33 protein-coding genes (2 of these 33 cut by a window edge) are annotated in these 57671 nt (G+C 58.3%); 17 read left to right on the forward strand and 16 right to left on the reverse strand.

All coding sequences use genetic code 11. From position 1 onward, the window contains the following. The 3 genes from A3850_RS08035 to A3850_RS08045 all read left to right on the forward strand — a co-directional run. Positions 1 to 1444: the 3' portion of a hypothetical protein gene (locus tag A3850_RS08035; protein WP_068215413.1), read on the forward strand. Its footprint begins 356 nt before the window's first position; 1444 of the gene's 1800 nt are visible here — the last part of the coding sequence; its start codon lies beyond the left edge, outside the window; its stop codon occupies positions 1442 to 1444. A 275-nt stretch (positions 1445 to 1719) separates the two neighbouring features. Next, the gene (locus A3850_RS08040; protein WP_157500985.1) at positions 1720 to 3531 is read left to right on the forward strand and encodes a hypothetical protein; all 1812 of its coding nucleotides are present in this window, start codon (positions 1720 to 1722) and stop codon (positions 3529 to 3531) included. A 349-nt stretch (positions 3532 to 3880) separates the two neighbouring features. Next, positions 3881 to 6403 carry a PIG-L family deacetylase gene (locus A3850_RS08045; protein ID WP_068215417.1) on the forward strand — a complete coding sequence of 841 codons (2523 nt, stop codon included), beginning with the start codon at positions 3881 to 3883 and terminating at the stop codon, positions 6401 to 6403. Positions 6404 to 6431: 28 nt separating this feature from the next. Here the strand turns inward: A3850_RS08045 and A3850_RS08050 are convergent, their stop codons facing one another. The 5 genes from A3850_RS08050 to A3850_RS08070 all read right to left on the reverse strand — a co-directional run bounded on the left by A3850_RS08050 (position 6432) and on the right by A3850_RS08070 (position 14120). Continuing rightward, complete coding sequence (locus tag A3850_RS08050) at positions 6432 to 7661, reverse strand: Gfo/Idh/MocA family protein (protein ID WP_068215418.1); 1230 nt, start codon at positions 7659 to 7661, stop codon at positions 6432 to 6434. 335 nt (positions 7662 to 7996) lie between these two features. Beyond that, the gene (locus A3850_RS08055; protein ID WP_068215419.1) at positions 7997 to 9259 is read right to left on the reverse strand and encodes a LamG-like jellyroll fold domain-containing protein; all 1263 of its coding nucleotides are present in this window, start codon (positions 9257 to 9259) and stop codon (positions 7997 to 7999) included. A gap of 79 nt (positions 9260 to 9338) precedes the next feature. Beyond that, entirely contained in the window at positions 9339 to 9749 is a 411-nt protein-coding gene (locus A3850_RS08060) for a thiol-disulfide oxidoreductase DCC family protein (RefSeq protein WP_068215420.1), read from the reverse strand. A gap of 72 nt (positions 9750 to 9821) precedes the next feature. Beyond that, complete coding sequence (locus tag A3850_RS08065; protein ID WP_068215422.1) at positions 9822 to 11072, reverse strand: metallophosphoesterase; 1251 nt, start codon at positions 11070 to 11072, stop codon at positions 9822 to 9824. An 84-nt stretch (positions 11073 to 11156) separates the two neighbouring features. Continuing rightward, a complete protein-coding gene (locus A3850_RS08070) occupies positions 11157 to 14120 on the reverse strand; it encodes a glycoside hydrolase family 3 N-terminal domain-containing protein (protein ID WP_068215428.1) in 2964 nt (987 codons plus the stop codon). A 207-nt stretch (positions 14121 to 14327) separates the two neighbouring features. On the opposite strand from A3850_RS08070, the gene A3850_RS08075 reads away from it, so the two are divergent. Beyond that, a complete protein-coding gene (locus A3850_RS08075) occupies positions 14328 to 16760 on the forward strand; it encodes a gliding motility-associated C-terminal domain-containing protein (RefSeq protein WP_068215430.1) in 2433 nt (810 codons plus the stop codon). Positions 16761 to 16811: 51 nt separating this feature from the next. Here A3850_RS08075 and A3850_RS08080 read toward each other — a convergent pair whose 3' ends face one another. Continuing rightward, the gene (locus A3850_RS08080; protein ID WP_068215432.1) at positions 16812 to 17096 is read right to left on the reverse strand and encodes a hypothetical protein; all 285 of its coding nucleotides are present in this window, start codon (positions 17094 to 17096) and stop codon (positions 16812 to 16814) included. A gap of 128 nt (positions 17097 to 17224) precedes the next feature. On the opposite strand from A3850_RS08080, the gene A3850_RS08085 reads away from it, so the two are divergent. After that, positions 17225 to 19669: a DUF5916 domain-containing protein gene (locus A3850_RS08085; protein WP_076639933.1), complete on the forward strand. Its 2445-nt coding sequence runs from the start codon at positions 17225 to 17227 to the stop codon at positions 19667 to 19669. Positions 19670 to 19781: 112 nt separating this feature from the next. Continuing rightward, positions 19782 to 21389 (forward strand): SulP family inorganic anion transporter, encoded by a 1608-nt coding sequence (locus tag A3850_RS08090; protein ID WP_068215437.1) that lies wholly within the window; start codon positions 19782 to 19784, stop codon positions 21387 to 21389. Here A3850_RS08090 and A3850_RS08095 read toward each other — a convergent pair. Then, entirely contained in the window at positions 21386 to 22102 is a 717-nt protein-coding gene (locus tag A3850_RS08095; protein WP_068215438.1) for a hypothetical protein, read from the reverse strand. The two genes, A3850_RS08090 and A3850_RS08095, sit on opposite strands and share 4 nt — an antisense overlap. A gap of 131 nt (positions 22103 to 22233) precedes the next feature. After that, on the reverse strand, positions 22234 to 23094 hold the full coding sequence (locus tag A3850_RS08100) for a LytTR family DNA-binding domain-containing protein (protein ID WP_068215440.1): 861 nt from the start codon (positions 23092 to 23094) through the stop codon (positions 22234 to 22236). 67 nt (positions 23095 to 23161) lie between these two features. Between A3850_RS08100 and A3850_RS08105 the strand changes: the two genes are divergently transcribed. The 4 genes from A3850_RS08105 to A3850_RS08120 all read left to right on the forward strand — a co-directional run bounded on the left by A3850_RS08105 (position 23162) and on the right by A3850_RS08120 (position 41046). Then, positions 23162 to 24172, forward strand: a complete 1011-nt coding sequence (locus A3850_RS08105; RefSeq protein ID WP_197494014.1) for a nucleoside hydrolase — start codon at positions 23162 to 23164, stop codon at positions 24170 to 24172. Between the two features lie 44 nt (positions 24173 to 24216). Then, on the forward strand, positions 24217 to 25320 hold the full coding sequence (locus tag A3850_RS08110; protein ID WP_068215443.1) for an endo-1,4-beta-xylanase: 1104 nt from the start codon (positions 24217 to 24219) through the stop codon (positions 25318 to 25320). Next, on the forward strand, positions 25310 to 25831 hold the full coding sequence (locus tag A3850_RS08115; protein ID WP_068215445.1) for a peptide-methionine (S)-S-oxide reductase: 522 nt from the start codon (positions 25310 to 25312) through the stop codon (positions 25829 to 25831). Before A3850_RS08110 ends, A3850_RS08115 begins: the two co-directional genes overlap by 11 nt. A gap of 215 nt (positions 25832 to 26046) precedes the next feature. Further along, positions 26047 to 41046, forward strand: coding sequence for an HYR domain-containing protein (locus tag A3850_RS08120; protein WP_068215446.1), 15000 nt, complete (start codon positions 26047 to 26049; stop codon positions 41044 to 41046). A 154-nt stretch (positions 41047 to 41200) separates the two neighbouring features. On the opposite strand, the gene A3850_RS08125 is transcribed toward A3850_RS08120, so the two are convergent. Next, positions 41201 to 42421, reverse strand: a complete 1221-nt coding sequence (locus A3850_RS08125) for a glutathionylspermidine synthase family protein (RefSeq protein WP_197494015.1) — start codon at positions 42419 to 42421, stop codon at positions 41201 to 41203. Further along, on the reverse strand, positions 42414 to 42929 hold the full coding sequence (locus tag A3850_RS08130; protein ID WP_068215449.1) for a hypothetical protein: 516 nt from the start codon (positions 42927 to 42929) through the stop codon (positions 42414 to 42416). Before A3850_RS08130 ends, A3850_RS08125 begins: the two co-directional genes overlap by 8 nt. 110 nt (positions 42930 to 43039) lie before the next feature. Between A3850_RS08130 and A3850_RS08135 the strand changes: the two genes are divergently transcribed. The 3 genes from A3850_RS08135 to A3850_RS08145 all read left to right on the forward strand — a co-directional run bounded on the left by A3850_RS08135 (position 43040) and on the right by A3850_RS08145 (position 46495). Beyond that, on the forward strand, positions 43040 to 44593 hold the full coding sequence (locus A3850_RS08135) for a polyamine aminopropyltransferase (protein ID WP_231915297.1): 1554 nt from the start codon (positions 43040 to 43042) through the stop codon (positions 44591 to 44593). Then, complete coding sequence (gene speD, locus A3850_RS08140; RefSeq protein ID WP_068215453.1) at positions 44593 to 44961, forward strand: adenosylmethionine decarboxylase; 369 nt, start codon at positions 44593 to 44595, stop codon at positions 44959 to 44961. The genes A3850_RS08135 and speD overlap by 1 nt, the downstream gene beginning before the upstream one ends. Positions 44962 to 45076: 115 nt before the next feature. Then, entirely contained in the window at positions 45077 to 46495 is a 1419-nt protein-coding gene (locus tag A3850_RS08145; RefSeq protein WP_068215454.1) for a sulfatase, read from the forward strand. Between the two features lie 23 nt (positions 46496 to 46518). Here the strand turns inward: A3850_RS08145 and A3850_RS08150 are convergent, their stop codons facing one another. From A3850_RS08150 to A3850_RS08165, 4 genes are all read right to left on the reverse strand, one after another. Next, positions 46519 to 47283: a hypothetical protein gene (locus A3850_RS08150; RefSeq protein ID WP_068215456.1), complete on the reverse strand. Its 765-nt coding sequence runs from the start codon at positions 47281 to 47283 to the stop codon at positions 46519 to 46521. 94 nt (positions 47284 to 47377) lie between these two features. Continuing rightward, on the reverse strand, positions 47378 to 48244 hold the full coding sequence (locus A3850_RS08155; RefSeq protein ID WP_068215458.1) for a nucleoside phosphorylase: 867 nt from the start codon (positions 48242 to 48244) through the stop codon (positions 47378 to 47380). Beyond that, positions 48244 to 48579, reverse strand: a complete 336-nt coding sequence (locus A3850_RS08160; protein ID WP_068215460.1) for a monothiol bacilliredoxin BrxC family protein — start codon at positions 48577 to 48579, stop codon at positions 48244 to 48246. Before A3850_RS08160 ends, A3850_RS08155 begins: the two co-directional genes overlap by 1 nt. Before the next feature lie 57 nt (positions 48580 to 48636). Continuing rightward, complete coding sequence (locus A3850_RS08165) at positions 48637 to 49602, reverse strand: ion channel (protein WP_082921696.1); 966 nt, start codon at positions 49600 to 49602, stop codon at positions 48637 to 48639. Between the two features lie 212 nt (positions 49603 to 49814). Between A3850_RS08165 and A3850_RS08170 the strand changes: the two genes are divergently transcribed. The 4 genes from A3850_RS08170 to A3850_RS08185 all read left to right on the forward strand — a co-directional run bounded on the left by A3850_RS08170 (position 49815) and on the right by A3850_RS08185 (position 56848). Further along, positions 49815 to 50486 (forward strand): TetR/AcrR family transcriptional regulator, encoded by a 672-nt coding sequence (locus A3850_RS08170; RefSeq protein ID WP_197494016.1) that lies wholly within the window; start codon positions 49815 to 49817, stop codon positions 50484 to 50486. Positions 50487 to 50521: 35 nt separating this feature from the next. Further along, complete coding sequence (locus A3850_RS08175; protein ID WP_068215465.1) at positions 50522 to 51928, forward strand: TolC family protein; 1407 nt, start codon at positions 50522 to 50524, stop codon at positions 51926 to 51928. Positions 51929 to 51980: 52 nt separating this feature from the next. Then, the gene (locus tag A3850_RS08180) at positions 51981 to 53129 is read left to right on the forward strand and encodes an efflux RND transporter periplasmic adaptor subunit (RefSeq protein WP_068215467.1); all 1149 of its coding nucleotides are present in this window, start codon (positions 51981 to 51983) and stop codon (positions 53127 to 53129) included. A gap of 242 nt (positions 53130 to 53371) precedes the next feature. Continuing rightward, entirely contained in the window at positions 53372 to 56848 is a 3477-nt protein-coding gene (locus A3850_RS08185; protein ID WP_231915298.1) for an efflux RND transporter permease subunit, read from the forward strand. A gap of 103 nt (positions 56849 to 56951) precedes the next feature. Here A3850_RS08185 and A3850_RS08190 read toward each other — a convergent pair whose 3' ends face one another. Together A3850_RS08190 and A3850_RS08195 are read right to left on the reverse strand one after the other, a co-directional pair. Then, entirely contained in the window at positions 56952 to 57257 is a 306-nt protein-coding gene (locus tag A3850_RS08190; RefSeq protein ID WP_082921699.1) for a hypothetical protein, read from the reverse strand. Between the two features lie 55 nt (positions 57258 to 57312). Continuing rightward, positions 57313 to 57671: the 3' portion of an NAD(P)H-dependent oxidoreductase gene (locus A3850_RS08195; RefSeq protein WP_068215476.1), read on the reverse strand. 268 nt of this gene lie beyond the right edge of the window; the window shows 359 of its 627 coding nt (coding positions 269-627); the start codon falls outside the window, past its right edge — the gene reads right to left on this strand; the stop codon is at positions 57313 to 57315.

A 57671-nucleotide genomic window follows, 5' to 3' on the forward strand; every position in this document is an offset into this window, starting at 1 on the left:
CGTGATGGAACCCAAGGTCAGCGCCGGTAAGATCGACCCCGCCGCGGGCGGTAGCATTGACCTGGGGGAGAACTTCTCCGTCACCCTGGCCCCGAACACCATCGTCACCACAGCCGATGGCGCCGCCTACGATGGTGAAGTGGAAGTGTACGTCAACCACGACGCGCCCGAGGACGCCGACGAAATGCTCAACAGCGCCAGCAACTTCCTGGCCCGCAACGCGGATGGCTCTACCTCCGCCCTCGAAAGCTACGGGATGATGGATATCGCCCTCGAAGCACCCGATGGCACCCCACTGGCCCTGGCCGCCAGCACCCCCGCAGAGGTCCGGATGCCGATCAACCCCGATACCGAAACCGGCGCGCCTACTAAAGTTCCCTTCTGGACGCTGGACCCCAACGGATTCTGGCTCCAGGATGGTTTCGCCACCCTCGCACCCGGCTGCTACGTGGTGTACATCACCCGTTCGGCCACCTGTAACATCGATGTACCCCACCCCGTAACGCGGATCTGTGGCCGCTTCGTGGACCCCGCCGGCCTGCCCCTCACGCACTCCCCCTTCCTGGTCTCGCTGAGTGGAGGCATGAGCTGTGCCGCGGCTCGCGTCGATTGTGACGGCTTCTTCTGCGTCGATGTCGCCGCTGAGGTCCCACTGTTCTTCAACGTAACCGACCCCTGCACCGAGGAAACCTACCTCTTCGCCGTTGAGCCGGTGGACTCCAACACCTCCCGCGATATTGGGGAGATCACCGTGGACCTGACCAGCCCGGTCTTCATGGCGACCGTCCGTGACTGTAGTGGTTCCGCGTTGCCCGACATCGCGCAGACCGAGATCTGGGTCGGTGGCAACGGTGGCAACGGCGGTGAATATTTCGCTCCATCCAACGAAGGCAGCACGGTCATCAACGTCGTCGACTGTAGCGGCGACGATATGCTTCTCCAGGCTTTCACCAATGATTACAAGGCAGCCTCACGCGTCATTCGCCGGACGGCCGAAGAGGAAATGCCCACCGAATTCATTCTCTGCGGCGATCTCCAAGCCGACGAATACTTCACGATGACGATTGGTGGGGTAGATATTCCCGTCACCGAAGTGGCCCCGATCTACTGGCCGGATAACGGTGAGTTCGACTGGTTGGTCCGCGCCGCCGGCGTCTACGAAGGAGAGGAATACAGCCTGTTCCTCCAGTTCAGTGACCCCAGTGCACCCGGAGAAGCAGCCTCTGCGGCCATCTACCGCCTGTTGCCCGGCCAGGAATACGGCAACGGCAAAGTGTACGTCAATCCCGAGCAGGACCTGGAGATCAAGGGCACCACTTTCGCCGCGGATGAAATGTTGTTTGAAGGCAACTTTGGCGTGCGGATGAATCTCCAGAACGACGTTGCGCAAACAGTAGAACTGGCGGATATCGACGTACAGGTAGCTTTCCGCTTAGCGCTATGATCCGGCCGGTGACCATAGTCGCCGACCACTTTTGGTGGGCTCCCGCTGGGAGAGGCTGGGCAAAGTTTGCCCGGCCGCACTGTTTGTTTACCACCCTGCTAGTTGCTCTGTTCTCGCTACCAACTCACTTAGCCGGAAGCCCAGTTGAAATAATTGGGATTCATCCGGCCAGTACGATACTTGTCGCTGTCCTGGACTCGACCCCCCCCGCTCCTAAAAGAGAACCCGACGAAGCCTTTCCGGCCTCCTCTCAGGCTGAAAAGGCGCGCGCCGCCGTGATTGTGGAGCATACCCGGCTAGGCCTCGTCCCACCCGACAGCGATGAGGCCCGTCGCCGCCGCGAGGATAAACAACGCGCTGCCGAAGCTAAAAAAGCCGAGGAAGCCGCCGCCCTGGCCGACCGCCTGGAACGCCGCCGCCAGCGCCTTGCGGAACTGGCCGCAGAACGGGGGGACCTCACCAAGGGCAATAAACGCAAACTCCTCAAGGAAGCCCGCGCCGCCCGCAAGCGGGAGCTGGCCCGCGCCAAAGCCGAACGGGAGCAAACTAAACTTCTTGCCCAGCGCGCGGAGGAGCAACGGATCCGGGAAGAGAAACGCGCCGCTTTCCTCGCTAAACGAGAAGCTGAAGCTGCCAGACTGGCCAAGCAACGGGAAGCCGATGCTGCCCGCGCCCTCGCTAAACGAGAAGCAGAAGAAAAACGGGCTCGCGCTGCAGCCGCAATGCGCGCCGCCACTCCCGCCCGGCCTGTCCCCATCGCGCGGCCACCCGCGCCCCGGCTCACCGCTGCGGAAAGGAAGGCACTCGCCCAGCAGGCTAAGGAAAACGCTCGCCTGGAACGGATCACCCGGGCGCGGCTGCAAAAAGAATCTAAAGCTGCCCGCCGGGCCGCCCGGATCGTCTACGCCGCTGGACGTAAGGATCGCCAGGCCGCCAACCGAAAAGCCCGCCGCGACGCCCTCGTGGCCCGCAACCAGGCCCGGGAAGAACGACGGCAAGCCCGCCGCCTCGCTGCTACGGAACGGGAAGCCAGCAAGTTAGCTAAGCGCGCAGCTAGGGATGCCCGCAACGCCGACCGTTTAGCGGCCAAGGCAGCAAAGCGCACGGAACGAGAAGCCATTAAGGCAGCACGCCTGGCGGCCAAAGCGGCTAAACGCGCCGGTAAAGAGGAAGCGCGATTGGCTCGCCTCACCGCACAGCGCCTCCGCAAAGAAGGCAAACTCGCCCAGCGATTGGCCCGCCGCCAAGCAGCCAATGACCGCCGTGCCGCCCGGCTGGCCGCCCGCGAAGCCAGGAGGAGTGAACGATTGGCGCGCCGTGCCCTCCGCAAGGCCGACCGCCTCGCCCGCCGGGAAGCGCGCCGCGCCGCCAGACTCGCCCGCCGCGAAGCCAGAAGACTGCGCCGCAAGGAGAATCCCATTTACTGGACGGCAGAGCCCGCGATCGCCCTTGGCCTGCCACTTCGTTCCGGAGGCGGTAACGATGAAAAATCACTGGAAGCAATTACGGTACAAGCTCTGGCCGGGTACCACCGGGCGCGGGGGATGAGTATCCGCGGAGGGCTGGCGGCGACCGTCATCAACTCCAAAGTCTCCTCTGAATCAACGCGGACGGAGACCACTACCGAGATGGCCGTCATCCAGATAATCCAGAACCCCGATGGTAGCCGGACGGAAGTGACTGGGCCAGTTCAGGTCACCCAAACCATCACCTCCAAAACTCGCTACTATAACCGGCTGACGAGTATCGACCTCCCCGTATTGGTCGGCTACCGGCTACAGGGCAACAGGTACGGCCTGATGATTGAGGCTGGCCCCTGCCTCAACCTCACCAGTGGTGGGGAGGCGCACGTCAAAACCGGAGACGCCTGGCAGCAGGTTGGGGGTGGCTACTACATCGGCCGCCGCTCCGGTATCGGCGTCCTCGCTCAGGTGACGGGGGAGTACCAACTCAGTAGCAACAGCGCGCTAACGGCCGGCGTCCGCCTGCAGTCCTTTGGCGCGGCCTTTGAGGACCGGGAGGTAACGTCCAACACCACCCGAGCGAGTACGATCAGTTTATCGGTGGGGTATCGCTTTAAGTTTTAAGGACCTTCCAGTCGTCGGACGATTCACTGGCCCGCAGCCAACCCTTCCAGTCGTCGGACGAATCACTGGCCCGCAGCGCAGCGAAGGGTCAGCTTCGTCCGACGACTTAGTAAGTGAGTAATTCAGCAGATTTAACAATGAGGCACTTCCAACCCTGTCAACCCATTCAGTCGTCGGACGAAACCAAGCATTTGCTATCGCAAATTCTTGGTGAATCGTCCGACGACGGTGGGTGGCCGGCCGACGACAGACTGTCGCACTCAGCCCAACAACTCGTTAATTCCCCACGACTAAACCTTCGCGCGGGCTACCTTGTCCTCCCATCGAGCCAAACGTATCCCCATCCCACGTGAATAGATTCTTCCTTTCCCTCGCGACCGGTCTTTTATCCCTTTTTCTTTGCACCAGCGTCAGCGCCCAAATGGCGAAACGGCCTACTTCGGGCGAGCTGTACGCGGGGATTGAGAAGCTGCAGGTACTCGGCAGCGCGCTGTACATGGCCGCGCACCCGGACGACGAAAATACCCGCCTCATCGCCTACCTGGCCAACGTTGAAAAGGTGGAAACGGCCTACCTCAGCCTGACGCGGGGCGACGGCGGGCAGAACCTCATCGCACCAGACATCCGCGAACTCCTGGGCCTGACCCGGACGCAGGAACTCCTAGCCGCCCGCCGCATCGATGGGGGGCAGCAGTTCTTCAGCCGCGCCAATGACTTTGGCTACTCGAAGCACCCCGACGAAACCTTTAATATTTGGGATAAGGACGACGTACTTGCCGACGCCGTCTGGGTCATCCGCAAGTGGCGGCCCGACGTGATCGTGCTCCGTTTTGATCCCCGCGCGCCCGGCACCACCCACGGCCACCACACGGCCTCGGCGATGATCGGCATGGAAGCCTTCGACCTGGCCGGCGATAAGAACGCTTACCCCGAGCAGCTGGCGTACGTAGAGCCCTGGCAGCCCCGTCGCATCTACTGGAATGCCTACACCTGGCGCGGCGTACCCGAGCACATGGACACCACCAAGATCATCAAGCTGGACGCAAACGAATACCTGCCCATCCTCGGCGAAAGTGTATCCGAGATCGCAGCGCGCAGCCGTAGCCAGCACAAATCCCAGGGTTTCGGTAGCCGGGGCCGCCGCGGCGAATCTATCGAGCAACTCGAACTGCTGAAGGGCGACGATAATGACGTCGAAGGCGAAGCTTTTGGCAACATCGACGTGAGCTGGAACCGCATCCCGGGCGGTGCCGCCATCGGTCAGGCGCTGGCGCAGGTGCAACGCAACTTCGATTTCAGTGACCCTGCGGCTTCCGTACCGGCGCTGATCAACGTGCGCGCCATGATGGAAAAACTGGGCGACAGCCACTACAAAAGGGTCAAACTGGCTGAGCTGGACGAGCTGGTCGCCGGCGCGTTGGGGCTCTACCTCAGCGCCTCCGTGGACGACCCGATCACCACCCCCGGCGCGGAAGTCGACCTGAAGATCGAAGCGGCAAACCGGAGCGACGTGCCCGTCCGCCTCATCACTTACTGGTACGATACGCCCAGCCAAATGAGTAACCGCACGACCGTCAACAAACCCATCGTTGCGGGCAAACCCTTTACGGCCGAACTGAAAATGAAGGTCGAGGACGACCAGCCGGTGAGTACTCCCTACTGGCTCCGGGACAACTGGAAACTAGGCATGTACACCGTCGAAGACCAGCTGGAACGCGGCCGCGGGGAAAGCCCCGACCCCATCTCCGCCCACTTTATGATGGACGTGGCCGGGACCAGACTAACCCTGACGCGGCCCGTCCGCTACGCTTTCACCGACCCGGTGAAGGGAGAACAGGCCCAACCCTTGGAGGTGCTCCCACCCGTATTCACCGAACTCGACGAGAGCAGCTACCTGTTCACCGGTACGGAGGCGAGCGACATCCGCGTAAAGGTGACCGCCGCTGCGGCGGACCTGGAGGGCACCGTCGAACTCTGCACCCCCAGCAACTGGAAGGCCACTCCGGAAAAGGTAAACTTCAAGACGACCCGCAAGGGCGAGGAACAATACTTCGTGTTCAAACTGACCCCGCCGGAGGGCCAGGCTCAGGGTATGATCGTCCCACTTGTCCGGCTGAATGGCAATGAAGAAGGCTACACGCGTAAGCTAGTTACGATCGATCACCCTCACTTGCCGACCCAGTTGGCGGACTTGGATGCCTCCGCCCCCGTCGCTAAACTCAACCTGAAAATGGCGGGCCGGAACATCGGGTACGTACCCGGTGCCGGCGATGCCATCCCCGAAGCCCTGACCAATATTGGTTACCGCGTCACGACCCTCGACGCCGGGCAACTGGCGACCGGGAACCTGGATCGCTTCGATGCCATCGTCGTTGGTATCCGCGCCTACAACGTGGAAGCCAACATGGCCAATTACAACCCCCGCCTGCTGGAATACGTGAAGAACGGCGGCACGGTCGTCGTCCAGTACAACACCAGCCGCGGGCTGAAGATGGACCAGACGGAGATCGGTCCTTATCCCTTCCAGCTCAGCCGTGACCGTACTACGGTGGAAGAAGCGGAGGTCCGCATCCTCGCCCCCGAGCATCCGGTACTCAACTTCCCCAACAAGATCACCAGCGCCGATTTTGACGGCTGGGTACAGGAACGTGGCCTCTATTTCCCCAGCAGTTGGGACGATCAGTACACGCCCATCCTCAGCTCCAACGACCCCGGCGAAGAACCGCACGACGGGGGAATGTTGGTCGCCAAATACGGCGATGGCCACTACGTGTATACGGGGTACAGCTTCTTTCGGGAATTACCGGCGGGCGTACCCGGTGCTTACCGGCTCTTCGTGAATATGGTGAGCCTCAGTGGAGTGAAGCCTTAAGCGTAGCATCTCCCTTTCGTGCCAAATGCTATCCCACTAACTCGTTAGCTCGGATGCAACAGACGGTAGAAATGTAAGCCTCTTCAATGTCCGCCACGGGTTTCCGGCCGGTTTTGATCGCTTCCAAAAAATCCACGAAGTGGGCCCGCACGGCGGGGGCTACGTGTAGCTCAATATCTTTTTCATCGACGTCTTCGGGGAAGGCTTCCCGCTCGAAAGTGGCCCCTACGTAAACGGTTTCGTCCTCCTCGCGGCCCTTTCCCGGTCGCCACTCGTAGCCGAGGGTGCTGGCGCGGAGGGTGCCTTTTTCTCCGTAGAGGGTGAAGCTCCAGGGCCAGTCCGGGTCGGGTGCGGCACCCCAGGCGCGGTGCGTCCAGTGGACGTTCAAGCGGTGCTCCGGGTACTCGAAGATGGCCGTTTGGGTGTCCGTCGTATTGGCGTCCGCTTCCGTATCCACGTAGATGCCGCCGGTGCTGGAGATCCGTTCCGGCCAGCCCAGCCCGAGTAGCCAGCGCACGCAATCGAAGTAGTGGACGCACATATCACCGACGATGCCATTGCCATATTCCTGGAAAGCGCGCCATCGCCGGTGGGGGATGCCGCGGAAGGGGAGGCGTTTGGCTGGCCCGGTCCAGGCTACATAGTTGAAGTGAGCGGGCACTTCCTGAATTTCTCTGACGGCCCGGTCGCGCATGTGGTAGTAGCAACTCATTTCTACGTGGTGGATGGTGCCAATCTTTCCTGAATCCAAGTATTGCTCCTTCATCTCCAGGAGGTGGGGCGTGCTGCGCCGTTGCAGGGCCACCTGCACGGTCCGGTCTGACTTTCGGGCGGCCTTCAGGATGCGCTTCGCTTCCTTTTCCGTCCGGCTGATTGGTTTTTGGAGGTAGAGGTGGCAGCCGGCGGCGAGGCAGTCCAGGGCCATCTTCTCGTGCCAGTGGTCGGGCGTTTCGATGAGGGCAATGTCCGGCTTTTCCGTGGCGAGCATTTCTCGGTAGTCCGCGTAGCGCCGCGGCTGCTGCTCTGGGTGGCGTTCGCGCAGCCATTCGTAAGCCGCGTCCAGTTGCTGGCTATCCACGTCACACAGCCCGACGACCTCCACCTCGGCTACCTGCAGCAGGCGAAAGAGGTCCATCTTCCCATACCACCCCGTCCCGATGAGCACGACCCGGTGTTCCGTTTTCCGGCGCTGCCGCGGGTGCAGGGCGGGAAGGGTAAGCAAGACGGGCGTGGCGGTAATGAAATGGCGACGGTTCATGGCCATTAAGGTATTGCACGTGGATGGAATGGGGGGCGCAAGCCCGATAATTCGCGCACTACAGCTAGTCCCGGAGGGGCGTCTATCGTAGCGAGGGACCGCGCCAGCAGCAGCGAAGCTCATGCTTCCCCTCGTTTTCGTTTGTTTTCGTTTTCCCTCTCGTTTTCGTTTTCCCCTCGTTTATGTCTCTTACCTCAGGAAACATCGGATCGCGTAATCCTCTCCCCCGGCCCCTTTCGCTTCGCGGCTACTTCGTGGTCCAAAGGAGAGGGGAGACGTCACAGGCGTAGAGACGTCACGGGCGTATCATTCACGGCCGAAACGTGGCCCCCCCCCTACCGCAAAACCACCACACTCCCCGAACGGACTTCCTCCACCCCCTCACAACGGTAAACCACCCGCCAGACGGCGATACCGGGCTCGACGGGTTCTCCGTTGAAGGTGCCATCCCAACGGGCAAAGGCATCGTCGGACTTGAACATCTGGCCGCCGTACCGATCGTAGATCTCGAAGCTGAGGAGTTCTGAAACGGCGAAGGGATTGGAGATGCCAAAGGTTTCGTTGGCCGTGGGGCCGATCCCATTCGGGGTGAAGGCCGTAGGGAAAAAGACCTCCGAGCAATCCAGCAACTCTGGGTCGATAACTTGCAGGACGATGCTGTCCCGCGCCACGCAGCCGGATTCCGCATCTTCAATGGAGACGGTAAAGGATTGGGTGCCGGCCTGCACCGGCGTGATGGTCGGTTCCGCAATGGCGGGGTTATCCACGCCTTCCGTGGGCGTCCAGTTGAAGAGGACGCCGCAGGGGCTGTTTAGGTCGATCGGTACCTCTTCACCGAGGAAGATCCGGCGGGTATCGTTTTGGATGCGATCGGGCGCCAGGTAGAGGCCGGCCACTTCGTTGGTGGAGAGCGCCCGCCCGTAAACGCGGAGCTCATCGATGAGGCCCTCGAAGGGGACTTCCCCGTTGTTGCGGCAATTGGTGGAGCCGATGGTGAGTTCCCCCGTGTTTTCGATATCGACGCGGCTGGCCGTCCGGGCTTCCCCCACTTCCTCGGTATTGATGAAAAGCTTGACACTGTTCAGCTCGCGGGTGATGACGACGTGCTGCCAGCAGTTCTCGTTGGTGATCTGGTGGTCGATCCGAGCTTCCTGGTTATCCTGCCGCAGCGTGAGGGAAATCAGGCGGGTGAGTGGGGCGTAGCGAAGGGTGAAGAACTTCCCGTCCATACAGTTCGTATCCCGTTTGGAGACCAGGAACTGGGTGGCGGTGGAGTTGCCGATGGGTTTGAAGTAAAGGCTCAGCGAGAAGTCTTCGGAATCAAATTCCCGGTTAACGTTGCCCGTATTGCCACCGGGGATACTGAGGAAGTCTTCTCCATTCAGCGAAAGGGAGCTGGACGATACACCGCAACCAAACTCCGGCATGCCGGTGGCTACCCCAACGTTCTGGCTATCGCCGGTCGCATCCTCAAAGTTACCGTCGAAGGTGAAGTGAGCGGTCAAACCGATTTCGGTTGGCCCCTGTCCGTACACCGCACCTGCGGCAGCGCCGAAAAAGAGAAAAGAGCTCAGCAGAAAGAGGTAAGAATTGCGCATACGTTGGGATTACGAGCCGCGAAGGTAAGGGATTTTGCGGCTCGTTACTCAACGCCCGGGCGGGAGAGAATAGTGCGGATTAACCGACGAATCGCGCCTTCCACTCGGGGCGAGGCAGCATGCATTCTTCCCGTTTGCCGAACCACCGGTAACGGTTGCGGGCAATGAATTTGTAGACCCCGTCGCGCAAAAACCGGGGGAAGAAACCGCCCGCGCGGGCTAGCTTGCCGTAGAGACCGCCGAGTTCCCGGCCGGCTCCCAACGCCGCGTCACTGTAGAGGTAGGCGCGGCCATCCTGGTACAGCACTAAACTATCGAGCGTGGTAGGGTCGACGCCAGCCTCGGGCAGTAATTCCCGCGCCAGGTCGGACTGCAAACTGGCAAAACGCAGTTCACCCAGCCGGTCGTTCTTGAGGAACCACTGTACCGCCCCGTTGCAGAGGTTGCAAACGCCGTCGAAGAAGAGGATAGGGGAAGAGGGTTGGGGCACGGGGGCTTTTGGTATGAATAACAGACTTTAGGGACGGGGGGTTGGATCGGTTTATAGTCGGGTAGTACCGTACTACCCAACTACCCGACTAAGTACTACCCGCTCTCCCAAAGCATTCACCCGAAACGCCTTCCCTTCCTCAAACAGCAGGCCCTGCGTTTGCGCGCTGAATTTTTCTTCGGCGTGTTGCACGTCAATCCGGAATAGCGATCCGTTGTAGTCGGTGGAGACTTCTTCTACGATGGAATGGCCAATGATGAGGTGGTTTACTCCGTAGGTCTTCAAAATGGAGGCGTACTCTGCGTCGGATAGCTTTTCTTTTCCACCGTAGGGGCGGACCATAGTACGGCTCCAAAGAGGCCCCAATTTGTCATCGTACAACAACTCCGTTTCGGCGTTCTCGACTCCTCCATCGATGGAGTTCCAAAAAACCTGATTCACTTTTTCGATATCCCAGCCCGCCTTTGCGAATTCCGGACTGATGCCGGCGTGGACAAATAGCTTATTGCCAATTTGCAGCATGACAGGTTGTTTTTTTAGCCAGGCTACCAGGATGTTCTCGTCGTTCATCAATTCCGCAAAGGCGGGTACGGGTTGTTCAATCCCAGTAGCCGCCTGAGCAAAAGCGATGAGACGGGAATGGGCGCTTTTGGGGTAGGCCGTCAAATTCCAGTGTTCGTGGTTGCCGTTGATGAAATGTAGTTTGCCGCCGGCCTGCTCCGCCTGGCCCTGGAGCTCATACAGTAACCATAAGCAGGCCAGCACGTTTCTGCCCCGATCGACGAAATCTCCATTGCAGACGACGTGGCCGTTCCCAAAATTCCAGCGGTAATCCTCCGTCATTACTCCATTCGCGGTGAGGAGGCCGTAGAGTGCGTTGAAGTTACCCTCCATATCGGAAAGCGCCAGTAACTTGGGTTGTGGGCCATACACGACCGGGCGCGACTCAGGCGTACCGCGCAGCGTAACCGTGAATTTATCTTTATCCGTATTATCGACCTTAACCGTAAACTGAAGACTATCCCTCAGTGGCAACACCGATTTAACGACGGTATATTTTTCGGAAGCTTCCCCAACGACGTACGCCATTTCCAGGCTATCCGCACCGAGGCGTTTTACGATGGGGCCATCGATGCCGTCGAGCTGGTAATCCAAGAAACCAAAAAATATAAACCGGTCATTGGCTTCATCGTACTTCAAATACCGCAGCGAACCATCGAAGCGGCCGTAGGTGCCGTTGTACCTAACCTGATACAGCCCGAATAGCAGGAATAAAATGCATAAGCCGGCCATTACGGCGAGTGAAATTTTGAGCTTTTTCACTGTGTAAGGTTTAGGGTGTTTAAGTAGTCGGGTAGTCGGGTAGTACGGTAGCACTACGCTACTACCCGACAACCCTACTAAATACTATTTACCAAAAGTCCGCGAAGGCAACAAACTCTGGTACGCCGCCGCGTGCACCCGCAATCGCGTATCCAACTTGCCAAACTTATTATTATTCATCGAGGGGTAAGTGCGGTTGGAGAGTACAATCACGATTAAATCCTCCACCGGGTCGGCCCAGGCGCAAATGCCCGTGAAACCTAGGTGGCCGAAGGCTTGGTCAGAGGCCTGCTGCGCCATGTTCTGGCTCTTGTCCTCGTCGAGTTGCTTCATGTCGAAGCCGATGCCCCGCCGGGTTTCACCGGGGAAACGAGTCGTGAATTGCCGGACGGTTTCGGGGCGGATGTACTGCACGCCACCGTAGTTCCCCTCCTGCAGCAACATCTGAAAGATCGTCGCCAGGTCCCGCGCCGAACCGAAGAGGCCGGCGTGGCCACTCACCCCGCCGAGCATTGCCGCGCCCATGTCGTGGACGCTCCCGTGCACGGTCGCCATCCGGAAGTAAGTGTCCTTCTCCGTGGGCGGGATGCGGTTTTTGGAAAAAGTGCGCAACGGATTAAACGTCATCGTTTCCAGACCCATTGGCCGGTAGAAATTGCGCGCGGCGTATTCGTCCACCGTCAGCCCACTCACCCGGTCGATGATGCGGGCGGAGAGGTAAAGACCGAGATCACTGTACCGGTATTGCCCCTTATTCGGAAGTTCGTTGGTGTAAAGCTGGAGCCACATCGAATCGAGGTACTCCGCCTTCATGAACATCCGGTCGGTAACGGGAATGACGTAGTCGCCCGTCTGCCGGTTGCTGTACCACTGCCGCTTGGGCTGCCCCTTATCGTCGAGGGTATTCTTGTAGAAGGGAATCCAGCTGCGTAGCCCGGACCGGTGGGCCAGCATCGGCCGCAGGGTAAGGAATTCTACGGCGGTGCCCCGCGTTTCGGGGAGGTAGTTACTGATGGGGACGTCCAGGTTCACCCGGCCTTCGTCTACCAATTTCATTAGGGATATCGTCGTCGCGGCCACCTTAGTCACCGAGGCAAGGTCGAAGATATCCGTTGTTTTAGTCCGGCGTTGTTTGCTGTACGTGTGGTGGCCGTAGGCTTTTTCGTAGACGATCTTTCCGTTGCGGGCCACCAGGGCCACCATGCCGGGGGTAGCTTTTTTGGCCATCGCCTCGCGGGCGAGTTGGTCGATCTTGGCGGTCAGCAGGTTACCGTCCAGCCCGACCGCTTCCGGGGCGTCGAAGCCCATTTTGAAGACGGCGGCCGTCTCCACGCCGGCGTTGAAGGCGCTAGTTGGGCTGGCCGTTACGGGCAGGCGTCCATTGATCTTGTTCGCACCGAAGAGGGCCTTGGCGGCGGCGTCCTGGGCAACGTCGTCGCGGCTGTAGGCCATCAAAACGGTTGGCACCTCGTCCAGTTCGCTAAGTGAGTAGGGGTTGCCGAAGACGGAGACGACCAGTTCGGCCCGCTCGTCCAACTGCCGGAGCAGGGTACGGACACCGTTGGAGATCGGCACTTTTTCGAGGAAACGGCTACCATCGCTGTACAGGGCCACCACCACGCGGTCGTTGTTACCTACGTTGCGGAGGATGCGGTCCCGATCCGTAGCGTTTAGCCCGTAGCTCGCGTTGAGGTGGGTCACTTTTGCGTAGTCGTTCATCCGGCGGCTAAAGGGGGTGGGGGCGTTCTGGCCGATGTGTACGGCTACCACTTTACCTCCCATCGGCTGGCTGAGGGGAAGGAGACGCTCCTGGTCCCGCACCAGCGTCATGGCGTGCTCGAAGAGGCGTTGTTTGAGGTCGTAGGCTTCCGGGGTATTGAGATTGCCCCGCAGGTTGGTGAGGCTGGGCCGGTCCACCCGTTTCAGGATGCCGAGGCGGTGCTTGGCCAGTAGGATGCGGCGCGCCTTTTCGCGGATGTCCTCGCGGCTGATGCGCCCTTCCTCGACGTAGCGTTTAATGGCCCGGAAGGCATCCGGCGTGCTTTCGGGGAGCAACAAAATGTCGGAGCCGGCGGCGATGGCTTCCGCCTCCACTTCGCCGTCACCGTAGTGCTTCGTTACGCCCTTCATTTCGAGGCCATCGGTGAAGACGAGGCCAGTAAAGCCCATGTCTTTGCGCAACAGATCGTAGACGATCGGGCGGCTCAGACTACTCGGGCGGTTCTGCCGGTCGTCGAGGGCCGGTACCTGCAGGTGGGCGGCCATCACGGAGCCAATTCCGTAGCGGACGAGGGCCTGGAAGGGGTAGAGTTCGAGGCTATCCAGCCGCTCCCGCCCGTGGGCGATCACCGGGAGGTCGTAGTGGCTATCCACCCCCGTATCCCCGTGGCCGGGGAAGTGTTTGGCGCTGGCCAGGATGCCATTTTCCTGCAGCCCCCGCATGAATTGGTAGCCCTTGATCGTCACGTTATAGCGGTCCTCCCCGAAACTCCGGGTGTTGATTACGGGGTTGTTCGGGTTGTTATTTATGTCCAGCACAGGGCTGAAACTCACGTGTACGCCCATCCGCCGCAGTTGTCGGGCAATCTCTTTCCCCAGGTCGTACACCTGTTGGTTATCGCGGATGGCCCCGAGCGCGATCTGCTTCGGGAAGCTGATCGTTTGCTTCGGCAGCCGCATCCCCAGCCCCCATTCGGCGTCCATACTCACCATAATTGGTACGCGGGCCAGGTCTTGGTACGTATTCGTCAGTTCCAGCTGCTTTTCGGGCGTCCCCTGGAAGAAACAGAGCCCCCCAACGTGGTAGTCCTTGATCTCCCTTTTCACGTGGGCGATGTGGTCGGCCCCCAGGTCGGAGTGGGCGCGGATCATCATCAGTTGGCCGATCTGTTCTTCAAAACTCAGTTGGTCCAGCACGCTCATCACGGCCGTTTCCTCCTCCGGCGTCATTCGCGAGAGGTCCGCCACGTAGGGCATTTGGGCGCTGACGCAGGTGCCAAGGAAAAGGGTGAGTGCAGCAGTAAACAGAAAGCAGCGAATACGTGTCATTTGGGATCAGTTATTGGGAAGACTAAACGTAAGGTAAGCAAGGCGGGTGGATAATTTCCGGGCGCCTTACTAAGAACCCGCCCTCACGTCCGCTTATTTCTTCCGCTGCGGGAATGACGCAATAAAATTTACTCCTACCCATCCTACGTAAATGGACGTTTAAGGACCGCTCCCTACCTTAAAGGCCTATCCAACAAGCACCTATAAATGAAGCCCGCCCCGCACGTGTTGATGTTCTTCGCCGGAATGCGGACCTGCTGTTCCCTGCTACTGGTGCTGTGCTGCCTGCCCGCAGCCAACGCCCAATTTTCCGAACTCCACCTGGACGCCGGCCGCAACGAAAGGGCCGACCGGGTGCTCGTGGTGGGCGACCACCTCATCGTAGCCGGCCTGACCGACGAGAACGTGGTTGACCGTACGGAGGCCATTTTTCACCGCCTTGATCGTAGTGGGAGCGTCGTCCAAACCACCCGCCTGGCCTCCAACCGCCGCAGTAGCTTCCGCGCCGCTACCCTTACAGAGGATGGCGGATTCATTCTCGGCGCCTGGAATAATACCCAGACGACGATCGACCAGTTAGCCTTCAACCGTTTCGACGCGGAGGCAAACGAAGTCGGCTCCTGGACGCTGGGAGATGAGGAATTGGACGAAGAGGTCCGCGACCTCATCTCCGTCGGGAACGACCGCTACTTGGCCGTCGGAAACGTCGGTTCCCGCGACGATGCCTTCGCGGCCTTGATTGATGGAGTAGGGGAGGTGATCTGGTGGCAAAACTTCCGCGTACCAGCCAACAACTTCAACATCTTCACTGACGCCGTGCTGGATGGAGACGAATTGGTCCTGATCGGCCACGGCATTGATGATAACACCACTCCGATGCTCTTCGCCCGCTTCTCGTTGGGGGGCGAACTGCTGGCCCACCGGCAATACCTCTCCTCCGGTGAACGGGCCAACGTAGACCGTTCACTCCTGCTATTGCCAAACGGCAACCTGGTGGTAACGACCACTTACCGCACGGAGGCGGACGAAGGCAACATCTTGGTCCTCACCCTTGACCCCGCTGGGGAAATCCTCAATCAATTCTCCTTCGGCGGGCCTGGCCGAGATCGAATCGCCGCCAGCGCCCTCGCCGCGGATGGCTCCCTGATTTTTGCCGGCCACTCCCGCACGCCAAGTGAGGAGTTTACGCGTAGCTTTCTCCTTAACGTTACGCCGGCGGGAGAAATCTTGCAACAGCGGTACCTAAGTAGCAGCAACCGATCACGCATCACTGATCTGATTCCTTCGGAGGACGGTGGCTACTATCTAAGTGGCTTCCTGGAGTGTGAAGAGAGATTAAACATGATGCTGCTCTACCTTACGGCTGACCTGGAACGTCCTGATGGCTGCAATTTGGGTTCTCCTGACCTGGAACTCCTGGCTTCACTACCAATTACGTCCAATTCGCCGGGGGTGGCGGAGGCTGAATCGATACCGACGTTAGCGGGCGCCCCATTAGCGGACGTGCAAGCGGCTACGTCGATCGACTTTTCCTGCATCTCCCTCACCTTTGATGAGGACGGTAACCGGACCATCGGCACCGGGGCGGATACTCACATTGCCTGGCCACCCACCTGCGGCCGGGAACCGATCCCACTTACCGATGTGGATTTGGAACTTCGGGGAGTTCCTGACTCTATGGTTTTCCGGGTGCCGGTGGGTTTTGAATTCGTCCTCGCGGGATCCCCTCTCGTTGCCAATACAGTGGCTGAGGAAATGACTGTCCGAACCGTATTCTACCCCACTTCAGCAGCGGAGGCGGAAAGCATTCTACGGGATCTAGCCATTCGCCCCGCGGGGCCTAATCCGCCACTGGGAGAAAGAGTGGTGATTAGCCGCTTCAACTTCCCCTGCGGCCGCCAACTGACGGGGCTGACGGAGTTCAATTACCTGGATACTGAATTGGACGTTGATTTGCCAGATACTACCCTTTGTCCCGGCGCCAGCGTCACCCTGGATGCCACTACCCCCGGTGCAACGGAGTATTTATGGGAGGGAACTGCTGGGCCAATCCTGGAAGTAGACCAGCCCGGAAGTTTTACCGTCCGTATCGGTAACGAATGCCGGACGGTATTCGATACGGTCAACGTAATGCTGGGTGCACCAAACCTAGTTACACCTGAATTGACGGACTTCACCCTCTGCCTGGGAGACTCGGTAAGTATTGACGCGACGGTGCCAGGGGCAGATCAGTATTTATGGTCCGACGATGCGGTGGGGCCCGAACGTTCCATCAATGCCATGGGGACCTATCGCTTAGCGGTAAATAACGCCTGCGAGAGGGTATCCATCCAGTTTAATGTTACTTCCATTGATTGCTGCCGTTTCTACTTACCCACCGCGTTTTCTCCGAATGGCGACGGCGTTAACGATACCTACCGCGCGGAACCTGCAGTGGCTACCTGTGAGGAAGTGCGCAACTTTGAGATGTCTGTCTACAATCGTTGGGGTGGACAACTCTACCGCAGCGAGGACCAACTAGCAGGTTGGGATGGCCGCTTTCGGGGTGAACCAGTCAGGGGAACCGTTCTCGTTGTAATCCGCTATCACTCTGGTATTGATTGGGTGGAATTACAGGAAGCTGTGTCGATACTTAGGTGATTTCGAGTAGCGGGTAAAGCCCACGGTGAAACCCAAAACCCAGAAACTGGGTCACTCTACCTTTACCGTTTCCCGTACCCGCTCGCGGATCTTGGCCAGTTCTTCGGCTAGCCAGGCGTCCAGGCCCCGGTACCAATCTTCGTGGGGGCTGGCGGTTGGGCACCCTCCGGCGAAGGGGATGCAAGCCGTCATCACGTGGGCGTGCTTACAGCTGGGGCATACGGCAGCGGTTTCGAAGGTATCCCAACTGTGGTTACAGCGGCTGCAAACCCAGTAAGGGCGGCCGTCGGGTTCCCAGTTGCATTTGGGGCAGGCGATGTGGATTTCCTGGGGCATAGCGTTGTCATTGGTAGTCAGGGGAAGAACGCCCCGGTGCGGAAGATCGTTGTTGAAAATCTATCGGCTGCGGTGCAACCCTCGAAAATTTAGCTCGTCACTCCGTACAACGCCCACGCTACCACCCGATGAAACTTGCCCTTACCTACCTCTTATTTGCTTGCTCTTTCGCCTTGTCCGCCCAGCAAAAACCCGTACTGACGGCGGTGCGAACGGAGGCACCCATCAAAATGGATGGCACCCTGGATGAAGCCGCCTGGTCCACCGCCAAGCCCGGGTCCAATTTTACAACCCTGAACCCGGTACCCGGTAAACCCGCCAGCGAACGGACGGAGGTGCGAGTGCTCTACAACAACGTGGGCCTCTACGTCGGGGCCATGCTCTACGACAGCCAGCCGGATAGCATCCTCCGGGAGCTGACCGAACGGGATGACCTCGGAAACACGGATTTCTTTGGCCTCTCCATCGACGCTTACAACAGCGGCCAGAACGGATTTACCTTTATCACCACCCCGGCCGAAGTCCAGTTCGACGCCCAGTTCTCCGTCAATGAAGGCGAGGACGAGAACTGGGACGCCGTCTGGGTGAGTAAGTCCGCCCTCCAGGCTGACGGGTGGTCCACGGAAATATTCATTCCCTATTCCGCCCTCCGTTTTCCCAGCCAGGACGTACAGCAGTGGACGATCAACTTCGTCCGCCAGATCCAGCGGAAGCGGGAGAAGGTCTTTTGGTCGGAGATCGACCCTAACGTGGATGGCTACTTCAACCAGAGTGGAAAGCTGGAGGGGCTGCGGAACATCAAAGCCCCCGTCCGGATCCAGGCTACCCCCTTCGTGGCGCTGTACGCCTTATCCGCCCGCCAGCCGGGGGACGACGGGGCTTCGACCGGCACCAGCATCACCGGGGGGATGGACCTCAAAGTTGGTCTCAACGAAGCCTTCACGCTGGACATGACCCTCGTGCCCGATTTCGGGGAGGCCCGTTCGGACGATCAGATCCTCAACCTGGGCCCCTTCGAGCAACGCTTCGATGAACAGCGCGCTTTCTTTACCGAGGGGACGGAACTCTTCAATAAAGGTGGCTTTTTCTACAGCCGCCGCGTCGGTGGGTCCAACCACAATCCCGGTGCCGTTTACGACCAAATGCGGGATGGCGAGACCATCATGGATAATCCCGGCCGGGCTACCCTTTACAATGCTTTCAAGATCACCGGCCGGACGGCTGGCGGAACCGGCGTCGGCTTCTTCAACGCCGTGGAGCAAAAGACTTACGCTACCCTCCAGAACGCGGAAGGGGAGGAGCGGCGCGTAAAGACCAACCCCCTCACCAACTACAACGTGGCGGTGGTGGACCAGAACCTACCCAATAATTCCTCCGTAACCCTGATCAATACTAACGTCCTGCGGGAGGGGAACGAAACGGACGCTAACGTGACCGGCCTCCTGTTTGATCTTCACAATAAGGCGAACGAGTACTCCGTCCGGGGTGATTTCGGGCTTTCCCAGCGCTTCCTGCCCGGGGAAAAAAGCACGGGCCACAAGGCCAGCCTCTCCCTGAACAAAATCTCCGGGAACTGGACCTGGACGCTAAGGGCCAGTGAGGAAAGTGATACCTACGATCCGAATGATCTGGGCTTGCTCTTCTCCAACAACGAGCGATTCTTCATGGGTAGGTTGGGCTACAATTACAATAAACCCTTCCTCAACGGTTTCTTCCTCAACGGTGGGGCGGGGGCCTGGGCGGGTTACGGTACCCTCTACACGAATGAGTTCACCAATGCGGGCACGGAGATGTGGGTGTACGCCCAAACCAAGCACTTCTGGAACCTTAATTTTTGGACGGAGACGGAATTTGCCAACAGCTACGACTACTTCGAGCCCCGGGTGGAAGGGCGCTACCTCATCAACCCCGCCTTCCGCAATTTCGGCGGATGGTTCGGGACGGACAATCGCAAGGCCGTCCGCTTCAACGGCAACTTCAATACCAACGGCTACTTCGGCGCGGACCGGTCGGACCTTTACCTCAACGCGAACCTCCGTTACCGGATGAGTGACCGCCTCAGCGTGAGCACCGGCGTCTTCCGTGGGCGCGACCGGAACGAGGTTGGCTATGTCCACCAGGAGACCGTAGCCGGTCCTGATCCCACCAGCCCCGGGCGTACGGACGTGTATATGGGCCGGCGGAACGTCACCAGCATTGATGGCAACGTCTCCGCCAAATACTCGTTCACCGCCAACATGACCCTGAACCTGCGTCTGCGCCATTATTGGAGTGGCGTGCGGTATAACAAATTTCATCTGCTGGGCGAAGAAGGAGATCTCCGCGATACGGATTACGCCGCCAACCACGACCGAGATTTTGATGCCTTCAACGTGGACCTGATCTACCGGTGGCGTTTCGCGCCGGGCTCCGATATGTTCCTGGTCTACAAATCGGCCATCACGGATTTTGATGAGCAGCGCGCCAATAACTTCGGAGAGAGTTTTCGCGACGTGTGGGGAGATACGCCCCGTAACGGATCGGTCTCCCTCAAGGTGATCTACTGGTTGGATTACGCCAGTTTGCGGGGGTGAAGGCAGGGCTAAGTCCGCCGCCGCCAGTGGCAGTGTACTCAAAGAAGGCCAAGCGGATAGGCTTTAACTTTAATAGGCATATATTGACCCTTCAAAGTAAAAGCTTACCACCTTGTCTGAAAAACCAAACTTAGCTGCCTCCTGGCGTAGCGACCTACCGGCATCAATTGTCGTTTTCTTCGTTGCCTTGCCCCTTTGTTTAGGAATTGCCTTGGCCTCCGGCGCCCCTGCCTTTTCGGGTCTGATCGCCGGCATCATCGGCGGCATCATCGTTGGCGCGCTTTCCGGGTCCCAAATTGGCGTTTCTGGCCCGGCGGCTGGTCTGGCGGCCATCGTGCTGACGGCCATTAGTGCTCTTGGGTTTCAGGATTTCCTCGTCGCCGTAGTGATTGGCGGCGCCATCCAAATTCTCTTTGGCGTCCTGCGGGCTGGAGTAATTGGTTACTACTTCCCGAGTTCCGTAATTAAGGGAATGTTGACGGGCATTGGCTTGATCATCATCCTTAAACAGATCCCTCACTTCCTGGGCTACGATAGTGACTTTGAAGGGGACGTTGCCTTCTGGCAGATCGACGGGGAGAACACCTTTACCGAGATCGTTAACGCCTTCGGTAATCCCAGCGTTGGCGCAACTACCATTGCCGTTATTGCCCTGGCTATCCTGCTGCTGTGGAGTAACGTGCTTTCCAAAAAGGGAAAGATCTTCACCCTCATTCAGGGGCCACTCGTAGCCGTGGCGGCGGGTATTGTTTACTACGTCGTTACGCAGGGAGACCCCACCTGGGGCATTTCGGATGAGCACCTGGTGCAAGTACCCGTCCCCGGTAGTTTTGACGATTTCCTCGGGCAGTTCACCTTCCCCAATTTTGGAGCCATCACCAATCCGGCGGTTTGGGTGACGGCGTTTACGATCGCGCTCGTGGCCAGTCTGGAAACCCTCCTTTGCGTAGAGGCAACTGACAAACTCGACCCCGCCCAGCGGGTTACGCCTACGAACCGGGAGCTCCTGGCGCAGGGTGCCGGTAACATGATCTCCGGCCTCATCGGTGGCCTACCCATCACTCAGGTGATCGTCCGTAGTTCTGCCAATATCCAGTCGGGTGGCAAGACCAAGGTGTCTGCAATTGTTCACGGTTTCTTCCTGTTGATCTCGGTGATTGCGGTGCCTACTTTACTGAATAAAATTCCCCTGGCCGTCCTGGCGGCGGTGCTCCTGATCGTTGGTTACAAATTGGCTAAACCTGCCACGGTGGCGGCCATTTACCGGTCCGGCTGGAAGCAATTCGTGCCCTACATCGTCACCGTCGTGGCCATCGTGTTTACGGATCTACTGACGGGGATTGGTCTCGGCTTGGTCGTAGCTATCATCATCATCCTGTACAAGTCTTACCAGAACAGCCACTTCCTCCACATGGTGGATAAGGAAGCTTCGGACGGGCACCATGAGGTGAAGATGACCCTCGCCGAAGAGGTGACCTTTTTCAACAAGGCCGCCATCCTGCGCGAGCTCGATGCCCTTCCCGAAGGTGCCAACCTGGAGCTGAACGTGACCAAAACGCGGTACCTCGACTACGACGTGGTGGAGATCCTCGAAAACTTTGCCGGCAAGGCCCGGGACCGGGACATCGACATCACCATCATTTCTAACAGGGGAACGGTGAAGAACCCACCCAGCTACATGGAGTTCTTCGACCTTGCACCGGCCGCTTCCGCGCACTAAGCCTTTGCGCGCTTTCCGTTTCCAAACTTAACCTTCCCGGCCCGCAGGCGCCGTTTATACCACTGGGTGAAGATCAGTCCGATGACGGTCGGCGCGATCCAGCCCGCCGTCTGGAGGTGGCCAGAAAACAAGTCGCCAAAAATGCGGTGGCCACCGAAGGCGAAAAAAGCCGTGAATCCCGCAATTGCCGTGATCACGATGTGGCGGATGTGTTCCTCCATCCAGTTGTATCCCTGAGGTTGTACGCCGCGGATCTCCCGTAAAAAGGTTGGCCAGGAAGAAAGCGTGCCCAGCACTCCAAATACGACTAGTAGGGAAGAGGATAAGTCTCCCCACCAACCCAAGCCCGCGCCGATCAGGTAGGGGCCGGCCGTCCCTAGAACCAGGCGGAAGGCGAAATCAATCCGCCGCATTTTTGGCGTGGAGCCCCGTTTGTGGCGCAGCACGGCGATTCCGTAGTACAACGGCCTTGCCGTCAGAAAGGCCAGGAAGCCGAGAAACAAGGCCTGCATCGTCCGCCCCTGCAAGTAGTTGATGATGGAAAGGAGAAAGGCGGTGGTGACGACCACCCACATCCCGTACACGTAGAATCGTCCGAACTGATTGTGCACCCGTCCACCCTTGCGCGCAAAGGCGGGTACGAAAAATAAGGCCAGGCTACTGAAGCCGGCAACGACGTGGACGATGAGAAGGATGCGATCGAGAAATTCCATGGCGAATAGCTTTTCTCAATGATAAGGGCGAAACCCAGTATCCATAAGGGCTGGGGCCGAATGACAAGGCTACCGGGACGAATGCACACGCTCCGGGATAGACGCCATATTCGCCTAATCAAGCTCTTCGATCAACCAAGTACCTCCTCCCGCAACCCCGCGACGAATCGGCGGCTCACGGGCACCTCTTCTTCCGCTGCCACCAGGTTCAGGCGGAGGCCCTGCGCGTTCCCACGGGCGGAAGTGACGTGAGCCGTGTTCACCAGGTAAGAGCGGTGGCACCGCCGCACAGTCGTGCCCACTAATTTCTCTTCCAGGGCGCTTAGGGTGGTGCGGATGGTTTCCTCCCTGGCCGCTCCGCCGTCGAGGTAGAGAACGCGGACGTAATTCTGGCGGCTTTCGCAGAAGAGCAGGGTTGCCGGGTCGAGGGCAAACTCTTCCGTCAGGGATACCAATTCCGTATGCGTTGGCGGGGTAGCTGGGGTGCTCAGTCCACCGAAGCGGGCCAGGCTGCCGGCCGCTCGCTGGTTATTGCGCTCGGCCTGCATTTGGATCAGGACCCCGCTCATCGCGATCGGGAAGAGGCCAATGAGGACCGTCGGTACCGTTACGCCCACCAGTACGACCCAGGAAAAGGCGCCCCAGCCGACGGTGAAGTTGTGGTAAATGAAATTGGCCAAGGAGATCAGTAGCAGCACGGCGGCGCAGTCGAGGATCCACTTCCCTAGCGTCCAGTTCGGCCCGCAGCGGTGCCAGCCGAATACTTGTTCGGTCACGTAGCTGTACGTGACGGCCACCAGGAAGGTGACCAATCCGTAACCCAAACAAATGGCGAAAGCGTTGGGGCCAAAATCCATCCCGAAGGGGCGCAACACGTAGAGGGCGGCGAAGATGAAGATGGCCGTCCGCAGGTGTCCCATGATCAGTCCCCGGTCGAATTCCCGGTCGGGGAAGGGTCGTTTGAGGGGATTACTGGGAAATGTGGCGGGCATGCTCGGATCTGGGTTCTCCCTCCAAGAATGCCATTTGCCCCACCGGGGTTGTGTGGTAATCCTTCCAATGACTTTATCTTTCGGCATGGCCAGTTATTCTTTCGTCTTTCGTTTTCCCACCCTTTGTTTGCTTGCCTGCCTCCTTTGCACCTGCGGCAGCGCCCAACCCGACGATTTGCAGGCGCTGCCGCAGGTGCCGGGAAATGGGGAAGGGACCGCCCCCCTCCACGAGTGGCCCACGGATAAAAAGATCCGCGTCATTCTCGATTCGGACACCGCCAACGAAATTGATGACCTCTTCGCCATCGCCCACGCCGTGCCGGATACGAGTATTGACCTGTTGGGACTGAGCTCCGTCCAGTGGTTTCACCACCTCAGCGGACCGAATACCGCCCAGCAAAGTCAGGTACTGAACGAAGAATTACTGACGCTGATGGGCCGGATGGACCTGCCCCACCCACTGGGTTCGGACATGATCATGGGCAAACCCTGGGGGGGCTACGAACCGCGGGATAGCCCCGCCGCGCGCTTCATCATCGAGCAGGCCCACGCCACGCCGGAGGGGGAGAAACTGGCCGTCGTCAGCATCGGTGCCGTGACCAACCTGGCCTCCGCCATCGCGCTGGACACGACTATTAAGGACAAGATCGTAGCCTACATGCTCGGCTTCCGGTACGATTTTGACGGAGGGTTTTGGAATAAGGACGAATTCAACATCCGCCGCGACCTCAACGCCGCGAACTACCTGCTGGATGCGGAAGGCCTCGAACTCCATGTGATGCCCATCTCCGTAGCCATCCAGTATACCTGGGACCGCGAACCCACCTTCGCCCACCTCGAAGACGCGAGAGAGTTGGGCGGGTATCTACGCCAACGCTGGGAAGACCACGGCGGACCCGGCGCCAGCCGTTGGACGATGTGGGACGTTGCCCTACTGCAGGCCTTCCTGAAACCGAAGCAGGCGGAGGAGATTGCCGTGGCCACCCCGCCGGAAAATACCGCCCGCAAAGTGTGGATGTATCAGGACATCGACGAAGCCCAGATGGAAAGCGATTTCTGGGAGCGGCTGACCGAGTGATATTTAGGACCTGCATCTTTGATTGATACCCAAACCAACCTGCCATGAACCACCGTTCACCTTTTGCCCCATTAATGCTCTTGCTGCTAGTGTTCGCTTGTGGAGAGCCAAAGGCTACGACGGATTCGGAGGAGGAAATGCCGGTGGAAAGTGCGGGGCAAGTGGGCCTGCACCACGCCGCCTCCTTCCCCATCGGCGGCGCCATCAACATCCGCAAGGTCATGCGCGATAGCCAACTGCGCGCCATTGTGCAGACTGAATTCAACAGCATCACCTCGACGAACGACATGAAGATGTACCGGATCGCCGGTGACCCCGGCCCGCTGGACTTCAGCCGGGCGGATTCCGTCGTCGCCTTCGCTAAAGCCAATGATCTCCGTGTTTTTGGCCACGCTTTGGTCTGGCACTACGCCCTGCCCGACCACATCGCCAACTTGAGCGCTAAGGAAATGGGCCCGTTCCTGGACGAATACGTGACGACCGTCGTTACTCGCTACAAGGACGACATTGACGGGTGGGACGTCGTAAACGAAGTCCTCGACACTAAAGGTGGGGAGATGCGGAATTCGCCCTTCCATCAAAAAATGGGGCGGGAGTACATCGATATAGCCTTCCGCGCCGCCCGTAAGGCGGACCCAGACGCGAAGCTCTTCATCAACGATTTTGGTACGGAGCGGGATACGGCCAAGCTGTCCGGCCTCCTCCAACTTGTGGCCGACCTCCAGGATGATCAGGTACCCATTGACGGTATCGGATTCCAGTGGCACCTCCAGATGCGGGACGACACCGCCGTGATCCGGAACAACCTGCGCCGGGCGGTGGCTACGGGATTGCTCATTCACGTGTCCGAGCTGGACCTCATTTTCAATACCCACAACGACGAGCGGGGTGGGGGAGAGGACGACGTACAGTTCGTCACACCGATGATGCTCGACGACCAGGCACAGATGTTCGAGACCGTCGCCCGGATCTACCGCGAAGAAGTTCCGCCCGCCCAACGCTACGGCATCACTTTCTGGGACTTCACCGACCGGGATACCTGGATCAAAGGCTTCTTCGATATGGGCGACTGGCCAACGATTTTCGACGATTCCCTCAACCGCAAACCGGGCTACTACGGCTTCGAGTACGGCATTCGTGAGCAGTAATCAAAGCGAGACGGACAGTAATGTCTTACGCCGGATCGCCCTCGGTGGTGGTTGCCACTGGTGCACGGAGGGGGTATTCATCTCTCTGCGTGGCGTGGAGAAAGTAGAGCAGGGCTGGGTAACTTCGGAGCCACCTGCGGATGCGTGGTCCGAAGCCGTCATCGTCCACTACGACCCGACGGTGGTAACAATCGCAACGCTGATTGCCGTCCACCTGGCCACCCACGCCGCGACGAAGGCGCACGCCCTGCGCCACCGGTACCGGTCCGCGATCTATTATTTTAACCCGGCTGACCGGGCACCGTTGGAACAGGAACTGGCGCGTGCGGCTGCCAGTTTTGATGAGCCAGTACTTACGGCCGTGCTACCATTTGTCGCTTTCAAACCGTCGCTGCCGGAGCACCAGGATTACTTCCGGTCGGATCCGGAAAAGCCCTTCTGCCAGCGTTTCATTTGGCCAAAATTGAGGGGATTGGAGACTGAGTTATTGAAGGGTGAGCTTTTCGATTAGCGTCAAGATTTATGAAGGAATGGTGACCGCCCAATTTCGCGGAAGTCAAAGAAGAAAGAGAACGGACAGTTTGGACGTCAGCTGGCAGCTACTGCCCGCCGCCAAATTTCCTATCTTTACTATTACTTTGCCTCGTAATCTCAAGAATAATCTACCAAGCCAGTCTCCATTTTCGTTCCCTGCTTTCCGGGCTTCTCCTGTTAGCCTCCCTTACCGTGGTGGGGCAGACGGAGAATTGTGGAGATGGTATTGATAATGACGGGGATGGCCTGATCGACTGCTACGACGGCGATTGCCAGGGGGTGGCAGGCTGTGAAGATTTCTTCTTCAACCCACCCACTCCAGAATGTGGATTCTCACCCCCTGAATTAGAAGAGGTTGAATTAGGCTTGCTTTTCGAAACGGACCAAGCAGCTTTCCCCATCGATCAGCGCTCCGGCGTCGTCATTGGCGATATGAACGGAGATGGTATCCCCGACCTCGTCAGCCGCGACAATTCTCCCGCACGGATCCAGATCTTTAGTGGCGACGATGGACGCATTCTACAGAGTATTCTCACGCCGCGTACCCACCCTTTCGGCCAAACGGCTATCGCGGACGTGGATCGGGACGGGCTTGGCGACGTCTTTCAGATGGAGTACACCGGACAACTGGCTCGTTACGAATTTGGCAACCCCAACGCTGTCTGGCGTACCGGCCGGAACGTAGGCGACGATAACAGCGTATCCATTCCCCAGATCGCCGACGTCAACCAGGATGGCCGCCCCGAAGTGTACGTTGGTGATCGCGTTTTTGATGCCATCACCGGCGTCCGTTACGTGGACGCACGAATTAATGTGGGTGGCTACGCCGGCGGTAGCAACTCCGACCGTTTCCCCATTTACTACGACCTCTACCAGCCGGGCGATCCGAAGCCGGGCGGTGGCATCTTTGGCCCAGAAGCCAATGGGATGGAGTACATCGCTGGCAACCAGGTGCATACCATTGATATCCCGAGTATTGGCCCCAACGGAACCCCAGTTGCTAACTCCGGAACGTACATGTTGGCAGCCGAACTCAACGCCACCAGCCTGGAACGAGATGGCTTCACCTCCATCGCCGACATCAACGGAGATGGGCGAATGGACATCGCCGTCATGGATGGCGGCCGCGTCTACGCCTGGGACCCCTACACGAACGAACAAATTGGGGCCACCTTCAATATCCCCAGCACCAGCGCCGGTGGCCGCATCAATATTGGTGACTTTAACGGTGACGGGGACGTAGAACTAGGGTTTGCCGGTGCCAACATTTACATCGTCCGCCAGTACAGCGGGACCAACGGTGACAATAATGGCGTCTGGACCGACTTGTGGCGAAAAACGGGACTGGACGATGGTTCCCAACGGACCGGATCGACCCTATTCGATTTTGATGGCAATGGCACCGTTGAAGTTGTCTACTCCGAAGAAGAGAATCTGTTCATCTATGACGGGCCAACGGGAGACATCCTCTTCCAAACCACCAGCCGCTCCGGTACCCGTACGGAATATCCCCTCGTGGCCGACGTCAATGGCGATGGCACTGCGGAGATCATCGTCACCGCTCAGGACCGTAATGGACCACAATTTTCGGGGACGGGCCGCATCAGTGTCTACTCCTCCGCCAACCAGCCCTGGGTGCCCGCGCGCCAGGTGTGGAACCAGCATGGGTACAACGTGACCAACATTAACGATGACCTGACGGTGCCCCAGTTCCAACAGGATAACCTGAATCCTGCCTTCGGGCAGCGTTACAATAACTTCCTCGTTCAGACGGCAGTTGGAGGCGCCGCTGGAGGAGAGATCGTCTACCCGGCGCCGGATGGCATCATCGAACCGGAACTGGATGCCAACGGGGTAGCGGATATCGACTTTAGTAATTGCCCCAACAGTGTCGTCCTGCGGCTCATCGTAGAAAACGACGGCGATGCACCCTTCCCCGGCTCGACGCCAATCGCCTTTTACGACGGCGACCCCCGGACTGGCCAGCCCAACCTCTTCACCACGACTACCCTCGGTACGACCATCGCGCCCGGTGAAACGGTAACGTTAGACGTGGAGATCGACGTGAGCCAGGCCGCCGCCGGTTCACCCATCTTCCTGAGTGTGAATGACCCAGGCTTTGCGAGTGCGGACCTGCCCTTCGGCCCCGAAGATTTCCCCCTCACCGGCACCCCGGAATGTGACTACAGTAACAATGTATCCAACGTTGGTAACGTCCGCTGTGGCGAAACCTGCGGTAATGGCCGCGACGATGATGGTGATGGGCTCGTCGATGAACCGAACCTCACCCCCGTCCGTACGACGGGTTGCCCAAGGGAGACACTCCCCGCCATCATCGCGGACGTCAGCGGAGGCACCTGGAGCGTAGTTGGTGGCAGCACGATCGGCACGACCGTCGACCAAAATGGCGTGGTGACCCTCGGTCGCCCGCCCAACGACCAGCCGGTGATGGAGACCATCCGCTACGATGACGGCATTTGTTTTGAAGACGTCGTGGTGACCACAGTAGATAACACGCCACCAACGGTAGTCTGCCCCGGTAACCAGGAGGTTGCGCTCGACGCTTCCTGTTCCGCAGTACTAGCCGACTTCGCCTCCCAGGCTCAGTTTGGGGACAATTGTTTCATGACCGGGGTCGTCATCACCAGCAGCCAGTCTCCGGCGGTAGGCTCTTCTTTAAACCTGGGCGCCAACCCCGTGACCATCACGGCTACGGACGAAAGTGGCAACCAGGGTAGCTGTACGTTCACCGTTACGGCCGTGGACCGGATCAACCCTACTATTACTTGCCCAGCTAATGCGGACGTGACCGTAGATGCTCAGTGTAATTACACCTTGCCAGATCTTACCGGTGGAGGAACGGTCGCCGACAATTGCTCCGCCACCGGTGCGATTATCATCACCCAATCTCCCGTGGCGGGGCAGGTGCGGTCGGGCCACAACACCACCGTCACCGTCACGCTAACCGCGCGCGATGAAGCCGGCAATCGAGGGAATTGTTCTTACGTACTAACGCTGAAGGACGAGACGCCCCCCGTCCTTACCTGCCCAACGGTATCCGACCAGACGGCGGGTAGTGCAGACTGTGAGTTCGCCCTTTTTGACTACCGCGGCCAAGTCCGGACGACCGACAACTGCACTCGGAATGACCTCGTCACGCTCACGCAAAGCCCTCCCCCCGGCACCCGCGTCGGCCCCGGGACCACCATCATTACTATCACGGGCCGGGACCAGGCGGGTAACGAGGCTACCTGTACGATTTCCCAAACGGTCATTGATCGAAATCCACCACAGTTAGTGTGCCCTTCCGGCCTGCGGGTATCTCCCCGCGCTTCGGACTGTCAGCTGATCGTCCCGGACATTATTGACCAGACGACCATCATGGATAATTGTGGCGTGGATGCACTCACGGTTAGCCAGAGCCCCGCGGCGGGCACGGTGTTCATGAGCCCGTTCTTCCAAAACGTCACCGTTACGGCAACGGACGCCCAGGGAAACAGTAATATCTGTGTTTCAACCATCCTGCCCGGAGACCCGCCACCACCGGCCATTACATGCCCGGCGCCCACGACCTTGGCGCTCAATGCCAATTGCTCGGTGGCGCTCCCGGACTTTACCGGCCAGGCGACGACCACCAGTTGTGGTACTACTACCGTAAGCCAGCAGCCCGCTCCGGGGTCTTCCATCTCGGCAAATACTACCGTTACCCTGACCGTTCGCGATAACGCCGGGCAAACGGCTACTTGCGATTTCCTCGTGAGTGTGGTAGATAACACCCCGCCCGTCGTCACCTGCCCGTCCACCCAAACCATCGCGGTGGATGGCACCTGTGAGGTGCCGCTACCTGACTACACCGGGCAGGCTTCCGCAACGGATAATTGTACGAACGTTCTCGGCGCGCCAACGCTGACTCAGTCCCCTGCGGCGGGTACGATGTACGACATTAACGACAGCCCGGTCACCGTTACCCTTACGGCAACGGACGCCAGTAACAATACGGGGACCTGCACTTTCTCCGTCGAGTTGATGGACAACCAGCCGCCACAAATCTCCTGCCCAGTAAGCCCGCAAACGGACCCGCTCGACGCCAATTGTAACGCGACCATTCCGGATTTTAGGACGGAGACAATGGTCAGTTCTACCTGCTCGATGTCCGGTTTTGCGCTGTCGCAGGTGCCAAGTCCGGGGACGGTGGTGAGCGGTGAACAGACCATTCCCATCACGATTACGGCAAGCGATAACGCGGGTAATACCGTAACGTGTACGTTTAATTACGAGACCGAAGACGTCACTTCCCCCACCATCATCTGCCCGGCGGACCAAGTCGAATCACTGGATGCCAGCTGCAACTTTACCGTGCCGGATTACACCGGAATGGCCATAGCGAATGACAATTGTTCTTCCGTTGGGGGGACACCGTTGCTTACCGTCACGCAGATGCCCGCCGCTGGAACAGTTGTTACGGGCAACGGAACCGAAACCACCATAGTACTGACTGCCACCGACGCCGCGGGTAACGCGACTACTTGCGATTTTACCCTGACCACCGAAGACGATACCGCCCCGACGGTCACCTGTCCTACGGATCAGGAACGCTCCCTCAGCGGAACTTGTGTTTACGAGCTGGAGGACTTGAGTTCCCTCGTCACTACGGCTGATAATTGCCCGGGGGCAATCACCCTCGTACAAACGCCCGCCGCCGCAGCCGTATCGGCCACTGAGCCCGGTACGATTGCCGTCACGGTAGTAGCCACTGATGCAGCCGGAAATATGGCTGATTGTTTCTTTAGCGTCAACGTGGTGGACGATACGCCGCCCTCCATTATCTGCCCTGCCGACCTAACGGTAGAAGTGGATGCTTCCTGTACGGCCCGCATTCCCAACCTCGTGCCCGATGCGACCGCCGCGGACAACTGCCAGGGTGCCGCTGCCGTGACCATCACTCAGGACATCACTGCCGGTACTACGCTGACCGGTGACGGCACCACGCAAGTGGTCACCCTCACGGCCACCGACGGTGCCGGATTGACCGCGACTTGTACCACGACCGTTACGTTGGATGACGTCACCAACCCCACCGTCACCTGCCCCGCCGCTCTGGAACTCGATCTCGACCCTACGGGCTGTTCCGTTGACATTCCGGACTACGCCGGGACGCTGACCCTGGCCGATAATTGTACGGCGGCTGCGGCGCTTGCCGTCCAACAGATGCCCGCCGCCGGGACTACGCTCATGGGCGCCAATACGGTGCAGACGGTAAGCTTTGACGTCAACGACGGTAACGGCAATACGGGGACCTGTAGCTTCCAACTGACGCTACGGGACGTGACGGACCCCGTCGTAACCTGCCCCGCCAATGCCACCTTGTCTCTGGACGCTAACTGTTCCGTCCCACTACCGGACTACACCGGATCCGCTACGGCTACCGACGACTGCGTGATGATGGACGGCATCACCTTTATCCAGAGCCCTGCGGCGGGTACCAACCTGACCTTTGCCGGCGACCAGCGCATGGTTACCCTGACCGCGTTTGACGGCAATGGCAACAGCGCCAATTGTACCTTCACCGTAATGGCGGAAGATCAGGTGCCTCCCTCGATCACCTGCCCCGCAGACCGCGACCTGGAAGTGGACGCCAATTGTACCGTTGAAGTACCCGATTTTACCGGCGAGGCTACCGTAGCGGATAATTGCTCGGAGGCAGCGGCGATCACCGTCACCCAAATACCCGCCGTGTCCACCGTTATTCCTGCGGACCAACTGGACGTTCCCCAAACGGTAACCCTGACGGCTACGGATGCGGTTGGAAATACCAATACTTGCACCTTCACCTTTACCCCGGTCGATGCGACGGACCCCGCCATCACCTGCCCGGATCCGCAGACCATTCTGCTCGATGCCGCCGCCTGTACCGCGACGTTGGGGGACTACATCGCACTGGCTACCGTCACGGATAACTGTACGGATGCCGGCGCCATCACCGTTACCCAGGGTACGGCTGCGGGGACCACCTATCAGGGTTTGGTACCCCCGCAGATTGTCGTGCAACTTACCGCAGCGGATGCTTCCGGCAATACGGCTTCCTGTGATCTAACAGTTTTCATCAGGGACGAAATCGCCCCCACGGTGGACTGCTCTGCGGCCAACGTTACCATCGCACTCGACGAGAATTGTAACGGCGTCATTCCCGACCTCACTACTGCGCTGGTCACCGACGACAACTGCTCGCCCAATGCCCTGACTTTCACCCAGACGCCCGACGTAGGTGCGGAGTACAATGGTGATGGAACCACCGTAACGGTAAACTTCACCGTCGAGGATGCTTCCGGCAATAGCGTTGCCTGTACGAGTACCGTGACCTTCGAAGACCAAAGCCCACCAAATCCCGTCATCTGCCCCGATGACACCGAACTGAAGGTGGACGATACCTGCCCGGTCCCTCTACCGGATTACACGGGTGGTGTCACTGTGCTGGACAATTGCCGGGCCGAAGATCAGATCACCCTCACGCAGTCCCCGGCTCCGGGTACGATGGTGAGCGGTGCCGGCACGGTTATTCCAGTAACCATCACCGCGGACGATGGAAATGGCAATACCGCTACCTGTGATTTTGACATCACCTTAATCGACGACACGGCGGTGGAACTCACCTGCCCCGGTGGCCAGTTGGTGATCGCCAGTTCCGACAACTGTGACGGGGAGATCGGGGATTACCTGAGTGAGATCACGGCCGTCAATCAGTGTATGGTACCCGCCGGGATGGTAACCTTCGTGCAGTCGCCCGCTCCCGGAGATGCCGCCGCCATGCTCGACGTTGACGACCTGAACGTACCCCAAACGGTGACCGTCACGGCGACGGACATCAACAATAACGTCACCACCTGTACTTTCGAAGTGACGCTGGTCGATACGTTGGCGCCGGTGCTGACTTGCCCACCCGCTCAGGTAATTGCGGTGGACGAGAGCTGTTTTGGTTTGACGCCGGACTATACCGGTACGGACTTCACCACCATTACGGATAACTGTAACGTTCGGGATAGTCTCATCATCACCCAGTCTCCCGGGCCGGGTGACGGTATCCCCGGGCCGGACGCTGTCCGTACGGTAACGGTGACGGCTACTGACCCGAGTGGAAACCAGGGGCAGTGCACCTTCGTCCTGACGGTGGAGGACCAGGACCCACCGAATATGGTTTGCCCCGCCGCGGATACCGTCCTCCTCAACGCTGACTGCGAAGTAGCCCTCGGTGACTACATCAGCCAGACCATTGCGGACGATAACTGTACGGATAAGACCGACATTACGGTTACCCAATCTGCCGCCGCCGGTACGATCATCACCGGACACCTGACCACCGAGACCGTCACCATTACGGGAACCGACGGCAGCGGGAATACGGCAAACTGTTCCTTTACGGTCACGGCCATCGATACCATCAAGCCCGCCATTGCCTGCCCGGGTGATCAAATTGTGCGGCCCGACGGACAGTGCGAGGCACTACTGCCGGACTACCGCGACGAAGTAATCACTACGGATAATTGTTCCGCCGTCGGCATGATCACGCTGACGCAACGGCCCGCCGCAGGTGAGTTGTTGAGTGGTGAGGGTGATGCCCTGCAAGTCACCATTGTTGCTGATGATGGGAATGGCAATTTGGATAGCTGCACCTTCCTCGTTTCCCTGGAAGACAATACGCCACCGTCTATCGTCTGCCCGGATGATGTTACGATTCCCGTAGATGAAAACTGCAACTACAGCCTGGCTGACCTCACGGGTGACGCTACCGTCCTCGATAATTGTACCGACCCCGCAGCCATTACGGTGACGCAAAGCGTTGGTATTGGCGGTACGTTTAGCGGCGATGGCACGACCATCCCCGTTACCCTGACGGCGGACGACGGTAATGGCAACACTGCTCAGTGTGTTACGACCATCACCCTGGCGGATACGATCAGCCCGACGATCGTTTGCCCCGAAAACCAGATCGTAAACCCCGACGCCAGTTGTGCCGTAACCGTTGCGGATTACCGTTCGGCCATAGTTGATGACAATTGTACGGTGCCGGATGACATCACCGTTTCCCAGTCCTTGGCGCCGGGTTCCACCCTGAACGGAGAAGCTACCACGGAGACGGTTACCCTTATCGCGGACGACGGAAATGGCAACACCACCAGCTGTTCGTTCACCGTCACGCTGGAGGATATCACTCCACCCGCAATCACTTGCCCAGCAGAGCAGACCATCTTCGTCGACGGGAGTTGTTCCGTAGCGCTCCCCGATTATACGGACATCACGGTGGCCACGGACAACTGTACTCCGGCACCCGCGATAGCGCAAAATGCGCCCGCCGGAACGATGATCGATACCCTGGGCGCCCAGACAGTGACCATGACTGCCGACGATGGAAACGGAAATACGACCGACTGTAGCTTCACGGTAAACGTGGTGGATAACACCGCGCCCGTGCTGACTTGCCCGACCCTGAGCGTGATCCCCGCCGATGAGAATTGTACCGTGAGTATTGCTGATTACCGCGATAGCATCACCGTAGCCGATAACTGCGGCCCAACGAGCATGGAAGCAGGGGCGCTGACGCTGGTGCAGAGCCCAGTGGCGGGCACCGAGATCACTGATCTGGGAACGGAACGGATGATCACCCTGACGGCGACGGACCCTAGCGGAAACAGTGCAATGTGTATGATCACGGTAGAGGTAGCGGATACTACCCGGCCGACGATCGTCTGCCCCGCGGATACCACCCTTGCCGTTGACGGCAATTGTTCCGCGCTGATTCCCGACTACACCGCCCTGCCGGAAGTAGCTGATAACTGCGCACCGAACGCCGGCGCCGGAGCGATCACGGTGACCCAACAACCGGCCGCCGGAACGATGGTGAGCGACGAGGCCAGCCTGATCACCATTACGCTAACCGCCACCGATGCCGCTGGAAACTTCATTACCTGCGACTTCGACGTGCAACTCATCGACAGTGTACCGCCCAGCATCACCTGCCCGGCGGACCAAGTGGTGGAAGTGGATGCGGATTGTAGCATTGAACTGGCCGACTACCGCAGCCAGGCGACGGCCACCGATAACTGTTCTCAGGCCGCTGAACTGACCTTCGAACAGCGCCCGGCTCCCGGGACGGTCTTTACGGAAGATGGCACGATCATCCCGGTAACCATTGTGGCCGTAGACCAGAGTGGCAACCGAGATTCCTGTGAGTTCAACGTGACGCTGGATGACGCCATCGACCCGGTAATCGTGAACTGCCCGAACGATTCTACGGTATTCGTGGACGCTTCCTGTGCCTTTGCGACGCCGGATTTCTGGGACGTTAGCTCCGCCCTAGCTACCGACAATTGCCGCCCGACCGGGATGACCAGCACGACGGCTACGGGCGATCAGATCGTCTACACCCAAACGCCTGCGGTGGGTGAAATATTCACCGGAGGCATGACTACCGAGACGGTGACCCTGACGGCCGACGATGGTAACGGAAACGTGGTGAGTTGTGTCTTTGAGCTCTCACTGAGTGATACCATTAGCCCCGTAATTACGGTCTGCCCGGCGGATACTACCGCTAACCCGAATGCGGACTGTGAATTCACCCTGGAAGATTACACCATCCGTGCAACGGCAACGGATAACTGCGTGCAGGATGGTGCCCTGGTATTCGACCAGTCGCCAGCACCGGGGACTGTTGTCAGTGGACAGGGTGGGGTGACGGAAATCACCATCACGGCTACTGACGCCAGCGGCAACCTCATCACCTGCGCCTTTGAGCTGACCCTAGAGGATACGATTTCCCCCATGATCACCTGCCCGGACCCGCAGGTGCAACTGGTGGACGAGGACTGCCAGATCATCCTGGCCGATTATACTAACCTGGCGATGACGGACGATAATTGCTCCGCCGCAAACGTGACCGTTAGCCAGGTGCCGTTACCCACCACAACCTTCACCGGCGTGCAGACCCAGACCGTGACCCTCACGGCGGACGACGGCAATGGTAATACGACCGACTGTACGTTTACGGTCAGCATCGAGGATGAGATCGATCCTGCGCTAACCTGCCCCACAACGTCCATTATTCCCGCGGATACTGATTGTAGCGTCAGCATCGCTAACTACGTGGATAGCGTGGCCGTCACCGATAATTGTGATGCGGCGGCGGACATTATGCTGGTGCAGGACATTGCCGTTGGCACGACCATTGAAGATCTTGGAGCCACGCTGGACGTGACCATCACCGCAACGGACCAGAGTGGTAATACGGACGTTTGCGTGATCACCGTGGAGTTGATCGATACGATCAGCCCGACACTGGTTTGTCCGCCCGATACCGTACTCGGAGTGGATGCCGCTTGTAATGCCGTCTTGCCAGATTACCGTGCGTTCGCGGTTCCCGCGGATAATTGTAATGACCCAGCGGACATCGGTCTTGCCCAGTCCCCACCAGCGGGTACGCCGCTTTCGACTGAGGACACGGAACAGGTCGTGACCGTCACTGCTATGGATGCGAGCGGCAACGAGGTAAGCTGCGACTTTACCGTTACGCTCATCGACACGATCGCACCGACCGTGGCTTGCCCGCCGGACGACGTCATTAGCGTGGACGGTAGCTGTTTGATCATGATCCCGGACTACACCCAGGGTGCCCAACCGGCTGATAACTGCACGGATCCGGCGGCGATAACGCTCAGCCAAGACCCGGCTCCTGGCACGGAGATCAGCGGCGACGGTACAACGGAAACCATCACCATTACGGCTACGGACGCTTCGGGTAACTCAAGCACCTGTACGTTAACGCTGACGCTGGAGGACAGCACCGAACCGATGATTACCTGCCCCGTTGACCAGGAACTGACGGCCGACGATGATTGTGAGGTGCCGATCCCCGATTACACGGGGGACGCTTCCGTGAGCTCGACCTGTGACCAGGGGAACGGCATTACCATCGTACAGGTCCCAGCGCCGGGTACGCCCATTAGCGGACACAACACGACCGAAGAGATCACCCTGTTGGCGACGGATGCCAGCGGAAACTCCACCTCCTGTACGTTCATGGTGACCTTGCTGGACCGCACGGCGCCCGTAATCACGGGCTGCCCAACGGAACCAATTGTGGAACAGGTGGATGCGGACTGTACGTTTGACCTGCGGGATTACTGGGAGGCCACCACCGCTACGGCTACCGATAATTGCCGGCGTACGGGCGTGACTTCCATCACCGCTGCGGCCAATCAAATCAACTACACCCAAACGCCGGACCGGCTGACCACCATCAGCAGCGGTATGGGATCCCAGACGGTGACGCTTACGGCGGATGATACTTACGGCAATCAGAGTAGCTGTCAAATCACAATCGTCCTGCAGGATACGGTGGCGCCGGTCATCACGGTTTGCTCGAGTGACACTACGGCCAACCCGGACGCCAGCTGTTCCTTCACATTGGAGGACTACACGCTACGCGCGACGGCTACCGACAACTGTATTCAGGATGGCGATCTGACTTTTGCGCAGACGCCGGTGCCGGGTACGGTAGTAGCGAACCAAGGCACGGTGACGGAGATCACCATTTCAGCTACGGATGCCAATGGCAACGTAACGACCTGCTCTTTCGAACTGACGTTGGCCGATACCATTTCACCGAGTATCACCTGCCCGGTTGACCAGACGGAAACGCTGAGTGCTACCTGTACCGATACCATTGCGGATTACACCGCGCTGGCCGTCGTAGACGATAATTGTACCGATCCATCCGCCATCGTGGTGACGCAGGAGCCCGCTCCGGGAACGGTGTTTACAGGCGTCCAAACCCAGACCATCACCCTGACGGCGGATGACGGCAACGGCAACACTACCAGTTGTGACTTCACGCTGAACATTGTGGATGAGATAGATCCGGAGCTTACGTGTCCGGACCAAAGCGTCATACCGGCCGACGCCAACTGTGAGGTAGACGTGGTGAGTTACCTCGACTCCGTTTCCGTAACGGATAATTGTGACGCAGCCGCGGATATTGACATCGTCCAGGACGTTGCTGTGGGAGAAACGATCACTGGCTTAGGCTCCACCATCGACGTTACGGTGACGGCAACCGACCAGAGTGGGAATACGGACCAGTGCGTGATTACCGTCGTCTTACTCGATACGATCGCTCCCGTACTTACCTGCGTGCCGGATACCGTGTTGGGTACGGACGGAAGCTGTAACGCCATTCTGCCGGATTACCGACCGGTTGCTTCCGCCACGGACAACTGTAACGAGGAAGCTGACGGCGGCATCACTTTTGATCAGTCTCCCGCGCCCGGAACTCCGTACGCTGACGAAGCGACCAGCTTTGACGTTACCATTACGGCGACGGACGCCACGGGCAACAGTACCTCCTGTACGTTCAGTGTTCAGTTGATTGATACCATTGCGCCAGAGATCGTCTGCCCGAGTGATCAGGTAGTGGAGGTTGACGGTGACTGTGAGATTGTCCTGCAAGACTACCGGGACCAGGCTACCTCTTCCGATAACTGTTCGACGGTAGCGGAGATCACCGAGGTGCAGCGCCCCGCTCCGGGGACGGTCTTTAGTGGGGAGGCCACTATCGTGCCGGTCACCATCATTGCGACGGACCAGTCCGGCAACGTAGATTCCTGCACCTTCACGGTGGAGCTGAATGACGTGACGCCCCCTACCATTGCGAATTGCCAGACGGATACCATTGGTATCGTTGATGGCCAGTGTGACTACGTGGTGCCGGATTACTGGAGTATTACCCCCGTTACCGCTAATGACAACTGCCGGCCTACGGGAACAACGGCGACGACCGCTACGGGAGATCAGATTGCTTACACGCAAGTCCCTGCGCCGGGTACTGTCCTGACAGATGCGTTCACCACCCAAGTTATTACGCTGACCGCGGACGATGGGAATGGGAACACGGTAAGTTGCGACTTCCTCCTGACCCTGACGGATACGACCGCACCGACGATCGTATGCCCCGCCGATACGATTGCCAACCCCGACACGGGTTGTGATTTCGCATTGGAAGATTACCGAACCCGCGCGGCCATCGCGGATAACTGTACGGATTCAATTGACTTGGTGGTCACCCAGGAGCCGGCACCCGGTACGGTGATCAGTGGTCAGGCGACCACCCAAACCATCTCGCTGACCGTCACGGACCCAAGTGGCAACGAAACTACCTGTTCTTTCGATCTGACCTTACAGGATACGATCTCGCCGAGCATCGTCTGCCCCCAGAACAAGGTAGAGGAACTGGACGCCACCTGTAGCTTCACCATCCCGGATTACACGGATGAAGCCGTCGTGGCCGATAACTGTACGGAGGAGGCGAGCATCACCATCACGCAGGAGCCGGCGCCGGGAACGGAATTCAGTACGCTGAACGAAGCGGATGAGATCACCGTCATCCTGACCGCAGACGATGGAAACGGCAATACGACGACGTGTGACTTCACGGTCATTCTTGACGACGTTCTTGACCCCGTGATCACCTGCCCGGCCGACACGACTATTTTCGTCGACGCCAACTGCGCTGCGCCGCTTCCCGATCTGGTGGCGGTAACTACGGCAACGGATAATTGTAATCCGGTAACCATCACCCAGGCGCCGCTTACGGCAACAGAATACAATGGCGACGATACGGAGATCGTAGTGACCTTGACGGCCGACGATGGTAACGGCAATACGAGTGACTGCCAAGTGACCGTAATGCTGCAGGACACGATCAGCCCTTCCATCATCTGCCCACCAAACGAAACGCTCTTCGCCGGCCCAACCTGTGAGGTGGGACTGCCCGACTATACCGTTGCGGCCACCATCGGTGATAATTGTACTTCCAATACGGATATCCTCGTCACACAGGACATCAGTGCTGGCACAGTCTTTAGTGGAGAGGGCACCATGCAGGTAGTCACCCTGACGGCGGATGACGGGAACGGCAATACCACAAGATGTACCCTGGAGATCACGGTGGATGATGCCATCCCGCCGAGTATTGACTGCCCGGTCACCCAAACCCAGTTTGTGACCGCTACCTGTGACGTGGAACTGGCTGATTATACCGCCCTCGCCGTCACGGATGATAACTGTACGGAAATGGCTAACATCGTAGTGACCCAGGATCCGGCTGCCATGACTTCGTTCGATGGTGTTCAAAATACGGTAGTCACCCTGACTGCGGATGACGGTAATGGCAATACGGCTGAGTGCCAGTTTACCGTTCGTTTTGAGGATAATACGGCGCCTTCGATTGTCTGTCCGCCATCCCAGACGATTGACTTTGGGGAAGACTGTCAGTTTACGCTGCCAGATTACCGAAGCCTGGCCTTGCTGGATGATAACTGTACGACAACGCCTCCTACGATCACTCAGTCTCCTTCCATCGACTCCATCATTAATGACCTGGGTACGGTGACGGAGGTCACCCTGACGGCAGAAGACGCCAGTGGCAATACCTCCCAGTGTCAGTTCGTCGTGACGACCGTAAGCCCCACGCCCCCACCGGCGTTTGCGACCGTCACCCTCGCGGTAGTGGGCCGCCCGACGGGCTCTGGCGTAGTGAACCTCGAGGATGCCCTCGACCCAACTACGGAATCCAACCTCAGTGCCATCGATCTGGACCGCGGCTTCGATGAAGGCCCAGGTCCCTACCTCGTCACCTACTACCTGGATATGGCGGATGCCGACGCGGAGCAGGGAGCCATCGAACCCGAAGATTTCGACCCTTCCGTAAACGGGGAAACCGTACTCGTCCGACTGGAAGACCCCGAGACGGGTTGCTTTACCCTGAGCCAGATTTTGATCGACGAGCGGGTACCCGGCGTCAGTGATGCCATCGACGCCACGAGTTGTAGCCGCCCGGGCACCGTTATCGAGATCGATGGCCGTCCCCAACCCGGTAGGGCGGGGACGATGATCGTCCGCCACGAATGGCGCGTCATCAGCGATGGTGGCACCGACTTCCAGACGAATGACCTCATCAATGCCGATCAGCAAGTAGTAAGCTTGCCTACGAGCGAGGCGCAGGGTAGTGGCACGATCGTGCTGGAATACCAGTTCTTTGAGGACTACGGCGACGGCCCCGTCGTTCCGAGCGTACCTAAGCGGGTATCGATTGAGATCCTGAAAGTGGGAGGGGGGGACTTCTTCTGGGATGGGGAACCGCGGTAGCGACCGAGCCCGTCTTTATACTGGGAACAACAACAGTTTTCTATATGGCATATGCAGTCCCATCACTCCGAGTGATCTGACTGATTAGTTGATACGGCTTAACTAATTGTGAGCTACTATACCAAAAGGGATATAAACCGCTAAGGCTACCGCATCACCAAAACTTCCACCCCGGCTTACTCCCCCCACTACGGTTCTGGGTATAAAGGCCAAGGGATACGAATTCAGCGTCATCGTTGAGGATGAGTCCTTCCTGGCGGCGGCAACAGAGGCCGCTGGCCTTCGGCGTCATGAAAGTACTGAGTTGGTAGGCGTAATCCTCGTCGTCCCGGTTGAAGGGGGCCAATTGTTGGTAGACGTTGATCTGCGCACCGTAATCGCCCCTGGTCTCCGCATCCGCGCCCCGGCCGTTGAGGCTGACCATAACGTTTTCGCCCATCCGCCCGTAAACGGGTTTGCGGACGTAGCCCTGGGTGGGGTTGGGGAGGTCCGCCGGATCGAAAGCGGTGGGGAGGAGGGCCGGGTGGCCGGGGTTGTCCTGCCAGGCGTAGGCCAGGAGCGCTTTATTTTGCAGTAGGAGCGTCCAGGCCGGATTGAGGACACGGAGCAGGTGCTCGGTGGTCATCTTTTCCAGTAAATCCCAGAGCTGGGGTTCTTCGGTGATGATCCAGTCCCAGGGTATGAACTTCAGTAGGTAGTAGTAGCGGCTGAAGTCGTCTTCCCCCATTTCAATGAGGAGGCCGTTCTCGTCGTCGAAGACCAGGTTGGGGAGTTCGAGTTCGTCCACCTTCCAGCCGGCGGCCTTGGCGGTTTTGATGAGGACGTCCAGGTTCAGCTGGTCGTCCGTATGCCCGAGGTGGGTGGCGGCGGCGATGGCGTTCCCCCGCGCGTTCTTAACGCGGCTGAACTGGTTTTCCAGCGAGGCTAATACCCCGTTCGTTAGTGGCTTAACGCCGGCTTTGCGGAGTACCTCCGGCATGATGGCGGTAGTTTCCGGCAGGAGACTGCAGGTATCGGCGTTAATTTCCAACAGCTTTAGTGGTTCGCCACCAATTCCGCCGGCGAAATCAAATCGGCCTACGAGGTAGTCCTCCCATTCATTTTCCACGGACCATTGCACCAGCGGCAGCGCCCGCTCCGTTAGGCCCATGTTGGCCAGCCGGTCGGGGCTGATGAGGCAACGCTTGAGGGTGGCGCGAAGGATGTCATATAATTCGTCCGATACCCGCAGGGCGTCAGCTTCCTCCTCCTTGGTGAGGAGGAGCACTTCGTCGGAGAGGTAATCGTGGTTTTCTCCTTCCGCGTAATAATTGAGGCCGCGCTTATTGAAGAAACTCTCCTTCAGTTCCGGGGCGTCCTTCAAACGTTTATCCACCAACGGAACGGGTAGATTTGCCCGAGCCAAAGCCGGAGTTGCGGGACGTGCCCCCAACGCGGCGGGCGGTGCTTTTCATCTTCGTGCCGGCGCCGGAGCTGGCGCGGTTGTAAGCGTTGTTGTTGACGTAAGCGCTGCTGGAAGGGCTGCCACCCATCATCCGGCCCATCATGATCCAGCCAAAGTAGCCACTGCGGGCGGAGCGTACGCCCCGGCGGCGGGAAGTGGTATCGTTGCTGGTTTCGATGATCTTGGCTTCCTCCAACGTCAGCGTATCCACGTTGCCGTTGAGTTCCTGAACGATGATCCGGCTATCGGCTACGGCGGGGACTTCCTCTTCACTGGCGATCTTAAATTCGCCGGCGTTCACTTCCTTCACGGTGGTGATGAGACCGGTGGTGGGCTCGTCCCAGCTACCTTCGGCGGAGTCGGAACCGCCACAACTAAAGAGGGCAAAGCCAAGGCCACAGGAGAGCAGGGCGGGGAGGAGGATGTGTTTTTTGAGCATATCTAGGGACTTTGAGGGTAGGTAAAGATAGGGATTAGTCGGGTAGTCGGGTAGTACGGTAGCACTACCCGACTACGATACTACCCGACTACCGTACTACCTTTGACTCCGTGCCCCGACCCTCCGAAAAAGTATTACTCACCGTCGCCGTCTTCCTGGCCGGCCTCTGTTCCATCATCTACGAGTTGGTGATCAGTACGACGAGTAGCTATTTCCTCGGCGACAGCGTGAAGCAGTTCAGCCTCACGATCGGTACCTATATGTTCGCGATGGGGATTGGTAGCTTTCTGACTAAGTACGTGGAGGGCAAAGAGTTAGAAGCTTTCGTCAGAACCGAGATCGCCCTCGGCCTCATCGGTGGCGCTTCCGTGCCGCTGCTGTACTGGTTGTTTCAGTTCCAGACCAACGGGCAGTACCAGTGGACGATGTTGGGCCTGGTCTTCACCATCGGCATGCTGACCGGGGTGGAAATTCCCCTGCTGGCCCGCGTGATGAAGACCTATTACCCGCTCAAGGATAACCTGGCGAACGTGCTGGGTTACGACTACATCGGAGCGCTTGGCGCCACCTTACTCTTTCCCTTTCTGCTGCTGCCTTTCGTGGGGCTGTACAGTTCCAGCCTGATCTTTGGGGCGGTGAACTTGCTACTCGGCCTGGCGGTCACGCTGTTCTTTAAGGACCAGCTGAGCCCGGGGCGGCGCAACCGGATTTACGCCTGGACGATCGGCGGTCTCATCCTGTTCTCGATCCTACTTTGGCGGGCGGAACCTTTCCTCGAAGCCTGGGAAGCCCGCGCTTACCCCCACCGCGTCATTTACAAGGAGCAATCGCCCTACCAGAAGATCGTCCTTACCCAGAACGACGACGACCTTAGGCTTTACCTCAACCGGGTGATCCAGTTTTCCTCGCGGGATGAGTACCGCTACCACGAGGCGCTGGCGCTGGTGCCCAGTGCGTACGGTGACGGCGTTCGGAACGCTCTGGTACTGGGCGGAGGCGAAGGACTCCTCGCCCGCGAACTGTTGAAGCTGCCAGAATTGCAAAGGGTAACCATCGTCGATCTCGACCAACGGATCTTCGACCTGGCCGGAAGACACGGCGGACTGGCCGACCTGAACGACGGCGCCCTGGCCGACCCCCGCACCCAGATCCGGGCCGAAGATGCCGCCGTCTTCTTGAGAAACGATACCTCCTTTTACGATCTCATCATTGCTGATCTGCCAGACCCTTCCAGTGAAAGCGTCGCCCGGCTCTACAGTACCTGGTTCTTCAAAATGGCGAAGGCTCGGTTGGCGGAAAATGGGGTGTTCGCCACCCAGGCCACCAGCCCTTACCATACGCGGGATACCTACTGGTGCGTGTACGAGACCCTGAAGGCGAGCGGGTACGGAACCGTCCGGCCCTACCACGTGAACGTGCCCAGTTTCGGGGAGTGGGGCTTCGTGATGGCGTTTGATCAGCCTTCGCCGGAAAACGACCAGTTGGCTTACCGAGAGGACGTCGACACTAAATTTCTGGACCCCCAATTGGTAAGCACCTTCAGCTACTTCCCGAAGGACATCCGTAACCCGGGGAACATCCGCCCCAACCGCCTCGACAAACCCGTTTTGCTGGATTACTTCCTGGAGGAGTGGTCTAGTTGGCAACGCGAAAAAACCATGTGATGGCCAAATCCCTCCCGCCCGAAAATGCTCTCGGCCGTCACGTATTGTTGGAGTTGTACGACTGTGATGCCGACCTGCTGAAGTATCCACCGCAAAGTGAACGGATCCTCCTGGACGCCGCCGCGGCAATGGGCGCTACCATAATGGGCAGCCATTTCCACGCCTTCCCCGAACACGGGGTGAGTGGCGTCGTGGTCATCGCTGAATCCCATCTCACTATCCACACCTGGCCGGAGAAGCGGTACGCGGCGGTGGACGTATTCTCCTGCGGCGCCCTGGACCTGGAAGCAGGGATCGGCCTCCTCACGCTTGAGTTCGGTGCGGAGCGGGTAGAACAGCAACTGGTGTTGCGGGGAGTGGGCTTGTAAACACGGAAAGGTGAGTTCTTTGAATGTATGTTTCACAATGAGCTAAAAAGCTGATTTTGTTGTTGACGGATTCAGTAGGACGGTACAAACTCCCTGAATTCGGTACCTTAACGGCATGCGTTATCTTCTGCTCATTGCCTTCTCTACTTTAGTGATCACCAGCTGTAGTCAGCCCGAGGTGCCCGCCGATACTACGTCCGTCGATGGCCCACCCAATGTCGTCCTGATCTTTGTAGACGACATGGGCTACGGTGATTTGGGTTGTTACGGGTCCAACCGTATCCAAACACCGCACCTCGATCAATTGGCCACAACGGGGCTGAAGCTGACTAACTTTTACGCCTTCCCCCTTTGTAGCCCGAGCCGCGCGGCGCTGCTGACTGGTTGCTATCCGCCACGGGTGGGCATTCCCGATGTTGTCGGCCCTCCTGGATTGGACTGGACGAAGGACAAACAATACGGTCTGCATCCGGACGAGACGACATTGCCCGAAATTTTGCGGGAGGCAGGTTATACAACTGGTATGATCGGAAAGTGGCACCTCGGGCACTTCCCCGAAACGATGCCCACCAAACAGGGCTTCCAGACCTTTTTCGGTCTGCCCTACAGTAACGATATGCTACCGGAAAGGGGCTACCCGGACCTTAACCTTTACGATCAGGAAAACATCGTAGAAGCGAACCCGGACCAACGGCAGCTTACCAAACGCTACACCGAGCGGGCGGTAAGCTTTATTCAGGAGCAAAAAGATTCACCCTTCTTTCTGTACCTGGCCCACGCGATGCCTCACGTTCCGCTGTATACCTCCACAGCGTTTGACGGCAGAAACCCTGGTGATCCATACGCAGACGTAATTGAAGAAATTGACTGGTCCGTTGGGCAGGTCGCCGCTGCGCTCGATGCCAACGGAGTTCGCGAGAACACGCTGATCATCTTTACCTCCGATAATGGCCCGTGGCTGTCCTACGGCGACCACGCTGGTAGCGCCGGTCCCTTCCGAGAAGGAAAGGGTACTACTTTTGAAGGTGGCACGCGTGTACCGGCCATTTTCAACTGGCCGGCGGAGATCACCCCGGGCAGCCACAACGAAGTGGCTTCCCTCATCGATATCCTGCCCACTTTAACGGACCTTGCTGATGCCACTAAATACGCACCAAGTAGAAAAATTGACGGCCGCATCATGAACCTGGAGGCTTCCAGTGATGAAAACAGCACTCCAAATACTGCCATCCAACCGTTTTACTACTGGCGGAGCAATGAACTACAAGCGGTACGGTTGGGCGAATGGAAACTACACGTACCCCACATCTTCCGTCAGGTTGAGCGTATTGGTTTTGGAGGAGAGGCCGGCGAGTACGCGCGCCGGAACATCGATACGCAACTATATAACATAGTCACGGACCCCGGGGAGCGTTACGACCGCAGCAAGGACTACCCGGAGAAAGTAGCCGAGCTCACTGCGCTGATTGAAGCCGCGCAGCAGGAAATGGAGGCGAACAAAAGACCGGCTTTCTACGCGGCTAGTCCAGAGTAGTCGCGAAACCCTAAGAAGAACGCTCACGCGACCGCCTGCCGTCGCCCCCGCCCCAACAGGGCGATCATCAAAATGGCGAAGATGGCCACTACCGCAACGGAAGAATAAAAGATGGCGGAGACCTCATTGATGTGTTTCAACGCCAGCGCAATGAATGCCCAAACCACCACCCCAGCGTAAGCGGCGCTCCGGAACGTCCAGGCCGTGAAGCCTGCAATTGCCGCCGCGATGCAGGACATGACGAGCGTCCAGGTAACCTCGCTGATGCCGGCACCATTCCAACCCGTGAATTTGAGGTCACTCGCTACGTTGAGGACCGTCGCCAACGTGACCCAGCCGAAGTAAATGTAAAAGGCAAAGCGCTCCAGCCAGTAGCTAATGGGAGCCTGGCTACTTTCAATGACGTCGAGCAAGCGGTTGATCCGGAAAAGGGAGAATAGCATGAAGACGATAACGGCAACCGTCGTCCAAACCTGATCGTAACTGGCCAGCACGAGCCAAATGCCATTGGCGACCACGTTAGCGGCGTACCAGTAGCGGACCTCCACCCAGGCCGGATGTTCATCCCGTTTTTTGATCCACTGATAAATAGGGAAAGCAATCAAACCCAGGTAAATCGGCCCCCAAATGGCAAAGGCATAACCGGAGGGAACGATCAGCGGCGCCGTAGCTCGGGAAGTGCTGCCGATCGGGTTGGGACCCATGTATCCAAATTGGGTCAGCGCGTAGAGGGCCAGGAAAATGACCAGGCCACCCAGCGCGACGTAGTGGGATTTTGTCTGTTGCATGTTGCTACAAGCTGATCGCCACAGCGTTTGTTTGCTCCGTGGAATGGCAAATCAATTCGTACTTGAAGGGAAATCAACGATAATCGACTAGCAGCTATCCGACCAGCAGGTGGAGTCCGCGTTCAATTAGTTCTCCGACAGCCTTTGCCGGTTGGTCGTAAAAGGTGCCCAACGCCCGGTTAGCGAGTAGGGTAGAGACGCTGGCGGAACGGTGGCCTAAAGCCGTCGCCAATCCATAAATGCCGGCCGTCTCCATTTCGATGTTGGTGAGCCGCAAGTTTCCGTCCCGCCAAGAGCGTAGCCGATCCAGCAGGGCGGGAGAGAGGCCGGAGGGTAAGCGCAGGCGTCGGCCCTGAGGAGCGTAGAAACCCGAAGCCGTTAAGGTTACCCCACGCGGCAGGTCGCTATTCGCAAAGGCCGTCGGGATCTCCGGGCGGACGACCAGGGCGGGGATGGGTAATTGCACGCCACCATCCTGCAAATGCTCCACCAGGCTGAGGGCCAGTGGGTCCGGTTCCCCGGCGTTGAGGTAGAAGGGAAGGAGACCATCCGCCGCCAGCGCCGCTTCGGAAAGGAGGAAGCTCCCCAACGCCAGGTCCGGCTGAAAGGCACCACTCGTTCCCAGACGGACGAAGGTCAGTTGGGTAAAGTCCTTACGCACCGTCCGCGTCGTTAGGTCAACGTTGAAGAGCGCATCCAATTCGTTGATGACGATGTCAATGTTGTCCGTCCCGATGCCGGTGGAGATCACGGAAACAGGTACGCCATTCTTCGTCCCGGTGTGGGTGACGAACTCGCGGGCTTCCACCTTCAGGTCGACCCGGTCAAAGTGATTGGATACCAATTTCACCCGTTCGGGGTCCCCGACGGTGATGATGTTCGTGGCCACCTGCCCGGGTAGAAGGTCCAGGTGATAAAGGGCACCGCTGGGCCGGAGGATGAGTTCGCTTTCCTTGATCATTAGGCTTCGGTCAGTTCCTTCACCTCATTCTTCAACGTCCGCTCCTGGATGTCTCCGCGCCAGTAGTGGTTGACGGCCTTGCCTTTGTAAACCGTAATGGCCTGGGGGCTTTGGTGTTCCACGTCCAGTTTTTCGGCGATCTCCATTTTCAGATCAGGCGTGTACTGGAGGACGATGCCGTAAACGTCCAGGTCGTGCTTGGCGTGGGCGACCTCGATTTGCGCGGCGGCGCTAAAGGGGCAGGTAGCGGAGTGTTTGAAGATGACGATTGGCTTCTCCTGGCTGGCGTCGAGGGCGGCTTGCAGATCTTCGGAGGTTTTCATGATGTGGAACATGCTCGGGAGGGTTTGTTGGAGTAGTACGTTTGTTTTGGGTGTCGGGTTCCGAGTAGCTTACTCTTCCTCCAGGGTAGTGAAAACGTGGAGACGGTCCAGGTGCAATTCGGTGGTGGCTTCTCTTTCCAGGTACATGGGTTCAAACCGGGCGTTCCACTTTACTTCGCTGTGGATGTAGGAATTTTGGTTGTGAATACTCTGGGCGGCAGTTTGCTCGTATCCATCAATGGTGATCAGCACTTCCGCGCGGCGTTCGTAAAAGTCATCTTCCGTCCACCCCCGTAGCGGGCTGCTTTCGGTGATGGGGTGAACGATCGTCCAATTTAGCGGGAACAGCGAGACCCGGCTTCGCTCTAGCCGCAGGGGTTTGAACTTTCGTTGGTCCTCCTCCAGATAAGTCAGGATCACCCTGGCGGATAGGTTGATCAAATGGGTATCCCGCACGTTGACGATTCGAAATTTCAAGGCCTGCTGGCTCTCCTTGTAAGGGCCCACCACGGCAAAATCGGAGAACATGATCATATTCCCCGGGCGGGAGAACCGACCAAAAAATAAACCGGTGACGATGGCCAGTGCAATCCATCCAAACAGGGCAACCAGGGCTGCCAGCGCGTTCGTGGCAATGCCCGTTGGAGAAATTCCTCCGTACCCAACCGTAGTGAAGGTCTGTACGCTAAAGAAGAAGGCCCCGAGTGCACGGTAATAAAAAGGGGAATTTGGTTCGACGTTGCTCAAGCCGTCCGTACCGATGATCAGGAAGCCGACCGCAAAAATGAGATTGAGGACGATGTATACCAGAATGGTGGTCCCCAGCAATTTTGGCCAGGACATTTCCATCAGTTCGTGGTAGGGGCGGAAGGTCCGGTATCCCTTACGGCTCACATTGAAAGTGCCATCGTTATTGATCAAACGCGTCCCCGGTTTGCGGCCAATTTTGTCGCCCAGCCCAAGATCATCATTCATACTCACCTCCTCAAAGGCGGATTGGTCCACGTGGGGGGGAGGTTTATGGTGATCGGTCATTCGATGGTTCAGTTGGCTATCTGTAAGTACACAATCCCTTTAGTGAGGTTCAATACGGAGATCTGGGCGCTGCCGCAGGTGCCAGGTAATTGGGAATGCAGAACGCTACCCACATTCTTCCCCATTAACTCTGCACCCGCGACAGCGCCCAGTATGAAGAACGGAATACGTGGATGCGGACAACAAGTTACAACGCGGAAACGAAAAATACTTTGGAAACTATTGAACCGACGAAAGTTTCCCCCGTTCTTTGCAGCGTGAATGAACTAGAAGTAATTGAGCGCAAACTGATCGAAACAGCTACCGAAATGTATATGCGCCTCGGTATTCGGAGCGTGAGTATGGACGACGTCGCCCGGGAAATGGGCGTTTCCAAAAAGACCATCTACACGGTGGTTGATAACAAGGAGGAGCTGGTGCGAAAAGTGATGTACCAGGACACTTGCAAGGATTTGGAAGTCATTGTCGCCAACCACGCCAAATCGCGGGATGCCATTGATGAGTTACTGATGAATAGCCGCTACCACATCCGTGAAATGCGTAACATCTCGCCGACGACGATCCACGATCTTCAGAAGTACTATCCCGAAATCTGGTCAAAGGAGGTTCGCGGCCATCAGGACCATTTTGAAAACAGCATCCGTGAAAATCTGGAACGTGGCATGGAAGAAGGGCTCTACCGAGATGACCTCGATAGCGCCATCATCGCTAAATTCTTCGTCGCCTCCGTCGTGATGATGATTGACCGGCAAATCTTCCCCGCCCGGGAGCGGCCACTTTCGGAGATCATCCGCCAACACTTCATCTACCACTGCAACGGGATCGTCAACCAGTTTGGCCGTGACCGGATGGAACAGTATCTGCAACAAGAATCCCTCGACTAGCCCGAACCCAAGTGACTACCAGCAAAGATTTTGCAATGAAACGATTTACTCAATTACTTCTCTTCCTGGCGTTTGCCCTGCCCTTCTCCGGAGCGGTCCGCGCTCAAGAGACCGGACCAGCGAACGGCGTTTTCTCCCTGCGCGACGCCGTAAACTACGCGATGACGAACTCCATCGCCGTCCGCAACGCCCAGGTAGATATCCTGGACGCTGAGCAGAACGTCAAGGAACGCCTTAGCACTGGCCTCCCCCAATTCAACGGGATGCTGGATTACACCCACTACCTGAAGGTGCCCGTCCTGCCTCTACCCGCCGCCTTCGCGATGGGCGACCCGAACGCACCGGAGGAGATCGCCTTCCAGCTGAAGAATAACTTCGTGGCCGGCCTCAGCGCTCGCGCCATGCTTTTCGACGGCTCCTTCTTCGTGGGATTGCGCGCCGCCCGCGCTAGTGGAGAGTACTTCAACCTGGAGTTGGAGAACGCCCAGCGCCGCGTCCGTAGCCAGGTAACGCAGGCCTACTTCCCCGTTCTGCTGACCAAGACCAACGTCCGCGTCCTGAACAAGAACCTCGAAAACCTGAACAAACTGCTGGCGGAAACTACCGCCCAGTATGAAGCCGGCTTCGTAGAAAAACTGGACGTCGACCGCCTCCGCCTCAGCATCAGCAACATCGAGAGCCAGCGCGACCAACTGATGGACCAGGGCGAAAACGCCCTCCGCGCCCTCAAGTACGCCCTCAACTATCCATTGGATGAACCTCTGGTGGTGGAGGACGACCTCGAAGCCCTCGACCTACAAATTGAACAGGCCAGCCTGACGGGTGAGATTCCCTTCGCCCAGCGCCCGGAGATTCGCTTGCTGGACAAAACGCTCGAGCTGCAGGATCTGAACATCGAACTCCAAAAATCCGCTTACCTGCCAACCGTCTACGCTTCGGCGGCGGCTCAGTACCAGTACCAGGGAGATAACCTTTTTGGAAGCCCCGACCAGGTGCCCAACCCTAACCCCGCGCCGGGCGCCCCGCCGACGATTGAAGGCCAGGGCGGCTTTTGGGCGCCGACCGTACTCGCTGGAATTTCCGTGAGCGTACCGATCTACGATTTCGGGGGCCGCGCCGCCCGCGTCGAGCGCGCCCGTTTGGCCAGGGAAAAGGTGAACAACCAGCGTATCGACGTCAATCGGGGTATCGCCCTCGAGGTGCTCAACGCCCGGACGAGCTTCAACTCCGCCAACGCACGCTACCAGAACACTAAGGACAACCTGGAATTGGCCGAGAGTATCTACGAAGTCACGCAGATCAAATACAACGAAGGCGTGGGTTCGAGCATCGAGGTCGTCCAGGCCGAACAACAGCTCTACGAATCACAGGCCAGCTACCTCAATGCGCTCTACGAAGCGCTCGTCGCAAAGGAAAACCTTTACCTCGCCCTCGGCCGCTAGAACGGGCCCGAACGAATCCCCATAACCACTCCGCACAACCATCCCCATCAAGATGAAAAATATCTTTCCCTACGTACTCCTGCTACTCCTTTCCGCCTGTGGTGGTGGAGAAGAAACGGAGGCCATTCCCACCGACCTGGCCGGCCGCCAGGAACTGCTTAAGACTAAGCGCGCCGAACTGCGAGAGCTCACAAAGGAAGTGGCCGAGTTGCAGGATCTCATCTACGAACAGGACCCGAGCCTCGCACCCAAAGGCGTTTTGGTAGCTACCACTACGGTGGAGCCCACCTCGTTTGAGGACTACGCTAACATCCAGGCAACCGTTAGTGCTTCCGAAACGGCGATGGCAACGCCGGAGATTCCCGGCCGCATCACCAGTATGCGTTTTGAGGAAGGTGACGCTATCCGCCGCGGCCAGCTCGTTGCAACGATCGACGTAGAGAACGTCTCCACCCAACGGGCTGAATTGGAAACGGCCGCCGAACTGGCCAAGACCGTATTTGAGCGCCAGGAACGCCTCTGGGAACAAAAGATCGGCTCCGAACTCCAGTACCTCCAGGCCAAGAATAACTACGATCGGATCCAGCAGCAGCTCAAGAGCATCGACGTACAGGCCGCCAAGAAGAACGTCTACGCTCCCATCAGCGGAACGGTCGACCGCATCATGATGCGTCAGGGGGAGTCCGCCATGCCTGGTGCGCCCATCCTGTCCATCCTAAATACGAACGACCTCGACGTCGTGGGCGACGCTCCGGAAAGTCTCCTCACCAAGGTGAAGCGGGGCCAGCGCGTGAAGGTGAACGTGCCAACGGCTAACCTTTCCTTCGAAGCGCCCGTCACCCGGATCGGCAAGACGGTCGACCCCGCCAACCGCACCTTTGAGGTGGAGATCAAAGTCCCCGCTAAGTACCGCCGCGAACTCAAGGCTAACCTCCTGGCCGAAGTGGAGGTCCTCGACTTCCAGGCGGAGAACATCATCGTCGTTTCTCAGGACCAGATCCAGCAGGAGATCGACGGCCGCCGCTACGTCTTCGTCGTGGACGAGCAAGACGGGGAAACCGTCGCCCGCAAGAAATATATCACGACCGGCGAGAGCTACGATAACCGGGCCATCATTGAGGAAGGCTTGGAGGTTGGAGACCGCATTATTACCGATGGCTCACGTGGTTTGGTGGATGGGCAGAAGATCTCTTTAGGGTAATCACCAAGCCTCGTCGGACGAATTCCGCGCAGCGGTTCGTCCGACGAGTAAAACGGGTTAAGGGCCTAAACCGGTCACTAAACCCACCTCCCAACTCGTCGGACACATTCCGCGCAGCGGTTCGTCCGACGAGTAAAACGGGTTAAGGGCCTGAACCGGTCACCAAACCCACCTCCCAACTCGTCGGACGAACCCGCAAGCGGGAATTCGTCCGACGAGCTCAGTACTACAATATTAAAGAAGTGAAAGAGCAACAGAAAAGAACCTTTGGCCTCACCAACGCAGCCGTGGATAACGGAACGACGGTGTTTCTCATTACGGTCATGATCCTCATTTTCGGCCTGTTTGCCTACGACCAGGTGCCGAAGGAGCAATTTCCGGAAGTGGAGTTGCCGCAGGTTTACATCAATACGCCTTACTTCGGTAATTCGGCGGCGGACATCGAGAACCTCGTTACCCGGCCTATCGAGAAGGAGCTGCAGAGTGTGGATGGACTCAAGGTTATCAAGTCCACCAGCGTGCAGGATTTCTCGGTGATTACCGTGGAGTTTAATTCGGATGAGGACTTCGACGATGCCGTCCAGCGCACGAAGGATGCCGTGGACAAGGCCAAGCCCGAACTCCCCAGCGATCTGGATACGGAGCCGACAGTCCTGGAGATCAACCTCTCCCAACTGCCCATCATCACCGTCAATATGAGTGGCGACTTCCCTCCGGAAGAACTCCGCCGTTACGCCGAGTTGATGGAGGATGAGCTGGAAAACGTAGATGGCGTCAGCGAAGTCAACCTGAAGGGCATTCAAGAGCGGGAGATTGAGATTGCGGTGGACGTCCGCAAGATGGAGTCCCTCCAGATCAGTTTTCAGGACATCGAAAACGCCGTCGCCAGCGAAAACCTGACCCTTTCCGGCGGCGAGATCAAGAACAATGGGATGCGCCGTTCCATCCGCGTGGTTGGTGAGTTCGAGGATGCGGAGGAACTCTCCAACACCATCATCAAGAACGAGCGCCAACGTCTGGTCTACCTCCGCGACGTGGCCACTACGAAGTTCGGTTACGAGGAACCCAAGAGTATCGCCCGCGCCAACGCCCTGCCGGTCATCAGTTTGGACATCATCAAAAAGTCCGGCGAGAATCTGCTGACGACCTCCGATGGCGTCAAGGAAGTCGTGGCCGAAGTCGGCGCTACGCTGCCCGCGGAATTGGACATTACCTTCTTCAACGACCAGTCCACTAACACCCGCGACCAGGTGGAGAACCTGGAGAATAGCATCATTTCCGGCGTTTTGCTGGTGGTCCTGGTCCTCCTGTTTTTCCTTGGTTTACGCAACGCGCTCTTCGTGGGCATCGCCATTCCGCTCTCCATGCTCATGGGTATACTGTGGATTTGGCTGTCCGGCGTGACGCTTAATATCGTAGTGCTTTTCGCCCTTATTCTGGCCCTCGGTCTGCTGGTGGATAACGGTATCGTGATCGTCGAAAACGTCTATCGCTACCTGCAAAATGGCCGGGATTCCAACGATGCCGCCAAGTTTGGTGCCGGCGAGGTGGCCTGGCCGATCATCGCTTCCACGGCGACGACGCTAGCGGCCTTTAGCCCGCTGCTCGTCTGGCCGGGGCTGATTGGTGAGTTCATGAAATACTTCCCCATCACGCTCATCCTGGTCCTCGCTTCTTCTCTGATCGTCGCCTTGGTCATCAACCCGGTGCTGGCGAGCTACTTCATGAAGGTCGACGAACGCGCCGATAGCAAGGAAGGGCGCGGACGCAGGTCCCGGGGTGTGTTGATCGGGGCTGCGATTCAGATGGGGATTGGTGTCATTTTCGGATTGCTCCTGGGCCAAAAGTGGCTCTTCAATCTGATGGTTATTACGACGATCTCCAGTCTGGTGTACTTCTACCTTTTACGCCCGGCCGCCTTCGTTTTCCAGGAGAACTTCCTGCCGTGGTTGGAACGCAAGTACGATGGATTGATCAGCTTCTCGCTACGGTTCAGCAAGACGATGATGCTGGGCACCTTCGGTATCCTAATCCTCTCCTTCGTGCTGACGGCCGTCAGCCCGCCGCAGGTAGAATTCTTCCCCAGTGCGGACCCCCTCTACATCAACGCTTTCGTGGAGATGCCCCTGGGTACGGACATCGCGGCGACCGACGCTGCCGTTAAAGTCCTGGAGGAAAACATCATGGAGACCCTCGAGCCTTACGACCACATCGTGGAGGCCGTTCTGACCCAAATTGGTGAGAATACCGCCGACCCGAACGCACCACCCGAACCCGGTTTCACGCCGAATAAGGCACGGATTACCGTCACTTTCGTTCCCTTCCGCGAACGGGGTGGCATCAGCACCCGCGACATCATGGAAGAGTTGCGGGGTGCCGTCCGGGGCGTCCCCGGCATCAAGGTGACGATCGATAAGAATGCGGATGGGCCGGCGACGGGTAAACCCATCAACATGGAGATCATCGGTGAGGACATCGACAAGCTCATCCCACTTGGTGATGAGGTCATCGGCTACATCAACAGCCAGGGCATCCCCGGCATCGAGGAGTTGCAGGCGGACATCAAATTGGGCGTCCCTGAACTGGAAGTTAAGATTGACCGGGAGGCAGCGCGCCGCTACGGGCTCTCCACCTTCGCCATCGCCTCCGCCCTACGGACGAGCGTCTACGGTAAGGAGATCAGCAAGTACAAGCAGGGCGAGGACGAGTACCCCATCTTCCTCCGCCTGAAGGATGCCGACCGTAATGACATCTCCAATCTCCTGGACCAACGCATCACTTTCCGGGACCCGACGAACGGGCAGATCAGCCAGGTCCCCATCCGGACGGTCGCCAGCGTGGAGTACACCTCCACCTATTCTTCCATCAAGCGGAAGGACCTGGACCGGGTCATCACCGTCGCGTCCAACACCTTGGAAGGCTACACGGGCAATGACATCATCCCCCAGATCGATGCGGCGATGCAGGAATTTGACCTGCCGCAGGGCTTCACCTACGAATTTACGGGGGAGCAACAGCAACAGCAGGAAGACGTGGGCTTCCTCATGGGCTCCTTCGTCTTCGCCCTCTTCCTGATCTTCGTCATCATTGTAGCTCAGTTCAACAGCCTTTCGGCGCCCTTCATTATTCTGACTTCGGTGATCCTCTCATTGGGTGGAGTCCTGCTGGGCTACTTCTTCTTTGGTGATCTGTTTGACGTCGCTTTCTCGGTGGTCTTTACCGGGGTGGGTATCATCTCACTGGCGGGAGTAGTGGTGAATAACGCGATCGTACTGATCGACTACACCTTCCTAAAACTGACGGAACGATCCGATGAGTTAGGGTTGGACAGCTTCAAGGAGTTACCGTTGGAAGACTTACGCCAAGGCATCATCACTGGTGGCGCCACCCGTCTCCGCCCGGTATTGCTGACGGCCATCACCACGGTCTTAGGATTGATCCCGCTGGCCATCGGACTGAACATCGACTTCTTCAGCTTCATCGCCAGCTGGGATGCCCGCTTCTTCCTCGGTGGCGACAATACCGCCCTGTGGGGACCGATGGCCTGGACGATCATCTTCGGCATGGTCTTCGCCACCTTCCTGACGCTGGTCGTCGTTCCGGTCATGATCTGGCTCCGCTACTCTACGGCGACAAAGTTCCGCAACTGGCGGGCGGAACGGAAGCAACGGGCGAATGCCGCCAGTGCTTCGTTGGATGAGGATATCGTCACCACGTAAACCGGAGTCCCCTACTCACCTAACCATTAAGGTGACACGAAAAATCCCCCACTCAAGCTTTTGAGTGGGGGATTTTTCGTGTCAGTAGCTGCGTTCCATTAAGTCAGACTTTCTGCCGCAAAGCTTCCTCTACTTCAGCATAGAGCAGGCCGCTTCCACCGCCGTAATGGTCGATAAAACGAATGCGTTTATCCGCCGCTGACGCTTGGTCCGAAAGCACCTGTCGTTCCGCAGCTCCGGTCCCCGCGCCGAGGAGGACCACGTCGATGGGAGACTGAGTGATGATCTCGCTTGCGGTAGCGAGGTCCGCCGCCCGGTAACCGGTCCAATTCTCGTCGTGTTTGTTGACGAGCCGATCCATCACGGCCAGGATCTCTTTGTTGGTGGAGAAAGAAAGGATGTGGATCATAATCGGCTACGGTTAAATGTGGGTTTGGTATCCAGTGGCTGGAATCGGGTATGACTTAGAGGAAAAGTTCTCCTAACGGGTAGCGGACCTTAGCGTAGTGCTGAGAATTATCCTCTTCGGAGCGGAAACCGACGGGGGCGATGACGCAAGCGGTCAGTCCCTTCTCCTTCAGTCCAAGGATCTCATCGAATTTGGCGGGTTCGAAACCTTCCATGGGGCAGGTATCGATTTTCAATTCACCGGCGGCAGCCAGGAGAGTACCAAGGGCGATGTAGGCCTGGCGTTTGTTCCAGGCGACGATAAACTCTTCGTCTTTGCTCAGTACGGAACCCTTAATGTATTCACCGTAGCCTTCGATTACGTCGACGGGGATATCCCGCTGGGTGGCGGTCATCTTAATGAAGTCATCGATGT

It is taken from the genome of Lewinella sp. 4G2, from assembly GCF_001625015.1.
Lineage (GTDB): Bacteria > Bacteroidota > Bacteroidia > Chitinophagales > Saprospiraceae > Neolewinella.

What these genes read in the sequence shown, in the direction of transcription:
- A3850_RS08050 (WP_068215418.1), bottom strand. Translation starts at nt 7,661, where the DNA reads ATGAACCGTCGCCATTTCATTACCGCCACGCCCGTCTTGCTTACCCTT.
- A3850_RS08055 (WP_068215419.1), bottom strand. Translation starts at nt 9,259, where the DNA reads ATGCGCAATTCTTACCTCTTTCTGCTGAGCTCTTTTCTCTTTTTCGGC.
- A3850_RS08070 (WP_068215428.1), bottom strand. Translation starts at nt 14,120, where the DNA reads ATGACACGTATTCGCTGCTTTCTGTTTACTGCTGCACTCACCCTTTTC.
- A3850_RS08075 (WP_068215430.1), top strand. Translation starts at nt 14,328, where the DNA reads ATGAAGCCCGCCCCGCACGTGTTGATGTTCTTCGCCGGAATGCGGACC.
- A3850_RS08080 (WP_068215432.1), bottom strand. Translation starts at nt 17,096, where the DNA reads ATGCCCCAGGAAATCCACATCGCCTGCCCCAAATGCAACTGGGAACCC.
- A3850_RS08085 (WP_076639933.1), top strand. Translation starts at nt 17,225, where the DNA reads ATGAAACTTGCCCTTACCTACCTCTTATTTGCTTGCTCTTTCGCCTTG.
- A3850_RS08095 (WP_068215438.1), bottom strand. Translation starts at nt 22,102, where the DNA reads ATGGAATTTCTCGATCGCATCCTTCTCATCGTCCACGTCGTTGCCGGC.
- A3850_RS08100 (WP_068215440.1), bottom strand. Translation starts at nt 23,094, where the DNA reads ATGCCCGCCACATTTCCCAGTAATCCCCTCAAACGACCCTTCCCCGAC.
- A3850_RS08105 (WP_197494014.1), top strand. Translation starts at nt 23,162, where the DNA reads ATGACTTTATCTTTCGGCATGGCCAGTTATTCTTTCGTCTTTCGTTTT.
- A3850_RS08110 (WP_068215443.1), top strand. Translation starts at nt 24,217, where the DNA reads ATGAACCACCGTTCACCTTTTGCCCCATTAATGCTCTTGCTGCTAGTG.
- A3850_RS08130 (WP_068215449.1), bottom strand. Translation starts at nt 42,929, where the DNA reads ATGCTCAAAAAACACATCCTCCTCCCCGCCCTGCTCTCCTGTGGCCTT.
- speD (WP_068215453.1), top strand. Translation starts at nt 44,593, where the DNA reads ATGGCCAAATCCCTCCCGCCCGAAAATGCTCTCGGCCGTCACGTATTG.
- A3850_RS08145 (WP_068215454.1), top strand. Translation starts at nt 45,077, where the DNA reads ATGCGTTATCTTCTGCTCATTGCCTTCTCTACTTTAGTGATCACCAGC.
- A3850_RS08150 (WP_068215456.1), bottom strand. Translation starts at nt 47,283, where the DNA reads ATGCAACAGACAAAATCCCACTACGTCGCGCTGGGTGGCCTGGTCATT.
- A3850_RS08155 (WP_068215458.1), bottom strand. Translation starts at nt 48,244, where the DNA reads ATGATCAAGGAAAGCGAACTCATCCTCCGGCCCAGCGGTGCCCTTTAT.
- A3850_RS08160 (WP_068215460.1), bottom strand. Translation starts at nt 48,579, where the DNA reads ATGTTCCACATCATGAAAACCTCCGAAGATCTGCAAGCCGCCCTCGAC.
- A3850_RS08165 (WP_082921696.1), bottom strand. Translation starts at nt 49,602, where the DNA reads ATGACCGATCACCATAAACCTCCCCCCCACGTGGACCAATCCGCCTTT.
- A3850_RS08175 (WP_068215465.1), top strand. Translation starts at nt 50,522, where the DNA reads ATGAAACGATTTACTCAATTACTTCTCTTCCTGGCGTTTGCCCTGCCC.
- A3850_RS08180 (WP_068215467.1), top strand. Translation starts at nt 51,981, where the DNA reads ATGAAAAATATCTTTCCCTACGTACTCCTGCTACTCCTTTCCGCCTGT.
- A3850_RS08190 (WP_082921699.1), bottom strand. Translation starts at nt 57,257, where the DNA reads ATGATCCACATCCTTTCTTTCTCCACCAACAAAGAGATCCTGGCCGTG.